43 protein-coding genes and 1 pseudogene are annotated in these 50827 nt (G+C 60.3%); 27 read left to right on the forward strand and 17 right to left on the reverse strand.

The window, feature by feature from the left end:
* The first annotated feature begins 240 nt into the window (after positions 1–240).
* Positions 241–1386 (forward strand): nitrogen regulation protein NR(II), encoded by a 1146-nt coding sequence (gene glnL / locus AWB69_RS35500; protein ID WP_062091473.1) that lies wholly within the window; start codon positions 241–243, stop codon positions 1384–1386.
* Positions 1387–1532: 146 nt separating this feature from the next.
* Positions 1533–3038: a nitrogen regulation protein NR(I) gene (ntrC, locus tag AWB69_RS35505; RefSeq protein ID WP_062091474.1), complete on the forward strand. Its 1506-nt coding sequence runs from the start codon at positions 1533–1535 to the stop codon at positions 3036–3038.
* A gap of 215 nt (positions 3039–3253) precedes the next feature.
* Here the strand turns inward: ntrC and xth are convergent, their stop codons facing one another.
* From xth to AWB69_RS50625, 3 genes are all read right to left on the reverse strand, one after another.
* Complete coding sequence (xth, locus tag AWB69_RS35510) at positions 3254–4030, reverse strand: exodeoxyribonuclease III (RefSeq protein WP_062091475.1); 777 nt, start codon at positions 4028–4030, stop codon at positions 3254–3256.
* A gap of 150 nt (positions 4031–4180) precedes the next feature.
* Positions 4181–4474, reverse strand: coding sequence for an addiction module antidote protein (locus tag AWB69_RS35515; protein ID WP_062091476.1), 294 nt, complete (start codon positions 4472–4474; stop codon positions 4181–4183).
* Positions 4471–4722: a type II toxin-antitoxin system RelE/ParE family toxin gene (locus AWB69_RS50625; protein ID WP_331712708.1), complete on the reverse strand. Its 252-nt coding sequence runs from the start codon at positions 4720–4722 to the stop codon at positions 4471–4473. The genes AWB69_RS35515 and AWB69_RS50625 overlap by 4 nt, the downstream gene beginning before the upstream one ends.
* A gap of 316 nt (positions 4723–5038) precedes the next feature.
* Here AWB69_RS50625 and AWB69_RS35525 point away from each other — a divergent pair, with 316 nt between their 5' ends.
* Positions 5039–6313, forward strand: coding sequence for an amidohydrolase family protein (locus AWB69_RS35525; RefSeq protein ID WP_062091477.1), 1275 nt, complete (start codon positions 5039–5041; stop codon positions 6311–6313).
* A 107-nt stretch (positions 6314–6420) separates the two neighbouring features.
* On the opposite strand, the gene AWB69_RS35530 is transcribed toward AWB69_RS35525, so the two are convergent.
* The 4 genes from AWB69_RS35530 to fixL all read right to left on the reverse strand — a co-directional run bounded on the left by AWB69_RS35530 (position 6421) and on the right by fixL (position 13133).
* Complete coding sequence (locus tag AWB69_RS35530; protein ID WP_062091478.1) at positions 6421–8553, reverse strand: M3 family metallopeptidase; 2133 nt, start codon at positions 8551–8553, stop codon at positions 6421–6423.
* Positions 8554–8801: 248 nt separating this feature from the next.
* The gene (gene folD, locus AWB69_RS35535) at positions 8802–9665 is read right to left on the reverse strand and encodes a bifunctional methylenetetrahydrofolate dehydrogenase/methenyltetrahydrofolate cyclohydrolase FolD (RefSeq protein ID WP_062091479.1); all 864 of its coding nucleotides are present in this window, start codon (positions 9663–9665) and stop codon (positions 8802–8804) included.
* 295 nt (positions 9666–9960) lie between these two features.
* On the reverse strand, positions 9961–10608 hold the full coding sequence (fixJ, locus tag AWB69_RS35540; RefSeq protein ID WP_062091480.1) for an oxygen response regulator transcription factor FixJ: 648 nt from the start codon (positions 10606–10608) through the stop codon (positions 9961–9963).
* Positions 10605–13133 carry an oxygen sensor histidine kinase FixL gene (fixL, locus tag AWB69_RS35545; RefSeq protein WP_062091481.1) on the reverse strand — a complete coding sequence of 843 codons (2529 nt, stop codon included), beginning with the start codon at positions 13131–13133 and terminating at the stop codon, positions 10605–10607. The genes fixJ and fixL overlap by 4 nt, the downstream gene beginning before the upstream one ends.
* A 307-nt stretch (positions 13134–13440) precedes the next feature.
* Between fixL and aceE the strand changes: the two genes are divergently transcribed.
* The 3 genes from aceE (at position 13441) to lpdA (ending at position 20160) form a co-directional block, all read left to right on the forward strand.
* Positions 13441–16140: a pyruvate dehydrogenase (acetyl-transferring), homodimeric type gene (gene aceE / locus AWB69_RS35550; RefSeq protein WP_062091482.1), complete on the forward strand. Its 2700-nt coding sequence runs from the start codon at positions 13441–13443 to the stop codon at positions 16138–16140.
* Positions 16141–16227: 87 nt separating this feature from the next.
* On the forward strand, positions 16228–17877 hold the full coding sequence (gene aceF, locus AWB69_RS35555; RefSeq protein WP_062091483.1) for a dihydrolipoyllysine-residue acetyltransferase: 1650 nt from the start codon (positions 16228–16230) through the stop codon (positions 17875–17877).
* 216 nt (positions 17878–18093) lie between these two features.
* The gene (gene lpdA, locus AWB69_RS35560; RefSeq protein ID WP_075644049.1) at positions 18094–20160 is read left to right on the forward strand and encodes a dihydrolipoyl dehydrogenase; all 2067 of its coding nucleotides are present in this window, start codon (positions 18094–18096) and stop codon (positions 20158–20160) included.
* Positions 20161–20367: 207 nt separating this feature from the next.
* On the opposite strand, the gene AWB69_RS35565 is transcribed toward lpdA, so the two are convergent.
* Positions 20368–20940, reverse strand: a complete 573-nt coding sequence (locus AWB69_RS35565) for a phasin family protein (protein ID WP_062091484.1) — start codon at positions 20938–20940, stop codon at positions 20368–20370.
* Between the two features lie 318 nt (positions 20941–21258).
* Here AWB69_RS35565 and AWB69_RS35570 point away from each other — a divergent pair, with 318 nt between their 5' ends.
* On the forward strand, positions 21259–22218 hold the full coding sequence (locus AWB69_RS35570) for a histone deacetylase family protein (protein WP_062091485.1): 960 nt from the start codon (positions 21259–21261) through the stop codon (positions 22216–22218).
* A 454-nt stretch (positions 22219–22672) separates the two neighbouring features.
* Positions 22673–23878: a D-alanyl-D-alanine endopeptidase gene (gene pbpG / locus AWB69_RS35575; protein ID WP_062091486.1), complete on the forward strand. Its 1206-nt coding sequence runs from the start codon at positions 22673–22675 to the stop codon at positions 23876–23878.
* Between the two features lie 111 nt (positions 23879–23989).
* On the opposite strand, the gene AWB69_RS35580 is transcribed toward pbpG, so the two are convergent.
* Both AWB69_RS35580 and AWB69_RS35585 read right to left on the reverse strand, forming a co-directional pair.
* The gene (locus tag AWB69_RS35580) at positions 23990–24787 is read right to left on the reverse strand and encodes an IclR family transcriptional regulator (protein ID WP_047898287.1); all 798 of its coding nucleotides are present in this window, start codon (positions 24785–24787) and stop codon (positions 23990–23992) included.
* Positions 24788–24966: 179 nt separating this feature from the next.
* The gene (locus AWB69_RS35585; RefSeq protein WP_062091487.1) at positions 24967–25509 is read right to left on the reverse strand and encodes a hypothetical protein; all 543 of its coding nucleotides are present in this window, start codon (positions 25507–25509) and stop codon (positions 24967–24969) included.
* A gap of 278 nt (positions 25510–25787) precedes the next feature.
* Here AWB69_RS35585 and AWB69_RS35590 point away from each other — a divergent pair, with 278 nt between their 5' ends.
* The 10 genes from AWB69_RS35590 (at position 25788) to iscX (ending at position 32848) form a co-directional block, all read left to right on the forward strand.
* Positions 25788–26030, forward strand: a complete 243-nt coding sequence (locus AWB69_RS35590) for a hypothetical protein (RefSeq protein WP_062091488.1) — start codon at positions 25788–25790, stop codon at positions 26028–26030.
* A gap of 166 nt (positions 26031–26196) precedes the next feature.
* Positions 26197–26679 carry a low molecular weight protein-tyrosine-phosphatase gene (locus AWB69_RS35595; RefSeq protein ID WP_062091489.1) on the forward strand — a complete coding sequence of 161 codons (483 nt, stop codon included), beginning with the start codon at positions 26197–26199 and terminating at the stop codon, positions 26677–26679.
* Positions 26680–26830: 151 nt separating this feature from the next.
* Positions 26831–27358, forward strand: coding sequence for a Fe-S cluster assembly transcriptional regulator IscR (gene iscR, locus AWB69_RS35600; RefSeq protein ID WP_062091490.1), 528 nt, complete (start codon positions 26831–26833; stop codon positions 27356–27358).
* A 76-nt stretch (positions 27359–27434) separates the two neighbouring features.
* Complete coding sequence (locus AWB69_RS35605; protein WP_062091491.1) at positions 27435–28658, forward strand: IscS subfamily cysteine desulfurase; 1224 nt, start codon at positions 27435–27437, stop codon at positions 28656–28658.
* Between the two features lie 93 nt (positions 28659–28751).
* Positions 28752–29180, forward strand: coding sequence for a Fe-S cluster assembly scaffold IscU (gene iscU / locus AWB69_RS35610; protein ID WP_062091492.1), 429 nt, complete (start codon positions 28752–28754; stop codon positions 29178–29180).
* 161 nt (positions 29181–29341) lie between these two features.
* Positions 29342–29665 carry an iron-sulfur cluster assembly protein IscA gene (iscA, locus tag AWB69_RS35615; protein WP_062091493.1) on the forward strand — a complete coding sequence of 108 codons (324 nt, stop codon included), beginning with the start codon at positions 29342–29344 and terminating at the stop codon, positions 29663–29665.
* A gap of 109 nt (positions 29666–29774) precedes the next feature.
* Positions 29775–30299 (forward strand): Fe-S protein assembly co-chaperone HscB, encoded by a 525-nt coding sequence (gene hscB, locus AWB69_RS35620; RefSeq protein WP_062091494.1) that lies wholly within the window; start codon positions 29775–29777, stop codon positions 30297–30299.
* A gap of 53 nt (positions 30300–30352) precedes the next feature.
* Positions 30353–32218 (forward strand): Fe-S protein assembly chaperone HscA, encoded by a 1866-nt coding sequence (gene hscA, locus AWB69_RS35625; RefSeq protein ID WP_062091495.1) that lies wholly within the window; start codon positions 30353–30355, stop codon positions 32216–32218.
* A gap of 54 nt (positions 32219–32272) precedes the next feature.
* Positions 32273–32614: an ISC system 2Fe-2S type ferredoxin gene (fdx, locus tag AWB69_RS35630; RefSeq protein ID WP_062091496.1), complete on the forward strand. Its 342-nt coding sequence runs from the start codon at positions 32273–32275 to the stop codon at positions 32612–32614.
* A gap of 36 nt (positions 32615–32650) precedes the next feature.
* The gene (gene iscX / locus AWB69_RS35635; protein ID WP_031363898.1) at positions 32651–32848 is read left to right on the forward strand and encodes a Fe-S cluster assembly protein IscX; all 198 of its coding nucleotides are present in this window, start codon (positions 32651–32653) and stop codon (positions 32846–32848) included.
* Between the two features lie 111 nt (positions 32849–32959).
* Here the strand turns inward: iscX and AWB69_RS35640 are convergent, their stop codons facing one another.
* The 7 genes from AWB69_RS35640 to AWB69_RS35675 all read right to left on the reverse strand — a co-directional run bounded on the left by AWB69_RS35640 (position 32960) and on the right by AWB69_RS35675 (position 40644).
* Positions 32960–33721 carry a glycine zipper 2TM domain-containing protein gene (locus tag AWB69_RS35640; RefSeq protein WP_062091497.1) on the reverse strand — a complete coding sequence of 254 codons (762 nt, stop codon included), beginning with the start codon at positions 33719–33721 and terminating at the stop codon, positions 32960–32962.
* A 323-nt stretch (positions 33722–34044) separates the two neighbouring features.
* On the reverse strand, positions 34045–35571 hold the full coding sequence (gene lysS, locus AWB69_RS35645; RefSeq protein ID WP_062091498.1) for a lysine--tRNA ligase: 1527 nt from the start codon (positions 35569–35571) through the stop codon (positions 34045–34047).
* Positions 35572–35855: 284 nt separating this feature from the next.
* A protein-coding gene (prfB, locus tag AWB69_RS35655) for a peptide chain release factor 2 (RefSeq protein ID WP_156529075.1) occupies positions 35856–36960 on the reverse strand; the annotation gives its coding sequence in 2 pieces (ribosomal slippage) (positions 35856–36878 and positions 36880–36960; 1104 coding nt in all).
* 92 nt (positions 36961–37052) lie between these two features.
* Positions 37053–38759 carry a single-stranded-DNA-specific exonuclease RecJ gene (gene recJ / locus AWB69_RS35660; RefSeq protein ID WP_062091500.1) on the reverse strand — a complete coding sequence of 569 codons (1707 nt, stop codon included), beginning with the start codon at positions 38757–38759 and terminating at the stop codon, positions 37053–37055.
* A gap of 53 nt (positions 38760–38812) precedes the next feature.
* The gene (locus tag AWB69_RS35665) at positions 38813–39922 is read right to left on the reverse strand and encodes a hypothetical protein (RefSeq protein WP_062091501.1); all 1110 of its coding nucleotides are present in this window, start codon (positions 39920–39922) and stop codon (positions 38813–38815) included.
* Between the two features lie 124 nt (positions 39923–40046).
* Positions 40047–40349: a HigA family addiction module antitoxin gene (locus tag AWB69_RS35670; RefSeq protein WP_062091511.1), complete on the reverse strand. Its 303-nt coding sequence runs from the start codon at positions 40347–40349 to the stop codon at positions 40047–40049.
* A gap of 16 nt (positions 40350–40365) precedes the next feature.
* On the reverse strand, positions 40366–40644 hold the full coding sequence (locus AWB69_RS35675) for a type II toxin-antitoxin system RelE/ParE family toxin (RefSeq protein ID WP_062091502.1): 279 nt from the start codon (positions 40642–40644) through the stop codon (positions 40366–40368).
* 467 nt (positions 40645–41111) lie between these two features.
* Here AWB69_RS35675 and AWB69_RS35680 point away from each other — a divergent pair, with 467 nt between their 5' ends.
* The 9 genes and pseudogenes from AWB69_RS35680 to eno all read left to right on the forward strand — a co-directional run.
* On the forward strand, positions 41112–42365 hold the full coding sequence (locus AWB69_RS35680) for a lipoprotein-releasing ABC transporter permease subunit (RefSeq protein ID WP_062091503.1): 1254 nt from the start codon (positions 41112–41114) through the stop codon (positions 42363–42365).
* Positions 42358–43065, forward strand: coding sequence for a lipoprotein-releasing ABC transporter ATP-binding protein LolD (gene lolD / locus AWB69_RS35685; protein ID WP_062091504.1), 708 nt, complete (start codon positions 42358–42360; stop codon positions 43063–43065). Before AWB69_RS35680 ends, lolD begins: the two co-directional genes overlap by 8 nt.
* A gap of 16 nt (positions 43066–43081) precedes the next feature.
* On the forward strand, positions 43082–43870 hold the full coding sequence (locus AWB69_RS35690; RefSeq protein WP_062091505.1) for a TatD family hydrolase: 789 nt from the start codon (positions 43082–43084) through the stop codon (positions 43868–43870).
* 92 nt (positions 43871–43962) lie between these two features.
* Entirely contained in the window at positions 43963–46527 is a 2565-nt protein-coding gene (locus AWB69_RS35695) for a DNA internalization-related competence protein ComEC/Rec2 (protein WP_062091506.1), read from the forward strand.
* Between the two features lie 45 nt (positions 46528–46572).
* Positions 46573–47421, forward strand: coding sequence for an alpha/beta fold hydrolase (locus AWB69_RS35700; RefSeq protein WP_062091507.1), 849 nt, complete (start codon positions 46573–46575; stop codon positions 47419–47421).
* Between the two features lie 150 nt (positions 47422–47571).
* Positions 47572–49296 (forward strand): CTP synthase, encoded by a 1725-nt coding sequence (locus tag AWB69_RS35705; RefSeq protein WP_062091508.1) that lies wholly within the window; start codon positions 47572–47574, stop codon positions 49294–49296.
* Positions 49293–50147, forward strand: a complete 855-nt coding sequence (kdsA, locus tag AWB69_RS35710; RefSeq protein ID WP_031363912.1) for a 3-deoxy-8-phosphooctulonate synthase — start codon at positions 49293–49295, stop codon at positions 50145–50147. The genes AWB69_RS35705 and kdsA overlap by 4 nt, the downstream gene beginning before the upstream one ends.
* Positions 50148–50419: 272 nt before the next feature.
* On the forward strand, positions 50420–50548 hold the full coding sequence (locus AWB69_RS50945) for a DUF1330 domain-containing protein (protein ID WP_197500388.1): 129 nt from the start codon (positions 50420–50422) through the stop codon (positions 50546–50548).
* Positions 50549–50627: 79 nt separating this feature from the next.
* Positions 50628–50827, forward strand: a pseudogene (gene eno, locus AWB69_RS35715) (phosphopyruvate hydratase); the annotation flags it as partial.

Consider the following 50827-nt stretch of genomic DNA (forward strand, 5'->3'; position numbering starts at 1 on the left):
GAAGACGAATGAACTGCAGCGCTATCGCCAGGCTGTGCATCCGATCGAGTTCGAAATGTACTACTCGCTGTAAAGCGCGTTGCATGGCGCACGTGCTTCCTCGCTCGCTGCACGGCGGAGAAGTACGTCGCTTGACGCGAAGCAGGAGTGTCGAATGATCAAAAAGGGACGGCGTGCCGTCCCTTTTTTTAATCGTCGCCGCTTCTCCTGACAAGTTTCAAGACGGGGTCTCACTGCACGATGGTTCTCAAGAATCTCATCAAGGCGAGAAAGAGTCCTCCCGACAATTCGTTGTCCGACGACGCCGCGCTCGTCGCCACGCATTTGCTGCCGGGCATGGAAGCGCTGCCCACGGTTGTCCTTGTGCTCGACAAGTTGAGCCTGAAGATCGCGTTCGCGAATCCGTCGGCGGAAGCCATGCTCGAGCGCTCGCGCAAGCAACTGGCGCAAACCTCATGGCCTGAACTGTTCGCCAATGCGGACGAACTGGTGACGACCATTGCCTCGATTGCCGATCATCGTTTCAACGCAACGCACCTCGACGCCGTGCTCGAACGTCCCGGCCGCGAGCCGCTGCATGTTCACGCGATTGTTGCGTATCTGGAAGTCGCACCGAATTACGTGCTGCTCGAACTATTCGAGAACGAGCGGCACTTGAAGACCGACCGCGAGGAGCGTATTCACGATCTGACCGCGGTCAACAAGCAACTGATTCGCAATCTCGCGCATGAAATCAAGAATCCGCTCGGCGGTATTCGAGGCGCAGCGCAACTGCTCGAGTTCGAATTGGGTGCGCGCGAACGCGACGAATTGCGTGAATACACGCAAGTGATCATCAAGGAATCGGATCGGCTGCAAACTCTGGTTGACCGGTTGCTCGAGCCGCACCGGCATCCGCATATTGTTGGTGACGTGAATATTCACGAAGTATGCGAACGCGTGCGTGCGGTGATTCTCGCGGAGTTTCCGCGCGGCCTCACGCTCGATCGCGATTACGACGTGAGCGTGCCCGACTTGCGCGGTGACAAGGAGCAGCTTATCCAGGCGCTGCTCAACATCGTGCGCAACGCGGCGGAAGCGCTGCGCGAACGTATTTCACAAGGCGATGCGAGGATCGAATTGTGTACACGTATTGCGCGCAAAGTGACGATTGGCAAACGCCTGCACAAACTGGCACTGGACTTGCATATCACTGACAACGGTCCCGGCATCCCGGAAGAAATCCGCGACCGGATCTTCTATCCGCTGGTGTCCGGGCGGGAAGATGGGAGCGGGCTGGGACTTACGCTCGCACAGACTTTCGTGCAACAGCACGATGGGTTGATCGAAGTGGAAAGCAAACCGGGTTGCACCGAGTTCACCATCTTGTTGCCGTTCGAAGGCTGACCGGACTCCGATGAAGGATCGACGCGCGCAAGTCATGGAGTTAAGGATCGATTACGAGGATTCATCGACATTTTGAAAAGCGCTAGTGCGCCTGACCGTTTCGACGGGCTTATACCGAACCACACGAAGACATCTCGCCGAACTATATGAAGCCGATCTGGATAGTAGACGACGACCAATCCATCCGCTGGGTGCTCGAAAAAGCGCTCGCAAGAGAGAACTTCGCCACGCGCAGTTTTTCCGGCGTCCGGGATGCGCTGACCGCGCTCGAACAGGAAAGTCCGCAAGTGCTTGTGTCGGACATCCGCATGCCGGGTGGTTCGGGACTCGAATTGTTGCAGACTGTACGCGACAAGCTGCCCGGTTTGCCCGTCATCATCATGACGGCGTTCTCCGATCTCGACAGTGCCGTGGCTGCGTTCCAGGGCGGTGCGTTCGAATACCTGGCGAAGCCGTTTGACGTCGACAAGGCGGTCGAGCTGATCCGGCGCGCGGTCGATGAAAGCATGCGGGGCGAAGCAGCCTACGACAACAGCGTGACCGAGACGCCCGAAATGCTCGGCCAGGCGCCCGCGATGCAGGACATGTTTCGCGCAATCGGCCGTCTGTCACATTCCGCCGCCACCGTGCTCATCACGGGCGAATCAGGCACCGGAAAGGAGCTTGTCGCGCGTGCGCTGCACCGTCATAGCCCGCGTGCGAACGGACCGTTCATCGCGTTGAACACTGCCGCTATCCCGAAGGATCTGCTCGAGTCCGAGTTGTTCGGCCACGAGCGTGGCGCGTTTACGGGCGCGCAGGCGATGCGGCAGGGACGGTTCGAGCAAGCTGAAAACGGCACCCTGTTCCTCGATGAAATCGGCGATATGCCGTTTGATCTGCAGACGCGTTTGTTACGCGTGTTATCCGATGGGCAGTTTTATCGCGTGGGCGGGCACAACCCGTTGAAGGCGAACGTCCGCGTGATTGCGGCGACTCATCAGAATCTCGAATCCCGCGTTCGGCAGGGCTTGTTCCGCGAGGACTTGTATCACCGGCTGAACGTGATTCGCTTGCGCTTGCCCGCATTGCGCGAGCGTAGCGAAGACATTCCGTTGCTCACGCGGCACTTCCTGCAGAAAAGCGCGCGCGATCTGGGCGTCGAGCCGAAACGCGTGTCGGAAGATGCACTTGGATTCCTGGCGTCGCTGCCGTTTCCCGGCAACGTCCGGCAACTCGAAAATCTGTGCAACTGGCTGACCGTGATGGCGCCGGCGCAGACGATCGAGCAAAAGGATTTGCCTCCCGATCTCACGCCGACTCAGGAATATGCCGGCGAGAGCACTGCGCTGACGGCATCAGCAGTGGAAATGGGTGCTGGGTCGAATGCGGCCATATCGGGCGGTGTCAGCGGTTTGCCGGCTTCGCTTGGTACGCCGCCTGCCGGCGTTCCCGCGAGCGTATGGGAAAACGGTTTGCGGACCGAGGTCGCGCGCCTGCTGCGCGAGAATACTGCCGATGTCATGGACGAACTTGCGCGCCGGTTTGAAGCCGCGGTGATACGTGAGGCCCTCGACTTCACTCGCGGCCGGAAGGTGGAGGCGGCTGAACGTCTCGGGATCGGCCGCAATACGATCACACGCAAGATCCAGGAATTGCATCTGGATGCTTGATGGGGTTAGTGGCGGGGGTAGTGGCGGAGTGGAGGGCGTCTGGCGACGCCCTCGTTGCGGTTCTTCAGGTGCGGGTTTATAGAAGCATGACCTGGCAGCGCCAGCCTCAAGCCATCAGGCCTCAAGTTGCGAGCGAGGCGTAGTGCGATCTTCCGCGCGCCTGTGTGCTTGGCGCGGCTTTCGCGTTATCACTTCGCTTTGAAACCATTCCCTGCTCAGCCAAGTGTCGCGATCACCGGCGCGTGGTCCGACGGCTGTTCCCACTTCCGCGGTACCTTGTCCACTTCGCACGCAGTGCATCGTGCGGCGAGTTCTGCCGTGACCAGAATGTGATCGATACGTAGTCCCGCATTACGACGGAATCCGAGCATGCGGTAATCCCACCACGTATAAAGCTTCTCGGGCTGCTCGAACTTGCGGAAGGTATCGGTGAGACCGAGTTCGATCAATTGCACGAAATGCGCGCGTTCTTCGGGCGAGACGAGGTTCTGGCCTTCCCACGCTTTCGGGTCGTGGACGTCGCGATCTTCCGGCGCGATGTTGTAGTCACCGAGCAGCGCGAGTTGCGGATACGTCTTCATCTCGCCCTCGATCCAGTCGCGCAGCGCCTCGAGCCAGCGCATCTTGTACGCGAACTTTTCCGTCCCCGGCGCCTGGCCGTTGGGGAAATACGCCGAGATGATCCGCACGCCTTCGACGGTTGCGGCAATCACGCGTTGCTGCGGGTCTTCGAAAGCCGGGATGTTGCGTACGATTGTGGTTTCGTCGACCGTCAGGCTGTCGCGTACCAGAATGCCGACGCCGTTATAGGTCTTCTGGCCGGCGAACCAGCTTCTGTAGCCCACGGCCGCAAGTTCTGCGACAGGGAACTTGTCGTCGGTGAGCTTGAGCTCCTGCAAGCAAAGCACGTCGACGCCGCTCGTTGCCAGCCAGTCGATCACATGCTGCTGGCGGACTTTGAGGGAGTTTACGTTCCAGGTGGCGATTTTCATTTGATTGGTGCGGAGAGTGACTCTCGTCAGTGATGAGCTGCGGGCGTGAGCATGAAGCCGTCTGTCAGCCTTTCTTGGCCCGATTGATTGAAGGGTGGACTAGCTTGCCTGAGCTGCAGGTCATAGGCTGCCGCGGTCAAGGAGAATGCATCAGTGATGCACGGGCACGGCAACGAGTTTTACGCCCAATGCGGCGGCAACTTTCTGGATGGTTTCAAATCGGGGTTTCGCACCCTCGGCCAGAGACTTGTACAGGCTTTCGCGTTGCACCCCCGCTTCGGAGGCGACTTTCGACATGCCACGCGCTTTCACGATATCGGCAAGAGCCGACAGGAGAATGTCGGAGTCGCCGGAGGCAAGCGCCTCGTTCAGATATGCCGCGATGGCCTCTTCGCTATCGAGATAGTCGGATGCGTCAAAAGCCGAAATGTGAGTCGAGTTCATTTCCGTTCCTGTCTGATTCGTTGCCACATGGCCTTCGCTCGGGCGATATCAGATATCTGCCCTTGCTTGCTTCCCCCGGCCAACAGTAGGTACACCGTCGAGCCGTCACGCACGTAATACACACGATAGCCCGCGCCTGTGTGAACCAGCATTTCCCACACGCTGCCGCCCACGTCGTGAACAATCGCCGAAATTTCCCAGAGCGGCGCGTTTGATCCGAACCAGGATGGCGGCTCTTGCCAACACATCAGTCACGCCCAACAGCCACACCGAAAAGTCGTGCGTTTGATTGATTGTGTTCGTCATGCGCGCGGATCCCAGATAACGTTAAGTGGGATGCCTTGATGAAGTGTATCCTTATGGATACGAAAACTCAAGGCATCATTGAAGAAAGCAGTGATCTGATCCTGGTGGCTCGGAAATGAGCATAGGAGTGGAGGTGTCACTGTGATTGGTCGCGCGAGCTTTCTGCAGTCGGCCTAATGGCTAACGTGGGCAGCGCCCTGAAAATCGTGCTTTCTGTCCCGCTACAATCATCGAAACACTTGGCAAAAGGACAACCCCATGGACCTGATCATTCGGCGCGCAGCGCTCGCGCATTCCCGCGATCTGGTGGACATCGGCATCGAAGGCGGCCGCTTTGCTGCAATCGAACCGCAGCTCGCGGCGAGCGCGCCTGAGGAAATCGATGCGGCGGGTTCTCTCGTCACCGCACCGTTCGTCGACGCGCATTTCCACATGGACGCCACGTTGTCCTATGGTTTGCCGCGTGTGAACGCATCGGGCACGCTGCTGGAAGGGATCGCGTTATGGGGTGAGTTGAAGCCCGAGCTAACACAAGAAGCGTTGGTCGATCGGGCGATGCAGTACTGCGATTGGGCCGTTGCGCGCGGCCTGCTCGCGATTCGCTCGCACGTTGATGTCTGCGATCCGCGTCTGCTCGCCGTGGAAGCGCTGCTCGAAGTAAAGCGTCGCGTGAAGCCGTATCTCGACTTGCAACTCGTCGCGTTTCCGCAGGACGGCGTTTTGCGCAGCAAGGCCGCGTTCGAGAACCTGAAGCGTGCGATATCCATGGGCGTCGATGTTGTGGGCGGAATTCCGCACTTCGAACGCACAATGGCCGACGGCGCGGAGTCTGTGCGCATCCTTTGCGAGTTCGCGGCGGAGAAGGGGCTGCGCGTGGACATGCATTGCGATGAATCGGATGATCCAATGTCGCGCCATATCGAAACGTTGGCGGCACAAACGCATCGGCTGGGTTTGCAGGGGCGCGTCACGGGTTCGCACCTTACATCGATGCATTCCATGGACAACTATTACGTTAGCAAGCTGATCCCGCTGATACGCGATTCCGGCGTGGCCGCGATCGCGAACCCGTTGATCAACATCACGCTGCAGGGCCGCGCCGACACCTACCCCAAGCGCCGCGGCATGACGCGCGTGCCGGAGTTGATGGCAGCGGGCGTGGACGTAGCGTTTGGCCACGACTGCGTGATGGACCCGTGGTACAGCCTGGGCTCCGGCGACATGCTGGAAGTGGCGCATATGGGCTTGCACGTCGCGCAGATGACGGGCATTGACGCCATGCGTGCCGCGTTCGAAGCGGTGACTACGACGCCGGCGAAGATCCTGGGTATCGAAGGGTACGGGATTGCGGTGGGTAACAACGCGGATTGCGTGATGCTGGACGCGCGTGATCCGGTTGAAGCCATTCGATTGCGAGCGGCGCGCACGGCAGTGCTTCGTCGCGGAAAGGTGGTCAGCCGCGCGCCAACAATGCGAGCGAAACTCAGCCTGGAAGGGCGGCCGGAGGAAGTGAGTTTCCGGCTGGATCGATAAGACGAGCAGCCTCGAAAATCGCGTGAAGGAGAATTAAAAAAGCCGTTCCAACTTGCGCTGGAACGGCCGGCTGAGGTCATACAAGCGGCATTGATTCCGTCATGACCTCAATGCGCCGTCTCCGGCGACATGCCGTTATGCCGCAGTAACGCATCAATATTCGGCTCGCGGCCGCGGAATGCCTTGAACGAGTCCATCGCTGGCCGGCTACCGCCCACTTCAAGAATTTCACGACGGTACCGGGTACCCGTTGTCGCATCCAGCACTGATCCACCGCCAAGCTTCGCGGCTTCCTCGAACGCCGCATACGCATCCGCCGACAACACTTCCGCCCACTTGTAGCTGTAGTACCCGGCGGCATACCCGCCCGCGAAAATGTGCGTGAAGGTATTGGTCCAGCGGGAGAAGGGCGCTTGCGGCACGACGTGGAAACGCTCGTTGATCTCGCGCGCGAAGTCGTTGACATTGATCGAGCCGGCCGGATCGTAGTCGCTGTGAAGCTGGATATCGAACATGGAGAGCACGATCTGGCGTAACGTGCCCAGACCGCTCTGGAAGTTCTTTGCGGCCAGCATCTTGTCGAACAGTTCGCGTGGCAGTGTGGCGCCCGTGTCCACGTGGCCGGACATGTCGGTGAGCACGTCCCACTCCCAGCAGAAGTTCTCCATGAACTGCGACGGCAGTTCGACCGCATCCCATTCCACGCCGTTGATACCCGATACCCCGAGTTCATCGACACGCGTCAGCATGTGATGCAGGCCGTGCCCGAATTCATGGAACAGGGTGATGACTTCGTCGTGCGTAAAGCACGCAGGCTTGCCGCCAACGGGCGCGGAGAAGTTGCAGGTCAGATATGCCACCGGGGTCTGCACGCCGCCTTCACGGCGTTTGTGCCGCGAGCGGGCGTCGTCCATCCAGGCGCCGCCGCGTTTGCCTTCGCGTGCATACAGATCCAGATAGAACTGCGCGACGAGCGTTCCGTCCTTGTTTTCAACGCGGAAAAAGCGCACTTCCGGATTCCAGACGGCGGCGTCATCGCGACGGATGCTCACGCCGAACAGCGTTTCCGTGACCTTGAACAATCCCTTCAACACGGCTTCTTGCGGGAAGTACTGCTTCACTTCGTTTTCCGAGAACGAATAACGCTGCTGGCGCAGGCGTTCTGCGGCGAAGGTGGAGTCCCACGGCTGCAATTCCGGCATGCCGAGCTGAGTCGCGGCGAACGCACGCAATTCCATCCAGTCCTTCTCTGCGTGCGGGCGGGCGCGCACGGCCAGGTCCTCGAGGAACGCGACCACCTGTGCCGGCGATTCCGCCATCTTCGGCGCAAGCGACACTTCGGCGAAATTCTGATACCCGAGCGCGTGCGCTTCTTCTGCGCGCAGCTTCAACTGCTCGACAACGTTCGCGGTGTTGTCCCACCCGGCTTGGCCGTTGCCATAGTTCGGACCCAGTTCGGACGCGCGCGTCACATAGGCGCGATACATCGCTTCACGCAATGGCCGATGTTCGGCGTACTGCATCACGGGGAAGTACGACGGGAAATGCAGCGTGAACTTCCAGCCCTCGCTGCCTTCTTTCTGCGCCGCTTCACGAGCCGCCTCGATTACGTCTTCCGGCAAACCCGCGAGTTCGCTCTCCTTGGTCACGACATACGAGAACGCGTTGGTGGCGTCGAGAACGTGGTCGGAGAATGCCTTCGACAACGCCGCCTGTTCTTCCTGAACGCGCGCAAACCGGGGTTTTTTATCTTCGGGCAACTCGGCGCCCGACAAACGGAAACCGCGCAGCTCGTTGCTGAGCATTTTCTTCTGCTCGACGGAAAGCGATGCGTGCTCTTCGCTCGCCGCAATCGCCTTGTATTTCTCATAGAGCGCCAAATTCTGTCCGACGCTCGCTGAAAACTCGGTCACGCGTGGCAAATTCTCGGCGTGGGCGGCGCGTAATTCGGGAGTATCGGCGACGGCATTCAGGTGGCCGATTACGCCCCACGCCCGCGACAGCCGTTCGCTCGCACGTTCCACGCTTTCCACGATGTCCTGCCAGGTAGCCGGTGTCTCGGGCGCGCTGGCGTGATCGACGGCGGCTTTGGCATCGGCGAGCAGCACGTCGAGCGCCGGCGTTACGTGTTCCGGCTTGATGTCGCCGAAGCGAGGCAGGTCGGAGAAGTCGAGAAGGGGGTTGCTTGGGGCTTGGGTCTGAGCCTGATTCGCGGTATTCGCTGGTGTCGAATTGGACATGACTCTCCCGGTCTCGGATAAAAATGGATGCGACGATGAATGTGAAGCCGCGCCAGACACAGAAAGTATGCGATTCCGGCGGTTGGCCCATTCACTATTGTGGGGACGCCTCTGCCGATTCTCAAATCGATTCTGGCTAAGACGGTGATTTACCTGATCGGTGCGCCGGCTTGGCGTATTAGCGCGGCAATCCGGTAGCCGTTGTGCCCATCATGCTTGTAAGCGTTGAAGCGCGCCGCCAACACGGCTTAATCCCGGTCCTGCTGCATCGCGCGCTCGGCGGCTTCGATGGTATTAACCAGCAGCATGGTGATGGTCATCGGCCCGACGCCGCCCGGCACAGGTGTGATGAAACCGGCCACTTCCTTCACGCCCGCGAAATCCACATCGCCGCAGAGTTTGCCGTTCTCGTCGCGATTCATGCCGACGTCGATGACTGTTGCGCCCGGTTTGACCATGTCGGTCGTCAGGATGTTGCGCCGGCCGGTTGCGGCGACAACCACATCCGCGTTGCGGGTCAGCGCGGCGAGATCGCGCGTTTTGCTGTGCGTGATGGTGACCGTGGCGCCGGCTCCGAGCAGGAGCATGGCCATTGGCTTGCCGACGATATTCGAGCGCCCGATCACGACTGCGTTTGCGCCTTCCAGCGGGATGTCATGCGCTTCGAACATTTTCATGACGCCGTAGGGCGTGCACGGGCGAAACAGCGGTTTTCCGGTCATCAGCGCACCGGCGTTTTCGACATTGAAACCATCTACGTCTTTCGCCGGGGCAATGGCTTCGATGACCTTGTGGCTATCGATATGCTTCGGCAACGGCAATTGCACCAGGATCCCATGCACGTTCGGGTCGTTGTTCAGGTCGTCGAGCCGCGCCAGCAATTCGCTTTCGGTGAGCGTAGACGGGAAACGGTCGAACACCGAATGCAAGCCATTGTCTTGACAGGCTTTTACCTTGTTGCGGACGTAGACCTCGCTGGCCGGATTTTCGCCGACGAGAATGACTGCCAGGCCGGGCTGCTGCCCACGGGCGGTCAGGGCGGCGGCGCGTACGGCGACATCGGCGCGAAGGGTCTTGGAGAGGGCATTGCCGTCGATGATTTGGGCGGTCATAGGAGGTCTGGGCGGAGGACAAGTCCGCTGCTTTTCTTGAGGGCGCAGGGTCGCAGGGGGCCGGTTGCGCCAGTGCGGCGCGGCTTTGCGGTCGGTGCTTGATTATACCGGACGGGGATTTTCGCCGGTGCGGCTGCCGGGCCGATGGCCGGTTCGCGTTGGCTGACTGTTGTGAAGCTGTTTTGAAACTTTTCGTCACAGGCCGGGACGGGCGGTTGGCTTCAGTCCGGCAAAAAACCACTTCCACCGAGGCGCAAAAAACACCCCTCGGCGTATCAGGCAGAACAGCTAAACCCTATTGAGCCTGCTGCGTTTGCGGCTTGTTGGAAAGTGCCAGCCGGAGCAAATCCGCAACGGTATTGACCGACAGCTTTTCCATGATGTTCGCGCGATGCGCTTCAACCGTCTTGATACTGATGCCAAGGTCATCGGCGATCTGCTTGTTCAGGCGTCCCGCAATGATCCGCTCCAGTACCTGATGTTCCCGCGCTGTCAGCTTGCCCAGACGCTCCGCCGCGGCGCGCTGCTGCTGCACGCTCGAACTCTCGGTACGAGCCTTGTCCAGCATGCGTTCAACAAGTTTCCGCAACTCGGCTTCATCAAACGGTTTTTCGATGAAATCCATTGCGCCCTTCTTCATGGTCGAGACGGCCATCGGCACGTCGCCGTGACCCGTCACGAAGATGATCGGCAGCAAGGAATTTTCCGCAATCAGCCGTTCCTGCAATTCGAGACCGCTCATGCCGGACATCCGTACGTCCAGTATCAGGCACGAGATCGCGCCGGAATGGGCGATCGGGAGGTACGCATCGAGGTACGCCTCAGCGCTCGCAAAACACGAGACGCGGTAGCCATTGGCTTCAAGCAGCCAGCGCAAAGAATCACGCACGGCTTCATCGTCGTCGACGACAAAGACGGTTTCCTGAGTGGTCACTGTGCTCATAGCTCTCCCGTAACAGTTTGTTGTGTGGGTTGATGACTGAGAGCTTCCGGTCCGTTACTGCCCGGACCATCGACTTCTCCGATTGGCAAACTGCAATGGAATGTGGCGCCCGTCACGTTGCCGGAGGCATCGATATTGTTCACCACCCAAAGACGTCCACGATGCGATTCAATGATCGATCGGCAAATGTTCAAGCCCATGCCCATACCGTCGGACTTGGTGCTGTAGAAGGGTTCAAACAGGCGCTCCGCCGTGGCTTCATCCACACCCGGCCCCTGGTCCACTACGCTCACGCAGACGAAACCGCCGTCCACGCGCTGTACGATCACGCGGATCACCGGATCAACGGCGTTCGGCTTGGCGTCGTGCATGGCTTCGGCTGCGTTCTTCAGCAGGTTCACGAGCACTTGCTCGATCAGCACCGGGTCCACATGGATCACGGGCATGCGCGAGCGGATCTCGGTGAGAATCCGGATCTTGCGTTTGCGCGCTTCGATTTCCGCGAGACCGACGGCGTCCGCCACGATATCAGCCACACGCGTAGGCTGGCGTTTCGGTTCGCTGCGTTTCACGAATTCGCGGATGCGTTTGATGATCATGCCTGCACGCACCGCCTGCTGTGCGGTTTTTTCGAGTACGGGCAACAGCGCGTCCTGCGTCATGCGGCCCGATTTGACCAGCGCGACACAACCGGAACAATAGTTATTGATCGCAGCCAAAGGCTGGTTCAGCTCGTGCGCCAGCGACGACGCCATTTCACCCATCGTCATCAAACGGCTGGTGAACTGCAGCTTTTCTTCCTGCTGATCGGCCAGTTCCTGCGCCTGCTTGCGCGTGGTGATGTCGGTCGCGATCTGCATCTGCGCGAGGTGCCCGTCCACCCACTGAATGTACTGGCGGCGCACTTCGAACCACTTCTGGATGCTCTCCACATACACTTCCTGCGCGTCCGAGGTGCTTTCGGTCAGCGCTGTGGCGGGCAGGCCTGCATACGTATCGACCATGTCGATGGAATCCGACGACGCCTGGGCCGTATCGAAACCCGCACCCGCAAGTTCGAGATGGCCGTCCGGCCGAATCCCGAACAGGTGCCGGTAATAGCGGTTCGCAAACAGCAGTTCGGCTTCGTCGGCGGCGAGCACGGAGACGGCCGCATCGAGGCTTTCCAGCACGGTCGTGAAGCGTTCGTGTGCAGCGGCGAGATCTTCCCGGGCGCGGCGCGGCTCGGTAATGTCGGTCATGGACGACATCCACCCGGTCTGCCGCCCCGAACTATCGATTAGCGGCGACACGTAAAGCCGCGCGTGGAAGAACGATCCGTCCTTGCGGCGCACGCGCAACTCGAAGCCCGAGGAGGGGGCCTTGCCGCGCAGGGTCATGTCGAGTTGCCGCTGCATTTCCGGATAAGCGTCTTTCGGCCAGTACGGAAAGGGCGCCACTTTGGACACGAGATCGCTTTCGTCCCAGCCGGTCATCCGGCAAAACGCCGGATTCACGTGCGTGATCCGGCCGTGCATGTCGAGCACGCGCATGCCGATCAGCACTGAATTTTCCATCGCGCGGCGGAAAAACGCCTCGGCGTAGAGCGCTTGTTGTGCCTCAAAGCGCTGCCGCGTGTGTTTCCAGAGGCTCCACAAGCTCCACAACACAAAACATGACAAACCCGCGACCAGCCAGACGAGCGTGTTGTTGGTGAAATTCGTGAGTTGCGGATACGAATAAACGCGTACCGATACCCCTTGGCCTGGCGGATCGAGCGGCAGGTCGTAGAACATGTCGCGCGGAAGACGCGGCCGGCTGGACGTGGTGGCGAGCTCGCGATTGTTCAGGTCGGTGATCGAAATCTTGTACTTCGCGGAGAGTTCGCTGGGGATGTCGTGCTTGAGAATCCCCTCGATGGAAAACACCGCGGCAATGGAACCGAGAAAATCGCGATCGCGATAAACCGGCGTCTGCAACGTGATGTAGCCGTTGCCGAGATCGTCATACAGAAGCGGGGAATAGACCTGGCGGCGGCTGGTGCGGGCTTCGTCGAACGCGGACTGGACGGCGTCGTCCATCTGCGCGTCCGTGGGCTTGGCGAGTCGCGAGCCGAGCACGGGCAGCGGGGTATTGGGCCAGCGAGGTTTGTGCTGCGCCGTGTACCAGTTCATGTAGAGGATCTCGGGGTGCCCCTGCATGATGTCGCCGGTGGAATTCTGGAACGACTGCGGGTCCCCGTGGCCAGTCGCGATGTCGCGCGCCAAGGCCTGGATCTGCTCCTGCGCGCCAGTCATGGAAAGCCTGATTTGCTGCTGCGCCCAAGCCACGTTACGGTAGAGCGTGTCTTCCTGCTGTTGCTGTTCGCGCCGGTTGAGACTCCACAGGATCAGGCTCATCACGACCAGGAAGACCAGGATCGAAATCAGTGGGGTCAGCAAGTACGAGTTTGACCACCACGGTCCGTGGTGCCAGCGGGTCGGCGCCGAGTCGTTGGGCTTGCCCGACGAACGCGCCGAGCGTGCGAAAAGCCGTTCGGTCAACATGCGCGCAATTGTAACGCAGCGCCACACTGTTAAATGGCGTAAAAAGTCTTGAAAAGGCCCGCAATTGATCGCAAGGACACCAACGCGACTATCAAAAAGTCCTTATTCCACGGTGCATTGCAGCATTTTTCCGCATTATGAGATTGTCTCTCATGATTCGAAAAATTGCTTGCGCTACCGTTCTGAGGCTCTTTAGAATTGCCGCACGCGCGCTTGTCCCTCATTGTTTTCCGCGATTGTGTCTTGCGGATGGCTTAAAGGCTCGCGTCGTCTGTTCACAGAGCGTTCCTCAAATCAGGAGACGAGCATGTCCGCTGTACCCGACGAAGTGATGAAATATGTCGCCAACGCCAAGGACGACGAAGATCCCCAGGAAACCGCTGAGTGGCTTGAAGCCCTCGACGGTGTGATTTCGGCAGTAGGCCCGGATCGCGCCCACTACCTGATTGAAAAGCAGATCGAATTCGCGCGCGTGCACGGCGAACATCTGCCGTTTTCGGCTAACACCCCGTACATCAACACCATCCCGGTCGCTGCCCAGTCGAAGATTCCGGGCGACCAGGACATCGAACACAAGATCCGGTCGTACACGCGCTGGAACGCCATTGCCATGGTGCTGCGCGCCGGCAAGGACACGAACGTGGGCGGGCACATTGCTTCGTTCGCGTCGGCGGCCACGCTTTATGACGTCGGTTTCAACCATTTCTGGCACGCACCGTCCGCTGAACATGGCGGCGATCTCGTGTTCGTCCAGGGCCATTCGTCGCCCGGCGTGTACTCGCGTGCGTTCCTGCTCGGACGCCTGAAAGAGAGCCAGCTCGATAACTTCCGCCAGGAAGTGGGCGGCGAAGGCATTTCGTCGTATCCGCATCCGTGGCTGATGCCGGACTTCTGGCAGTTCCCGACCGTGTCCATGGGCCTCGGCCCGATCATGGCGATCTATCAGGCGCGTTTCATGAAGTACCTGGACGCGCGCGGCATCATCAAGGCAGGTACCCGCAAGGTCTGGGCATTCCTCGGCGACGGCGAAACGGACGAGCCGGAATCGCTCGGCGCGATCGGCATGGCCGGCCGTGAACGGCTCGACAATCTCGTCTTCGTGATCAACTGCAACCTGCAGCGTCTCGACGGCCCGGTGCGCGGCAACGGCAAGATCATCCAGGAACTGGAAAGCGAATTCCGCGGCGCCGGCTGGAACGTGATCAAGGTGGTGTGGGGCAGCCGCTGGGACTCGCTTTTCGCCCGCGACAAAACCGGTGCGCTGATGCGCCGGATGATGGAAGTGGTCGACGGCGAATACCAGACCTACAAGTCGGAGTCGGGCGCCTACGTGCGCGAGCATTTCTTCAACACGCCGGAACTCAGGGCGATGGTGGCGGAATGGTCCGACGAGGACATCTGGAACCTGAATCGCGGCGGTCATGATCCGCACAAGATTTACGCGGCCTACACGGAAGCATCGAAGACGAAGGGTCAGCCGACCGTCATCCTCGCCAAGACCATCAAGGGTTATGGCATGGGCGAAGCTGGCCAGGCGATGAACATCACCCACCAGCAGAAGAAGCTGCACACGGATCAGCTGAAGAAATTCCGCGATCAGTTCAGGCTGCCGATTCCCGACGACCAGATCGCCGACGTGCCGTACCTGACGTTCGAAGAAGGTTCGAAGGAACTCGAGTACATGCGCGCTCGCCGCCAGGAACTGGGTGGTTATCTGCCGGCGCGCCGGCAGAAGGCCGAGTCGCTGCCGGTGCCGGATCTGTCGGCGTTCGAGCCGGTGTTGAAGGGCACGGGCCCGGGCCGCGAGATTTCCACGACCATGGCGTTCGTGCGGATCCTCAACATCCTGCTGAAGGACAAGGCGCTCGGCAAACGCATCGTGCCGATCGTCCCGGATGAATCGCGTACGTTCGGTATGGAAGGTTTGTTCCGCCAGATCGGTATCTGGAATCAGGACGGCCAGAAGTACGTGCCGGAAGATTCCGACCAGCTGATGTTCTATCGTGAATCGGAAACCGGTCAGATCCTGCAGGAAGGGATCAACGAAGCCGGCGGGATGTGTGACTGGATCGCGGCCGCGACGTCGTATTCGACGCACGGCGAGATCATGATCCCGTTCTACATCTTCTATTCGATGTTCGGCTTCCAGCGTATCGGCGACTTGGCATGGGCAGCCGGCGACATGCGTTCGCGCGGTTTCCTGCTGGGCGGCACGGCTGGACGCACGACGCTTAACGGCGAAGGCCTGCAGCACGAAGACGGCCATTCGCTGATGTGGGCGGCGTCGGTGCCGAACTGCGTGAGCTACGACCCGACCTTCGGTTACGAACTCGCGGTGATCATGCAGGACGGTTTGCGTCGCATGGTGGCGGATCAGGAAGACGTGTATTACTACGTCACGGTGATGAACGAGAACTACGAACACCCGGCGATTCCGCAGGGCGATTCGGTCGCCACCGACATCATCAAGGGCATGTATTCGTTCCGCAAATCGGATGCCGACGCAAAGACGCCGCGCGTTCAACTGATGGGCGCGGGCACGATCTTCAATGAAGTGATCGCCGCCGCTGATCTGCTGAAGAACGACTGGAACGTCGCCGCCGATCTCTGGAGCGTCCCGAGCTTTACGGAACTGGCACGCGAAGGCGCGCAAGTGGAGCGCTGGAACCTGCTGCATCCGACGGAGGAACGCCAGGTCGCGCACGTGACGAAGCTGCTGAAGGACGCGAAAGGTCCGGTGGTGGCATCGACGGATTATGTGCGTGCACTCGTCGACCAGATCCGCGGTTATGTGCCGAACAAGTTTGTCGTGCTCGGCACGGACGGTTACGGCCGTTCGGACACGCGCGAAAGACTGCGTCACTTCTTCGAAGTCGACCGCTACTGGGTCACCGTCGCGGCGCTCAATGCGCTGGCCGACGAAGGCACGATCGACCGCAAGCTTGTCGCCGACGCGATCAAGAAGTACGCGCTCGACCCCGCCAAACCCAACCCGATGACGGTTTAACGCATCGGCCCCCGAGTGTTGTTGCGCGAAGTCGCCTTGCCCAAAAGCAGGGCGATTTTCGTGTCGCGACCCAGGAGACAATAAACAATGAGTCAAGCGATCGAAGTCAAGGTGCCGGATATCGGCGATTACACGGACATTCCGGTGATCGAAGTGCTGGTGAAAGTCGGGGACACCGTCGAGAAGGAGCAATCGCTCGTTACGCTCGAATCCGACAAAGCGACCATGGACGTGCCAAGTTCGGCCGCCGGCGTCGTGAAGGAAGTGAAGGTCAAGGTTGGCGACAACGTCTCGGAAGGCGCGTTGATCGTCGTGCTGGAAGCGGCCGGATCTGGCGCTGCTGCTGCGCCGAAGGCCGCTGAAAAGCCCGCTGAAGCACCTGCGCAGGAAAAGGCTGCGGCCCCTGCACCGGCTGCGTCGTCGGGCGGTGGATCGGTTGAAGTGAAGGTGCCGGATATTGGCGACTTCAAGGACATTCCGGTCATCGAAGTGAATGTGAAGGTGGGCGACACGGTCGAGAAGGAGCAATCGCTCGTCACGCTCGAATCCGATAAAGCCACCATGGACGTGCCGTCGCCCGCAGCCGGCACGGTCAAGGAACTCAAGGTCAAGGTCGGCGACAACGTCTCGGAAGGCTCGTTGATTCTCGTGCTGGAAGGCGGTGCCGGATCGGCTCCCGCGGCGGCGCCTGCTGCTGCGGCACCGAAACAGGAAGCGCCTTCAGACGCTACGCCTAAATCTGCGCCTGCCCAGAAAGAAGCACCGTCCGCACTCGCTCTCGCACCGGCCATTCCGGCTGGCGAAGGGGCGCGTACGTCGAGCCACGCGTCGCCGTCAGTGCGCAAGTTTGCGCGTGAACTGGGCGTTGACGTGTCGAAGGTGACGGGCACGGGCCACAAGAGCCGCATCACGCAAGCTGACGTCACCGCGTTCGTGAAGGGCGTGATGAGCGGTCAGGGTAAAGCGCCGGCGGCCGCTGCCGCAGCGCCGGCCGGTGGCGGCGAGTTGAACCTGCTGCCGTGGCCGAAGGTCGACTTTACGAAGTTCGGTCCGGTCGATCCGAAGCCGCTGTCGCGCATCAAGAAGATTTCGGGTGCGAACCTGCATCGCAACTGGGTCATGATTCCGCACGTCACGAACAACGACGAAGCCGATATCACCGACCTCGAAGCGTTGCGCGTGACGCTGAACAAGGAAAACGAAAAGGCCGGCGTGAAGTTCACCATGCTCGCGTTCGTGATCAAGGCGGTAGTTGCCGCGTTGAAGAAATTCCCGACGTTCAACGCGAGCCTTGACGGCGACAACCTCGTCTTCAAGCAGTATTACAACATCGGTTTTGCCGCCGATACCCCGAACGGCTTGATGGTTCCGGTGATTCGCGACGCGGACAAGAAGGGCCTCGTCGACGTCGCCAAGGAAATGGCCGATCTGTCGAAGGCCGCTCGCGAAGGGAAGCTCAAGCCCGACCAGATGCAAGGCGGATGCTTCTCGATTTCGTCGCTGGGCGGGATTGGCGGGACGCATTTCACGCCGATCATCAATGCGCCTGAAGTGGCAATCCTGGGGTTGTCGCGGGGGGCGATGAAGCCGGTGTGGGACGGCAAGGCGTTTGTACCTCGCCTGATTCTGCCTTTGTCGCTGTCTTACGATCATCGGGTTATCGATGGCGCCGAGGCCGCGCGGTTCAATGCCTATCTTTCTGCTGTGCTGGCGGATTTCCGTCGTGTGAGTTTGTGATTTTTTTGGCTGGCGGACCGCTTTGATGTAGTCCGCCAGCCGCGTCATTGAACTTGCATTGCACTGCATTTTGCTAGTCGCCCCTGTGCGGGGCGGCACTTGTTTTCTTTGAATTGCCAAAGAAAGCAAGCAAAGAAAGGCAAGTCTGCCGACGGCAGAGCCAGGGGCTACGCGTTGCGTCCTTTAGTTCTGCCCGCTTCCTTCTTAGGGGACAACATGAGTCTCACCGAACTTAAAGTACCCGATATCGGCGATTTCAAAGACGTCGATGTCGTCGAAGTGAATATCAAGGCCGGCGACGCCATCGAGAAAGAACAGGGCGTCCTCACCCTCGAATCCGATAAAGCCTCCATCGAGGTCCCAAGCGACGTCGTGGGCACGGTCAAGGAAGTCAAGGTCAAAGCCGGCGATAAAGTCTCGCAAGGCACCGTGATCGCGTTGGTGGAAACGGCCGATGCAGGTAGCGAAAAGCCTGCAGCACCGGCAGCGGCCGCTTCCAAGCCTGCTGAACCAAAACCCGCAGGCGGTGGATCGCAAGACGTGAAGGTGCCGGATATCGGCGATTTCACCGACATTCCCGTCATCGAAATTCACGTGAACGTTGGCGATACGGTCGAGAAGGAACAATCGCTGGTCACGCTCGAATCCGATAAAGCCACCATGGATGTACCGTCGCCTGCCGCGGGCACGGTCAAGGAAGTCAAGGTCAAGATCGGCGACAACGTCTCCGAAGGCTCGGTGATTCTCACGCTCGAAGGCCAGGGCGCCGGTGCCGGCCAGGCCGAGGAAAAGCCGAAGACGGCTGCGCCGCAACCGGCCGAAAAAGCCGCGGCTGCGCCTGCACCAAGGGCCGCATCGTTCTCCGGTTCGGCCGATATCGAATGCGACATGCTCGTGCTCGGCGCCGGTCCCGGCGGTTATTCAGCCGCGTTCCGCGCAGCGGATCTCGGCATGAATACGGTCATTGTCGAACGGTATGAAACGCTTGGCGGCGTGTGCCTGAACGTTGGCTGCATTCCGTCGAAAGCGTTGCTTCACGCGGCTGCCATCACTGACGCAGCGAAGGAACTCGCGCACCACGGCATTTCCTTCGGTGAACCGACTATCGATCTCGACAAGCTTCGCGACTTCAAGTCGGGCGTTGTCAAGAAGCTGACTGGCGGACTGGCCGGCATGGCGAAGGCGCGCAAGGTCCAGGTGGTCACGGGTGTCGGCAAGTTCGTCGGCCCGAACCACATGGAGATTGAAGGCGCGGGCGGCAAAAAGGTCGTGCAGTTCAAGAACTCGATCATCGCGGCGGGTTCACAGGCTGTGAAGCTGCCGTTCATGCCGGAAGATCCGCGCGTAGTGGATTCAACCGGTGCGCTCGAATTGCGCCAGATCCCGAAGCGCATGCTCGTGATCGGCGGCGGCATCATCGGCCTGGAAATGGCGACGGTGTATGCGTCATTGGGCGCGGAAATCGACGTCGTCGAAATGCTCGATATCCTGATGGCAGGTGCCGATCGCGATCTCGTGAAGGTATGGGAGAAGTTCAACGCCAAGCGTTTCGCGAACGTCATGCTCAAGACGAAAACGACCAAGGCGGAAGCGAAGGACGACGGCATCTACGTGAGTTTCGAAGGCGAAAAAGCGGCCGCCGAAGCACAACGTTATGACCTCGTGCTCGTGGCGGTTGGCCGCAGCCCGAACGGCGGCAAAATCGGCGCGGACAAGGCCGGCGTGGCGGTGACGGATCGTGGGTTCATCAACGTCGACAAGCAGTTGCGCACGAACGTCGAACATATTTTTGCCATTGGCGATCTGGTCGGTCAGCCGATGCTCGCGCACAAGGCCGTGCACGAAGGCCACGTGGCGGCAGAAGCGGCGCATGGCGAAAAGTCCTACTTCGACGCGATGCAAATCCCGTCCGTGGCCTACACGGATCCCGAAGTGGCGTGGGCCGGCAAGACCGAAGACCAGTGCAAAGCCGAAGGCATCAAGTACGGAAAGGCCACGTTCCCTTGGGCGGCATCGGGCCGGGCGATCGCGAACGGTCGCGACGAAGGTTTCACCAAACTCATCTTCGACGAAGAAACGCACCGGATCATTGGCGGCGGGATCGTGGGATTGAACGCGGGTGACCTGATCAGCGAAGTGTGCCTGGCGATCGAGATGGGCGCGGACGCTGAGGATATCGGCAAGACGATCCATCCGCACCCGACGCTCGGCGAGTCGATCGGTATGGCGGCTGAATTGTATGAAGGTGTGTGTACGGACTTGCCGCCGCAGCGCAAGAAGTAGGGTGCTGTGGCTGGCTGAATGAGCGGCGTGTTCTGTCAGGAATGCGCAGCTTTTTTTTGCAGGCTTATGCCTTGAACTCGGTTTGCCGAGGTGGTGAGAACACGAAAAAAAACCGTCCCAACTTTCGTTGGAACGGTTTTCTGTGCAGCCTGACCGTCTCGCGGCCACACCGGTGTTGCCGGTGCCGCCGCGTGCAAATGAATTCGCTTAGACAGTCTTCTTGGCGGCGCGCGAAGCTTGAGCCGTAGCTTGCGATGCAGCCTTCGTGGCGGCCGTAGCGGCTGCGTTGAAGTTGCTTTCCGCGATTTCGACAGCTTGCTTGCTTGCCTTGTGGATCGTTTCGTACGTGGTGTTGGCGGCAGTGATGGCCGACTTCATCACTGCAACAGCCGTTTCCGAACCTGCCGGTGCGTTCTTCGCGACGTTTTCTACGAGCGTTTGCACCTTGCGATTCTGGTCTTCGTACTGCTCTTCGGCGACACGGGCGAATTCAGCTTGCGTCGCCGATGCGATTTCATACAGGTGACGGCCATACGACAGCGCCTTTTCCGCGACCGGCTGAGCCAGGCTGGCTTGCAGTGCGAGCAGTTCTTGCGCATCCTTCACCGACAACACGCGTTGCGCGTTTTCCTGGCCTTCAGCCAGCGTCGACTTCACAACTTGCAGGTTCAATTCAAGCAGCTTTTCCAAGCCTTCAAATGCCTTGTTCGTCAGACCGAAGAGGGTATCGAACTGAGCTTTGTTTGCAGCGGCGATTTGTTCCGGGGTCAAAAGGGTCATGTCACGCTCCTGAAAGATTCGACCCATCATCAGCGCGGGTCGTGGGTTTTGGCGGAGACCGGAAATCCGGAAACCGTATGAGGCGATCAGCTATTGGTGCGTCGCAACATGGAGCCTATTCTAGGCATATTCCGATAGATGTCAAGCGTCTTTTTGTGCGACGCAACATCGTACGAATGCTTATTAAACAATGGCTTACGAGGACACTTCTTTGTAGTGGAACTACATTTCGAGATACGGTGCACCAGCTTGGGGCGGAGAACGCAGGCGGTGTCGATGCTAGGATCCCAAGTCCGGAAAAGTGGAATTTGATTTCGAATGAAGGCGTTTTATAGCGATCGCTTCGTACTGCCGTTGCCGGCTGGCCATCGGTTTCCCATGCAAAAATATTACCTTTTGCGTGAGCGGGTGCAGGCCGAACTGCCCGAGGTGAAGCTGGACGAAGCGCCGGTCGCGGCCGATTCCGAGTTGGCGCGCGTTCATGCGGCCGACTATATCGAGCGTGTCGCGACCGGGGCGCTGGATGCGCGCGAGCAGCGGGAGATCGGCTTTCCGTGGTCGCCAGAAATGGTGGAGCGCGCGAGGCGCTCCGTCGGGGCAACGATTGCTGCTTGTCACGCTGCCCGCCAAAGCGGATTCGCGGTGAATCTGGCAGGCGGCACGCATCATTCATATGCGTCGCACGGCGCTGGATTCTGTGTGTTCAACGACGCGGCTGTCGCGGCCCGGGCACTACAGGCAGAGGCGCTGCAGCGCGGAGAGCGCACGCCGTTCATAGCAATAGTCGATCTGGATGTGCATCAGGGCAACGGGACCGCAGCCATTTTCCAGGACGATCCGAGTGTGTTCACGCTGTCGCTGCATGGCACATCGAACTACCCGTTCAGCAAGGAGATCAGCGATCTCGACGTCGCATTGCCCGACGGTTGCGGTGACGATACCTATGCGGAAGCACTGTCCGGGGCGTTATCGACGATGTTCGAGCGCTTTGAACCTGCCATGCTTATCTATCTGGCAGGTGCCGATCCGCACGTCGACGATCGCCTGGGGCGACTCGCGTTGAGCGTCGCCGGCCTCGCCAGGCGCGATTCCCTTGTATTCAGCGCCGCGGCCGCGCGAGATCTACCCGTGGCAATAACGATGGCCGGCGGTTACGGTCGCGATATTGACGTCACCGTCGACATTCATCTCCAGACCATTCAGCTTGCCGCAGTCGCGTTCGGTGCCCGGCGCGATTCAAGCACGCCCGATACACTGCGCTGGGCAAAATTCATTTGAAACGGTTTGAAACTCGGTAAACCAAATGTGTTAACTCGACGTTAACATTCGAAGTCGCCTGTCATCGTCAAAGTTTGTATGAACAAAAACTTTCGATGCCGGTCGAAATGCCGGTTGAGAATCGGCATTGCTTGCCGAATGCTTCGCTTCCTGTCGTTGTCCACACTATTAGTGAAATTTTTGCCTTGAGGGCAGCATCAGGAATTTTCCTCAAGTTTTACAAACTATTGCCGATAAGAGGCTGATAGCCAGGGTCGGGCAATGGCGTGTGGCAGTGAAAACGATTGCAGCATCAGCGATGATTTTTTACGATCGGAACTCAGAACTCATTCGCTCCGATAAATCGTGTCTTACAAAGCGGTTTAAGTAGTGCGGATAAGTGCTTAATATTGCTAATTTTTCGAAGCTTTACTACACTGGCGACACTCTCTCGCCGGTCCAGAACAGAACACTAATGAAAACCGAAATGTTTTCGTCGCTCAGGGTGATCCATAGCGTTGCAGTCCGCACCGCGCTGTCGGTCGCCGTGTCGGTGGCGCTCGCGACGTCTTTCGCGGCCGCACCGATCGACGCTTTTGCCAAGACCCCAACCTCGAAATCCACCAAGAAAGCCGTCAAGGGCGCAACTGTTGCGCCGCAAGCCAAGGCCGTCAAATCGTCGAAGGTTGCTGCACGCTCAGCCAGGGCAGTGAAGGGTGCGAAGGTCGCGCCAGTCGCTGCAGTGCAGGACGAAGAGACGCCGCGCGCTGCGCGCCGGCATCGCGTCAGTTACCGCATGGAGGCGCGCGGCCGCCGTGCCGCTGTACGTTCGGTGGCGTTCCAGCCGCGTCCACCCACAGTCGGCCAGGCGTTCGGCCTGCACGACACGCCGGACAGCCTCGCGTTACGTTCGAGTGTCGCCTACGTGGTGGACCAGAATACATCGGAGACACTCTTCGATAAAAACTCGCGGGCCGTGGTGCCTATCGCTTCGATCACGAAGCTGATGACGGCCATGGTCGTGCTCGATTCCAAGGCGCCGCTGACCGAGGAAATCACGGTAACCGACGAAGATCGCGACTACGAGAAGTTCACGGGTTCGCGTCTTTCGGTCGGCTCCGAGCTCAACCGCGAAGACATGCTGCATATCGCGCTGATGGCGTCGGAAAATCGCGCGGCTGCGGCGTTGTCGCGTTATTACCCGAATGGGCGTCCTGGCTTTATCGCCGCAATGAACGCCAAAGCGAAGCTGCTCGGCATGACCGACACGCATTTTGAGAATTCGACCGGGTTGACGAGCCAGAACGTATCGAGCGCGCGTGATCTCGTGAAGATGGTGAACGCGGCGTATCAGTACCCGCTGATTCGCAAGTTCTCGACCGATCGCAGCTATGACGTGTTTACCGGCAAGCGCAATATCGCCTATAACAGCACGAATGCGTTGATCCGGAATCCGAGCTGGGACATCGGCTTGCAGAAGACCGGCTTCATTAACGAAGCAGGCGAATGCATGGTGATGCAGACGACCATTCATGGCCGTCCGGTAGTAATGGTCTTGCTGGACTCATCGGGCAAGTATTCGCGTTTCGCCGATGCCGGCCGTTTGCGCGGGTTTCTGGAGAGCGAAACTGCTGGTGAACCGCATATCACCAGCGCCGATGCCGGCGGTGGCGGAACCTGAAGATCGTTGGGGAATCTGCGGTATCAGAATTGAAAAAACCGGCCTTATCGTTTGATAAGGCCGGTTTTTTTATTGCCCGTGGATCTTGCAAATGCTCTGGATTCCAGAATGTCAGCGCTGCTGTGAATCGGCGCTCGGTTCCGGCCGATACCCGAGCGAGCGTGAAATTTCCAGCGCGGTGCCGCTCAGTTGATTCAGCCACGAGTCTTGCAGCCGATCCGCGGGCGCTGAAAGCGACAGGCCGGCAACGAGCCGCCCTGTGTCGTCGTATATGCCGGCCGCGATGCAGCGCACGCCCAGTTCCAGTTCCTCATTATCGCGGGCGCACGCCTGGCTGCGCACGAACGACAATTCACGCTCGAGCTTGCCGATATCCGTAATGCTGTTCTGCGTATGGCCGGAGAGGCCCGTCCGCGTGGCGTAGGCGCGCACGCGGGAGGATTCGTCGGCGGCGAGGAATAGCTTTCCGACAGACGTCAGGTGCAGTGGCGCGCGGCCGCCGATGGCCCGCACGACCTGCATGCCGGAACGCTCGGAATAAGCCCGTTCTATATAGACGATCTCATCGCCCTGGCGCACCGAGAGGTTGACCGTCTGGCCTGTTTGCCGATGCAGTTCACGCATGGGCGGCATGGCGGCTTCGCGCACCGAGAGACGCGCCTTGACCAGGTTGCCGAGCTCGAGCAGTCGCATGCCCAGCCGGTACGTGCCGGGATCGGAGCGATCGACCAGACGGCACGTGACCATGTCGTTCAGGATGCGATGCGCGGTGGACGGATGCAGCGAGGTGCTCTGCGAGAGTTCTTTAAGGCTGACGGGGTCGGTGTGCGCGGCAAGCGCGTCGAGCAGGCGCATCATGCGCTCGATCACCTGTATGGACGTTCTGGATTCCGGGTTCGTATCGCTCATGGGGAAAATCAGTTGATACGTCAAACAGCGGAATGGTGATTGTATCTCGTATTGTGAAAAATGCGAAAGACTCGGCGGTACGGTTGCCCGCCCAATCTCGGCTTTCTGCAGACAATAAAAACCGCCCGGAACCAGGGGGAAAGGCGGGCGGTCTTGAGCACAACGAGGTGGGCAGAGGTTTAGTGGTTATGCTCGGGTTGCTGGGCCGAAGGTTTGCCCCAGAGAGATTGGCCGACATACGGTGTAGATCCGCGTGACTGCTGCGCCTGCGGCGCTGGCGCCGGCCGGCCCGGATTACCCGCCTGTGGTTGTGGCGGCCTGCCGCCCTGCGGTGCACCTGCTTGCGGTCCGCCGTGACCACCTCGGTCGCCGCCCCGGTCACCGCCACGGTCACCGCTCCAATTTCCACCACGGTTACCGTGGTCGCCGCCGCGATCGCCCCAGCCACCCGGAGGAGGACGGTGATAACCGGGGCCATCGTTCCAATAGCGAGGACCAGGACCGCCGTAATATCCGCCGCCGTCGATGATCACGCCCGGCTGAACAACCGGTGCTCCATAGCCGTAACCGGCTTCGTAGCCCGCGGGGTAGCCGGGGTAGGCGGGATAAGCGGAATAGCCGTCGCCGGTCGCGTAAGCGGGCGTGCCGTCCGGGTAGACGGCGCAACCGGTTACGAGGGCGGACGAAGCGAGGATCAGACCTGTTACTGCGAGTTTCATCATGAGCGGGAAGGCATTCGTTGACTAGTTACCGTATCTGACAGTTTCGCGGAAAGAATATCGCAAGAATTTTGTAAAGTTTTATCTCCGCGGTAACAGGCTGAAAGTGGCGGGAACCTCTCATGGGCCACCAAACACAACGCTGACGCGCCATACGCTGTTGACAGAGTTGCAACAATGCTTTGTGCCGGGGCACCTTTATGGGATGAGGACAAACCCTTAAAATCAAAGTGTCCGTAAGTGGGCCCGTCAGCCCACAGGACCTGAGAAGGGGTTTGACAATGAAAAAGACAATATCGACCTACTGGCCCATCGCGATGCTTGTGCCGCTCGCACTTGCCGGCTACTGCCACGCTATCCACCCGGTTTCCGGGACCGCCGCACCTCATCCACAAAGCGCCGCCAGTGTTAGCGCCGAGTTCGCGCGTGCTATTTCGCTGGGACTGGTCGGCTCCGATACCGGCAACAACGCGTATCGGCCGGCTAACGGATCATCGGCCGCTGCCGTCTCGCAGACGTTTTGAAGGACGGGGCTGGGCAGAGTGGAGCTGGACGGGGCCAATCAGGCGCACAAACGCCGTCCTTTGTATAATTCGGGACAGTTTCGCGGATTGACTTGGTGAGGCCGGTGCAAGTCGTCGAGCCGCCGGGCCGCATGCCCCGCTTAAGCCAAATGAAGCCTGGAATCTGATGAACACTATCGCCGTCTGTTTTGTGTGCCTTGGCAATATCTGCCGTTCGCCGAGCGCCGAAGCGGTGATGCTGGATCAGGTGGGCCGGGCCGGGCTCGCGGGCAAGATTGTGGTGGATTCCGCCGGCACCGGAGATTGGCATATCGGCCAGCCGCCCGATGAACGCGCCCAGCGCGCGGGCAGGAAGCGGGGGTATGACTTGTCGCCGTTGCGCGGCCGGCAGGTTAGCCGCGACGATTTCGCCCGGTTTGACCTGCTTATCGCGATGGACGACGCCAACGCGGCCGCGCTGACCAAAGTGTGTCCGGCGGAATACCGCGACAAGATCCGGTTGCTGATGGAGTTCGCGACCCGTGACGACAGCCGTGTGGTGGTCGATCCGTATTTTGGGGGCGACGAAGGTTTCGAACGCGTGCTCGATCAGTGCGAGGATGCCTGCGAAGGCTTGCTGCGAGCGCTTCGCACGCAATTGGCGGTCTGATGGGCGGCGCCCGGAAGTCAGCTTCAATCAGCGCAATATTCTCAGCAAATTCCTAAGAAAATGCCTGGGGATACTTGACTAAATCCGTAGGCTATTTATACTTGACCAAAATCATCCAGTATTAGCCGTAGCCCCCGGTAGCTTACAAATTATGAGACTCACCACGAAAGGCCGTTTCGCCGTCACGGCGATGATCGACCTGGCTTTGCGCCAGGAGCAGGGCCCGGTGACGCTGGCAGGAATCAGCCAGCGCCAGCATATCTCGCTGTCCTATCTCGAGCAGTTGTTCGGCAAGTTGCGCCGGCACGAGATTGTCGAATCAGTGCGCGGTCCGGGTGGTGGATACAATCTTGCGCGCCGCGCCGAGAACGTCACGGTCGCGGACATCATTATTGCGGTGGACGAGCCTATCGACGCCACGCAATGCGGTGGCAAAGGCGCCTGCGAAGGCACCAAGCAGCACGACGGCCACTGCATGACCCACGAACTCTGGTCCACGCTCAATCAGAAGATGGTCGAGTATCTCGACTCGGTCTCGCTGAAAGATCTCGTCGACCAGCAGCGCGCACGTGAAGGATCGCCATCGGTATTGCGCGACCGGCGTGCCGAATCGGCGGGTGTCGAACCCGTGCGTGTGGCGCCGAAAGGACCGAATTCCGTTTTCAACCTGGCCGGCTGACGGCTGCCGCGTTGATGTGCTGACGCGGCCGTCTCGCCTTGAACGAGCCAATTGAGTTAAATCCCCGGAGCAACTGATGAACAACGACATTCCCCACCTGCCCATTTACATGGACTACAGCGCTACGACCCCGGTCGATCCGCGCGTGGTGGACAAGATGATTCCGTATCTGCGCGAGCAGTTCGGCAATCCGGCATCGCGTAGCCACCAGTACGGCTGGGACGCGGAGCGGGCGGTCGAGGAAGCGCGCGAGAACGTCGCGAAGCTGGTCAATTGCGACCCGCGCGAAATCATCTGGACGTCGGGTGCCACCGAATCGGACAACCTCGCCATCAAGGGCGCGGCGCATTTTTACAAGAGCAAGGGCAAGCACATCATCACGGTGAAGACCGAGCACAAGGCTGTGCTCGATACCTGCCGCGAGCTTGAACGAGAAGGTTTCGAAGTCACTTACCTGGATGTCAAGGACGACGGTTTGCTCGACCTGGACAAGCTTCAGGCGGCCATCCGCCCGGACACCATCCTGGTCTCGGTGATGAGCGTGAACAACGAGATCGGCGTGATCCAGGACATCACCGCAATCGGTGAGATCACGCGTGCGAAGGGCATCATATTTCACGTCGATGCAGCGCAAGCCACCGGCAAGATCGAGATCGATCTGCAAAAGCAGAAGGTCGACCTGATGTCGTTTTCGGCGCACAAGACGTATGGTCCGAAGGGTATCGGCGCATTGTTCGTGCGTCGCAAGCCGCGCATTCGTATTGAAGCGCAAATGCACGGCGGCGGTCACGAGCGCGGCATGCGTTCGGGCACGCTGGCCACGCACCAGATCGTGGGCATGGGCGAGGCTTTCAGGATCGCGCGTGAAGAAATGGCCGTCGAAAACGAGCGCGTCCGCATGTTGCGTGACCGCTTGCTCAACGGCTTGAAGGAGATGGAAGAGGTGTATGTGAACGGCGACATGGAAACCCGTGTGCCGCATAACCTCAACATCAGCTTCAACTTTGTTGAAGGCGAGTCGCTGATCATGGCGGTCAAGGACGTGGCGGTATCGTCGGGTTCCGCGTGTACGTCGGCTTCGCTGGAACCGTCCTATGTGCTGCGGGCGCTTGGCCGCAATGACGAACTCGCGCATAGCTCGATCCGTTTTACGGTTGGCCGTTTCACGACTGAACAAGACGTCGATTACGTGATTAACTTGCTCAAGAGCAAGATTCAGAAGTTGCGTGATCTGTCGCCGCTTTGGGAAATGCATAAGGACGGTATCGACATTTCGTCGATCCAGTGGGCTGCGCATTAAGCGCTTGTCTGGCGGCTCGGTGGCGGCTCATCCGCGCCCGAGGTTGAAGCGCACACGCGAACGCACACGCATACGAATTCAAGGAGTTTGATCATGGCTTATAGCGACAAGGTTCTGGACCACTACGAAAACCCGCGCAACGTCGGCTCGTTCGGCAAGGACGACGACACAGTCGGCACCGGCATGGTTGGCGCGCCGGCATGCGGCGACGTGATGAAGCTGCAGATCCGCGTGGGCGCGGACGGTGTGATCGAAGATGCGAAGTTCAAGACGTATGGCTGCGGTTCGGCTATTGCCTCCAGCTCGCTCGTGACCGAGTGGGTGAAGGGCAAGACGCTGGATCAGGCGCTGACGATCAAGAACACGCACATTGCTGAAGAACTGGCGTTGCCGCCGGTGAAGATTCACTGTTCGATCCTGGCCGAAGATGCAATCAAGGCCGCCGTTGCCGACTACAAGCAACGTCATGGCGCGGGTGCGACGGAAGCTGCTCCGGCAGAAGCGAAGCAACACGCGGCTTAAGCGGGCAGGTAATCAGCAATCAGGTTTCGGGAAGGGCGCTTGGGTGATCAGTTGACCGATCAGTTAAGTTCAGGCGCTCTGGTTTTCGGTTCAAAGCAAGGCTGCAGCGTGGCGACCGGAGAAACGATTGACTCCGGACGAGCGGCTGCTGATGAGAGACTATGGCAATCACGTTGACGGACAAGGCAGCACAACACGTGCAGAAGTATCTGGTTCGACGCGGCAAGGGCGTTGGCTTGCGCGTCGGCGTGCGCACAACCGGCTGCTCGGGCCTCGCTTACAAGCTCGAGTATGTGGACGAACTCGCGCCGGAAGACAAGGTGTTCGAGTCGGCGGGCGTGAAGATCATTGTCGATCCGAAGAGCCTGGCTTATATCGACGGTACAGAGCTGGATTTCGCGCGCGAAGGTCTGAACGAAGGATTCAAGTTCAATAACCCGAACGTGAAGGACGAGTGCGGTTGCGGCGAATCGTTTCGCGTATAGCGCGGCGCAAGAACAGCAAAGAGGCGGCGCGTGCCGCCTTTTTCTTTAGTGCCGTGGGTTTAGATGCCTCTCTTATCCCTGCTTCCGCTCATTTTCACTCATCTTCAACATGGCAACGCTCAACGACAGTCACTTCGACCTGTTCGACCTTCCGCCGACTTACGCCATCGATGCAAAAAAGCTCGATGATGCGTACCGCACGGTACAGGCACAGGTCCATCCCGATCGTTTTGCCGCCGCTGGAGACGCGCAAAAACGCGTCGCGATGCAGTGGGCCACGCGGGCAAACGAGGCATACCAGACGCTGCGCGATCCGCTGAAGCGGGCCACGTATATGTTGTCGCTGCGCGGCGTGCATGCCGATGCAGAGAACAACACCGCGATGGAACCCGCCTTCCTGATGCAGCAGATGGAATGGCGCGAAAATATAGAGGACGCGGCGGACGCCAAAAATCTTGGCGCGCTCGAAGCCTTGCTCCATGAACTGCGCGATCAGGAACGTATCCGCTTCGAGAAACTGGCGGCGCTGATTGACAGTCACGCTGACCAGGCGGCGAGCGAAGCCGTGCGCCAGTTGATGTTTATAGAACGCGTGGCGAGCGAGATCGGCGTGCAGATCGAGAAGCTCGATTAGGTTCGATTCAGTTCGACCAAACCCAGACGACACCAACCCCCAATAGATCAACGATGGCTTTACTGCAAATTTCAGAACCCGGCATGGCTCCGGCGCCGCATCAGCGGCGGGTAGCCGTGGGCATCGACCTTGGTACGACCAATTCGCTGGTTGCCGCCGTGCGCAACAGCGTGGCCGAAGTGCTGCCCGACGAAGACGGTCATTACCTGCTGCCGTCGGTGGTCCGGTATCTGGAGAAGGGCGGCCGCCGTATCGGCCGCGTGGCGAAGGAAGAAGCGGCGCTTGATCCGCGCAACACGATCGTGTCGGTGAAGCGCTTCATGGGCCGTGGCAAAAGCGAAGTGGAAGGGGCGGAAAACGCGCCATACGATTTCGTCGATGCACCGGGCATGGTGCAGATTCGCACCGTCGACGGCGTGAAAAGTCCGGTGGAAGTATCGGCGGAAATCCTGGCGACGCTGCGCTATCGCGCGGAAGACACGCTCGCCGACGAGCTGGTCGGCGCGGTGATCACCGTACCCGCTTACTTCGATGAAGCCCAGCGGCAAGCCACCAAAGACGCCGCGAAACTCGCCGGTTTGAACGTGCTGCGTCTGCTGAACGAGCCGACCGCTGCGGCGATTGCATATGGACTCGACAACGCATCGGAAGGTTTGTACGCCGTGTATGACCTGGGCGGCGGCACCTTCGATCTGTCCATTCTCAAGCTCACCAAGGGCGTGTTCGAAGTGCTTGCAGCGGGCGGTGATTCAGCGCTCGGGGGCGACGATTTCGATGCGGTGCTGTATCGGCATGCGTTGGTGAAAGCCAAGGTGGCGCCGGCTACGCCGGAAGATGTGCGTTTGCTGCTGGACCTTGTGCGAACCGCCAAGGAAACGCTATCGGATGCGTCGGAAGCCACGATCCAGGCCACCTTGTCGGATGGCCAGCAAATCGATCTGACAGTCACTGAAAGCGACTTCGCAACGCTGACTGAAGCACTGGTTGCCCGCACGTTGACTCCCACGCGCAAGGCCTTGCGCGACGCCAAGGTGGCGCCCGCCGAGATCAAGGGCGTGGTGCTGGTTGGCGGCGCCACGCGCATGCCGGTGATCCGCCGCGCAGTGGAAACGTACTTTGGCCAGCCGCCGTTGATCAATCTCGATCCGGATCAGGTTGTTGCGCTCGGCGCCGCGATCCAGGCGGATCTGCTGGCGGGAAACCGTCGCGGAGAAGGCGATGACTGGCTGCTCCTCGATGTCATTCCGCTATCGCTTGGCGTTGAAACCATGGGCGGGTTGACCGAGAAGATCATTCCGCGCAACTCGACCATTCCGGTCGCACGCGCGCAGGACTTCACCACCTTCAAGGACGGCCAGACGGCGATGGCAATCCACGTCGTGCAAGGCGAGCGCGAGCTGGTCTCGGACTGCCGTTCGCTCGCGCGCTTCGAACTGCGGGGCATTCCCGCCATGGCCGCCGGCGCTGCGCGCATTCGCGTGACGTACCAGGTAGACGCCGACGGTTTGCTGTCCGTGTTCGCGCGTGAACAATTGTCGGGCGTGGAGGCGTCGGTGGTGGTGAAGCCGTCCTACGGTCTCGCCGATGACGACGTCGCGCGCATGCTGGAAGAAAGCTTCACGACCGCCGAAATCGACATGCGCGCCCGCGCATTGCGCGAGGCGCAGGTCGACGCGCAACGTCTGGTGGAAGCATCACAGGCGGCGCTCGGCGTGGACGGCGAACTGCTGGACGAAACGGAACGAGCCAACATTGAAGCGCTGATCGTCAAGCTCGCGGCGGTCACGGGCGGCGACAGTGTCGATGCTATCGAAGGGGCGACGAAAGAGCTTGCCGCAGCCACCGATGAATTCGCCGCTCGCCGCATGAACAAGAGCATTCGCCGTGCGCTTGCCGGCCGCAGGCTCGACGAAGTCTGACGACTCGCCGAAGACGCACCGAGCCTCTCACGTACAAAGAACGGAAAGAAATTCATGCCCCAGATCGTAGTATTACCCCACGTGGAATTGTGTCCTGATGGCGCTGTGATCGACGCGGATACGTCGAAGAGCATTTGCGACAACCTGTTGGACAACGGTATTGAGATCGAACATGCGTGCGAAAAATCGTGTGCATGCACGACGTGTCACGTGATCATTCGCGAGGGTTTCAACGCGCTTGTGCCGTCCGAGGAAGACGAGGACGATTTGCTCGACAAGGCCTGGGGACTTGAGCCGACGTCGCGGTTATCATGTCAGGCGATGGCTCCCGCAGACGAGGATCTGGTCGTCGAGATCCCGCGCTACTCCATCAATCATGCCAAAGAGAATCACTGAAGTTAAATCAGCGACCACGAGACAGGAGCGCTTGCCATGAAGTGGACAGACACGCAGGATATCGCGATGGCACTGACCGACGCGCATCAGAACGTCGATCCGCAATTCGTGCGATTTACGGATTTGCATCGCTGGGTGACGGAACTGCCGGGGTTCGACGACGACCCTGAGCGGTCCAACGAGAAGATTCTCGAAGCTATTCAGGCTGCGTGGATCGAAGACGCGGATTATTGAATCCGGCGCAGGTCTTGAGCACTCACGGCAGTTAAAGCAAAACGGCGATTCCATCAGGAATCGCCGTTGGCTTTTGTGCTCGGGCTTGAACGCGGGCCAGCCCGCTACAGATCAGCCTGCAACCAGCGTGCCGTTCTGGATACGCACGCGCTCACCCTGGTTGAACGGCGGGGCCTGGTGATACGTGAAATAACGCGTCTTGCCGTTTTCCATATGCACGCGTACCGAATAGTCGGTGGTGCTGCGCAGATGTTTTTCGACCGCATTGCCGCCCAGCCCACCGCCAAGTGCGCCAAGGATCGTCATGCCGGTACGACCGCCTCCACGTCCAAACTGATTACCGATAAGCCCACCCGCCACCGCGCCACCCACCGCGCCGATGCCGGTTGCCTGGCCTTCATGCCGCACAGCCGAGATTGCTTCTACCGTGCCGCAGGTCGAGCAATAGGCGGGTTGGGCGGGAGCTTGCTGCGCGTAGTTGGGCTGCTGTACGGGCTGCTGCGCTACCTGAGGGACGGGCTGTTGCTGCTGGGCCGCTTGTTGCTGCGCTGCCTGGGCGGCCGCGCTCTGTTGAGCTTGCTGCTGAGCAAGCTGCTCCTGCTGCGCCTGTTGTTGCTGGGCGGCAGTAGGCTCGGCCGGCTGTGCAGCGGGTTGTGTAGCCGATTGTGTCACGACCTGCGCCGCCTGGGTCTGGTCGTTGGTCGGCGAAGTGCTCGATGCTTTCGGGAACAGGCCGGTGACGGCTGCCGTGGCGGCGAGGCTGGCGATGATGATCGCGCCCGCGGCGGTTGCAACCAGCGGATGAATCTTGCGCTGGCGCGGGGCGCCGGGCGTCGGTGAACTCGATGTGGTCATGTTGTTGCTGTTATCCATTTTTGGACCTCCGTCTCAAGGCAGAGTGTGACGATACTGGGTCTGACTGGGTTTAACGCTACTCACGAGAGCAGTGTCGAACAATCTGAAGCGTAAGGTTTGTCAATTTGTAACGTTTCCAGGCAACCATAAGACGCAAGAAACGCACCGGGGTGAAAAGGTACGGCGACGCCTTGTTTCGTAAGGGTTTTCCAGATTGCCCAAGGGTAGTGCGGCAGCCTTGACCGACTGTTTTTACCGAAAGTTACAATCTTGGCCATTCTTCAGGACGAAAAAAAGGCGCTTTCGCGCCTTTTTTACAAACTTCGTTGGTATTGCTTGAGTCAGTCTTCGCGACGCAGATGCGGGAAGAGGATGACGTCACGGATGCTCGGGCTGTCGGTCAGCAGCATGACCAGCCGGTCGATACCAATTCCGCAGCCGCCCGTCGGCGGCATGCCGTGCTCCAGCGCGCGAATGTAGTCTGCGTCGTAGAACATGGCTTCCTCGTCGCCGGCCTCTTTCTGGTCGACTTGTTTCTGGAAACGCGCTGCCTGGTCTTCCGGATCGTTCAGCTCCGAGAAACCATTCGCGATTTCGCGGCCCACAATGAACAACTCGAAGCGTTCCGTGATGCCCGGAGCCGTATCCGATGCCCGCGCCAACGGCGAGACTTCCAGCGGATAGTCGACAATAAACGTCGGTTCCCACAATTGCGATTCGGCCGTTTCCTCGAACAACGCGAGTTGCAACGAACCAACGCCCGCGTTCAAGAACTGCGGCTGTGATGCATCGACGCCGAACTTCTTCAGCTCGGTGCGCAGGAACGCTGCATCGGCGAGTTGTTCGTCCGTGTATTGCGGCGCATATTTCTGGATTGCTTCGCAGATCGTCAACCGATGGAACGGCTTCGACAAATCCAGTTCACGCCCTTGATACACGATGTTCGCGTTGCCACGGGCATCGACGGCCGCCTGACGGATCAGCGCTTCGGTGAAGTCCATCATCCACGTGTAATCCGTATACGCGGCGTAGAACTCCATCATCGTGAACTCGGGGTTGTGTCGCGGGGACACCCCTTCGTTGCGGAAATTCCGGTTGATTTCGAACACGCGTTCGAAGCCGCCGACCACCAGCCGCTTCAAATACAGTTCCGGCGCAATACGCAGGAACATTTGCATGTCGAGCGCATTGTGATGCGTGACGAACGGCTTCGCCGCGGCGCCGCCGGGAATCGGGTGCAGCATCGGCGTTTCGACTTCCATGAAATCCGCCTTCGCCATGAAACTGCGGATCGATGCGAACGCCTTCGTGCGCGCAATAAACGTCTGACGCGTTTCCGGCGTCACGATCAGGTCGACATAACGCTGGCGATAGCGCATTTCCTGATCGGCGAGGCCGTGGAATTTATCGGGAAGAGGGCGCAGCGCTTTGGTCAGCAGGCGCAGTTCCGTGCAACGCACCGACAATTCGCCCTTGTTCGTGCGAAACAGGACACCCTTCGACGCGATGATGTCGCCCAGGTCCCACTTCTTGAACGCGTCGTAGACTTCCTGGCCGACGTCGGCGGGCGTGATGAAGAACTGGATCTGGCCGCTGCCGTCTTGCACCGTTGCAAAACTCGCCTTGCCCATCACGCGTTTCAACATCATCCGGCCCGCGACCGCGACTTGCAGCGCCTCGGCTTCGAGCGCGTCCTTGTCTTTATCGGCGTAATCGGATTGCAGCGCGGCAGCTTGGTGCGTTGGCCGGAAATCGTTCGGATAAGCAATTCCCTGCTCGCGCAGCGCACGGAGTTTGTCGCGACGCTCGGCGAGGATCCGGTTTTCGTCCGGTTCGGGAGCGTCGCCCGGCTGAGTCAGTTCGGTCATGATGTGTTTGGCTTTGAGTGCGATGAATGCGGCTTGGTCGTGGACCGATGCTGCGTCTATGCCGTTTGCGTGCTGTTTGCATCAGGCCGCGTGAACGACAATCTTGAAACACAGGCCACACGGATGGTCGCAAATATTAGCGATGCAATGCTGCGATGTGCCGCCGCTATATTGCTGCAATACGTTTACTGCAATAGCTTGCTGTGAGCGAAGCAAGCGAGGTAGTTGGCGCGGCGCGTGTGACCAACCCCGCGCCCTTTGCCCGCTGTTTGCTCGCTGTTCGCTTATACGCCCTGTTTGAGACTTGCGCCGATGAAGTCGTCCAGGTCGCCGTCGAGCACGGCCTTCGTGTTGCTGATTTCCACGTTCGTGCGCAGGTCCTTGATACGGCTGTTGTCGAGCACGTACGAGCGGATCTGGTGACCCCAGCCCACGTCGGTCTTGCTGTTTTCCAGGTTGTCTTTCTCGACTTGGCGCTTGCGCATTTCGAACTCGTACAGCTTCGCTTTCAGCATCTGCATGGCTTCGGCGCGGTTACGGTGCTGCGAGCGGTCGTTCTGGCACTGCACAACAATCCCGGTGGGCGCGTGAGTCAGGCGCACGGCCGAATCGGTCTTGTTGATGTGCTGTCCGCCCGCGCCGGACGCGCGATACGTGTCGGTGCGAATGTCCGCCGGATTGATATCGATTTCGATGGAATCGTCGACTTCCGGATACACGAAGATCGATGAGAACGACGTATGGCGTCCACCTGACGAATCAAAGGGCGATTTACGCACGAGCCGGTGAACACCCGTTTCCGTACGCAGGAAACCGTAGGCGTATTCGCCTTCCACCTTGATTGTCGCGCTCTTGATACCGGCAACGTCGCCGTCGGATTCTTCGAGCACTTCGGTCTTGAAGCCTTTGCGTTCGCAGTAGCGCAGGTACTGGCGCATCAGCATGGCCGCCCAGTCGCACGCTTCCGTGCCGCCGGCGCCCGCCTGGATATCGATGAAGCAGTTGTTCGGGTCGGCCGGGTTGGAGAACATCCGGCGGAATTCCATGTCTTCGACGCGTTTTTCGAGCGCCGCCGTGTCCGCTTCACATGAGACGAGCGTGTCTTCGTCGTCTTCTTCACGGGCCATGTCGAAGAGATCCTGCGTGTCGCGCAGGTCGTTATCGAGGTCCGTAAGGGTGGTGACCACCGTATCCAGCAGCTTTTTCTCGCGACCCAGGGCCTGGGCGTTTTTCGAGTCGTTCCAGACGTTCGGGTCTTCTAGTACCCGGTTGACTTCGTCCAGACGCAGGGCCTTGGCGTCGTAGTCAAAGATACCCCCGGAGCTCGCCAGCGCGACGGCGCAGGTCGGCGAGGAGGTTCTCGATTGCGTTTAGACGTTCCGCTTCCATTTGATCGTTTTCAGGTTTTTTGATTGAGACCGAAATTATAGCTTAGCGGACGAGGGGCATTGGCGCGTGGACGGCGGCCGGGTTGGCGGTCCTCACCCGAGCGCATGCTCAACGATCATCTGCACCCGGGCGACCCCATTCCAGGTATCGGAAACCAGCCGGTATGCGACCACGGTGCGCGCCGGCAGCGTTTCCGTGTGATTGAACCAGATCGCGTTGAACCGTTGCTGCCCGCGCCGCAATTGCAGCTTCAGGTGTTTGTCCTTGACCAGCGCCTGGGACGCCACTTCAAACTCCCCGGAAAACACGGGCGCCGGAAAGCCTTGCCCCCAAACCGCGCCATCGATCAATTCAACAAACTGCGGGGTGAAATAAGCGTCCTCGAGCTCGCCGTCGGTTTCAACCACCCGCGACAACGCGTCGGACGTCAGCCACTCGCGCCCTACGGCTTCGAACGCCGCGGTAAACCGCGGAATATCGGCAGTCACGATCGTCATCCCGGCCGCCATCGCGTGGCCGCCGAATTTCACGATCATCCCGGGCTCGCGCTTGGAAATCAGATCGACGGCATCGCGCAGATGAAACCCGGGAATCGAGCGCCCCGATCCCTTCGATAAAACCCCGCTCTCGTCGGCATGGGCAAACGTGAACGACGGCCGGTGAAACTTCTCCTTCAGCCGCCCCGCGACAATGCCGATCACGCCCTGGTGCCAGGCCGGATTAAACAGCGTCAGGGTCGCGGAATCCGCCGGATCGATAGCCGCCAGTTCTTCCAGCGCCTGTTCCTGCATGCCGGCTTCAATTTCACGCCGCTCGCGATTGATCGAATCCAGTTGCTGTGCCAGTTCCCATGCGCGACCGATGTCGTCGGTGATCAGGCATTCAATCCCGAGCGACATATCCGATAACCGTCCCGCCGCATTCAGCCGCGGCCCCAGCGCAAAACCGAGATCGAATCCCGACGCGGCGCGGGCATCGCGCGCGGCCGCGCGAAACAGCGCCGCAATGCCGGGTTGCATCCGTCCCGCGCGAATTCGCTTCAACCCCTGCGCGACCAGAATCCGGTTGTTCGGATCGAGCTTCACGACGTCGGCGACGGTGCCGAGCGCAACCAGATCGAGCAGGCCGTCCAGACGTGGTTCGGAAGCGTCGGTGGTGAAAGCATTGCGGCGACGCAACTCCGCCCGCAATGCCAGCAGGACGTAGAAAATCACTCCCACGCCGGCGATGCACTTGCTCTCGAACGTACAGCCTGGCTGATTTGGATTCACGATCGCACGCGCGGGCGGCAGGTCGTCGCCAGGGAGATGATGATCGGTTACGAGCACGTCGATACCCAACGCATTCGCGGCCTCGACGCCGTCGACGCTTGCGATGCCGTTATCGACGGTAATCAGCAGATCCGGTTTCCCACCCGCGCGGCTCGCAGCCAGCGCGACGATTTCAGGGGTCAGCCCATAGCCGTATTCGAACCGGTTCGGCACCAGGTAATCGATCTGCGCGCCGAACATCCGCAAGCCGCGCACGGCGACGGCGCAAGCGGTGGCGCCGTCGCAATCGTAGTCGGCGACGACCAGCATTCGGCGTTTCGCCGCGAGCGCGTCCGCGAGAACGGCGGCGGCCTCGTCGCAACCTTTCAGCCCGACGGGCGCGTGCAATTTCTTGAGCTCGGTCTCGATCTCCTGCGGCGAACACACGCCACGCGACGCGTACAGGCGCGCGATGACAGGGTGAACGCCGTGGCGCACGAGCACCGCGGCATCGGCGGGAGAAGGGGCGCGGGTGACGATTCGGGTCATGCGGACAGGCCGGTGAAGATTCGTTTCATTCGATTCATTTCAATTCAATGCATTTATTCGATAAGCAGCGCCGCGATCGGACGCCGCCGCCAGAATTTGCGCAGCGCGCCGCGCGTGACGGTCAGCGACACGGAGCCGGTGTCGCTGCACAACGTGAGGCGCAGCGTGCCGAGCGTGCCGTTTTCGAGTGCGGCGAGGGCGGGCGCGAACCAGTCGCGCTCCAGCGTCCCGAGCGCGTCATTCCAGCGCGCCCAGTCCTGTTCGATGAACGGCGCGGAAAACGGATCGACTTCGACGAGCGTACGGCCGTCCGTTGCCGTTGTTGAACCCATGAAAGCGGCGAAGGATTCCGGCGGCGCTTGCGGCACGATATCGGCCGCCAGCGCGAGCCCGCGCGTGGCGGGCGCGTTCGACAGCACGTGCGCGAACGGGCTCGTCACGCCGCGTAGCGCGCCTTGCGCGTGTAGCCAGATCGAGTTGATCGCGGGCAAGCCACGCGCTTCACGCGCTTCGTTGAGCGGATGCTCGAACCAGGCCATCTGCACTTCGTTCTGCAGCTTCATCCACGCCCGTGAGCGCTCGCCGGTACCGGCTTCATGCGGCAACCAGATCTCGATATTGCGCCCGCTCGCCCGTAGCGGAGACGCGCCCGCCAGCGTGCCCAGATTCGGCCCGGCGACGTACCAGCGTGCCGGTTGCGGTGCCTGAATGGTCAACCCGAGGTCTTCTATCAGCGGCTTGACGACATCGAACAACGTGCGGGCTTCCTGATCGTCCATACCCAGCGTTGCCGGATCGATCAGCACCAGATGGTCACGCGCGATTCGCACGTGCACCGGTTCGATACATGCCCAGGTGGTGTCGCCGGGCGTTCCGCCGTCGGCGAGCAGCATATAGGGTGCGAGCGGCGCTTCGTCGGCGGCTTGTCCAGGCGCCTCGTTCACCACGCCGAACTGCCGTGCGATCCAGCGCTCGTGAGGCAGCGTGCGCTGGAAATCCTCGCCGATCACGCGCTCTTCGAGCGTCGCGCGGGCGAGCAGTCGGTCGAGCGCGGGGCGGTCCAGCTTGTGCAGCGCAGTGGCGGCATCCGCAGCTGAGGGCAGCGCGAACGGCAAAAGAAGGTGAAGGTCTGGGAGCTTGGGCGTGGGCATGATGCTGCGCATTGTATGGCAAAGACCCGTTGTTCTCCGGGTGCTCGATCAGCTTGCCAACCCAGGTCCGAAGGCGTTGCCTGGACACCCGAGGTCGGGGATCAGCGCAGCTTCACTTACTGCCGGGCCTGACGCATCACGCACGCGACAACTCACGCGGTTCAACCTTGCGATCGATTTCACTACGCGTTGGCAATGTTTTCAGGTCATACATGGCCTGGAGATTCAACCAGAACTCGGGCGTCGAGTTGAAGTAGCGTGCAAGGCGATAGGCTGTGTCGGCCGTGACGCCGCGCCGTTCCTTCACGATTTCATGCAGACGGGTAGCCGGCACGTTCAGCGCCAGCGCCAGGGCGTTCACGCTCATTTCGAGCGGGACCAGATAATCTTCCCGCAAGATCTCGCCCGGATGAACCGGACGCATGCCGTTCTTGGACATGTGCATCCCTATATTTTCAGTGATATTCGATAATTTCGACGTCGACGGGACCCTTCGTCGTCCATTTGAAACAAACGCGCCATTGGCCGTTAATCCGGATGCTGAGCTGACCGCGCCGGTCACCGGAAAGGGATTCGAGCCGGTTGCCGGGCGGCGACTTCAGATCACGTATTTCCACCGCAGCGTCCAGTGCCGTGAGCCTTCTGATCGCGACATCAGCGATTGCCTGAAACCGTTTCGGTGTTCCGCCTTCGTAGAGTGCTTGCGTGTCCTTGCATCGGAACGTTTGGATCATTATGTTTATCGTATTACGTTTTGCGTAATACGTCAAGAGTTACAGTGAGGACCCGTCTCAACGGTTGATGCCGGGTTTTTGAAGGGGCGATGCCGTGCAGGCGGGCCTGGCGAGTATGAACTGCTGCATCGGCGTGGGAAGTCGTCCGAATGGCCAGCACGGTGGCTTGCGCCATCGTTTTTCACTCCGCCACGTCGTCCTGTCTAAAGGAGTAGCTAAGAATTGTGTGGCAAACTTCGCGCTTGATTGCAGACGGATCGGCGCGTCCGGCTCGCGCCGGATCAATGCGGTAAGGATTGAGAAGGCGTTGTGATTGCCACCCGGGCAGACTGGCTCGGGTTAGCAACGGCGCAAGTCATCGGTCGCGCTCTTTCTTCACGGGCGCGTGGATTGAAACAAACAAACGGCCGTGCGCCGAATGCGCGAAGTAAAGATCGAAGAACGTTAGAACGCTGAAAAGGAATCGCTTGAAACTTCCCTACGAATGGCAGATCGGCTGGCGCTATACCCGCGCCGGCAAACGCACTACCGGCAACGGTTTCATCTCTTTCATCGCGCTGGTCTCAATGGCCGGCATCGCCTTGGGCGTAGCCGCGCTGATCGTGGTGCTCTCAGTAATGAACGGGTTCCAGAAAGAGGTTCGCGACCGCATGTTGTCGGTGCTGGCGCACGTCGAAATATTCTCGCCGACCGGGTCCATGCCCAACTGGCAGCTGACCGCCCAGGAAGCGCGCAAGAATCCGGAAGTGATCGGCGCGGCGCCTTACGTGGACGCCCAGGCGCTCCTCACGCGCCAGGGCGCGGTCAGCGGCGTGGCGTTGCGGGGCGTCGAACCGTCGCTTGAACCGCAGGTGTCGGACATTGGCAAGGAGATGCGAGGCGGCAAGCTCACCGATCTCGTGCCGGGCAGCTTTGGCATTGTGCTGGGCGCGGATCTGGCGACCAATCTCGGCGTGACCACGGGCGACAAGATCACGCTGGTCGCGCCCGAAGGCACGATCACGCCGGCGGGCATGCTGCCGCGGCTCAAGCAGTTCACTGTTGTCGGCGTGTTCGAGTCGGGGCACTACGAATACGACTCCACGCTGGCGCTGATTTCCATCGCCGACGCTGAGGCGCTATTCCGGCTGCCCGCGCCCACGGGCGTGCGCCTGAAGCTGAAGGACATGCAGCGCGCGCCGGAAGTCGCGCGGCAACTGTCGCGAACGCTCTCCGGCGACCTCTATATCCGCGACTGGACGCAGCAGAACAAAACGTGGTTCTCGGCCGTGCAGATCGAGAAACGCATGATGTTTATCATCCTGACACTGATTATTGCGGTGGCGGCGTTCAACCTGGTGTCGTCGCTGGTCATGACCGTGACCGATAAACAAGCGGATATAGCCATTCTTCGGACGCTCGGCGCGCAACCCGGCTCGATCATGAAGATCTTCGTGATCCAGGGCGTGACGATCGGCTTTATCGGTACGGCGCTCGGCGTATCGCTGGGGTGCCTTATCGCGTGGAGCATTCCGTGGCTCGTGCCCATGATCGAGCATCTGCTCGGCGTTCAATTCCTGCCGCCGTCGGTGTATTTCATCAGCGAATTGCCGTCCGAACTCGTCCCCGCCGACGTCGCGCGGATCGGTCTTATCGCATTCGTATTGTCATCGCTCGCTACGCTCTATCCGAGCTGGCGCGGTGCGAAGGTTCGTCCGGCGGAGGCGCTGCGCTATGAGTGATAACAACAACGCCATCGTGCTGGAAGCATCGGCCGTTTCGAAGACGTTCGTGCAGGGCGGCTTCAATGTGCAAGTGCTCGACAACGCGGAATTGCAGGTCCGCCGCGGCGAGAAGCTGGCGATCGTCGGGGCGTCGGGATCGGGTAAAAGCACGCTGCTTCATGTGCTCGGCGGTCTCGATGAACCCAGCGCCGGCAAGGTTTCACTGCTGGGCAAACCGTTTACCGCATTGCGTGAACGCGAACGCAACGAGTTGCGTAATCGCGCGCTCGGTTTCGTGTACCAGTTTCATCATTTGCTGGCGGAATTCAGTGCACTCGATAACGTCGCGATGCCGCTGCGGATTCGCCGGCTGAGCGAAGCCGATGCTCGTGAGCAGGCCATGACCATACTCGAGCGCGTGGGCATTGGTCATCGCGCGAAACATCGGCCGGGCGAGCTGTCGGGCGGCGAGCGTCAGCGCGTGGCGATCGCGCGCGCGCTGGTCACGCACCCGGCATGCGTGCTCGCCGACGAGCCGACCGGCAACCTGGACGGCGCGACCGCGGACACTGTGTTCAACCTGATGCTGGAGTTGTCGGAGACGTTGGAGACGAGCTTCGTGATCGTCACGCACGATCCCGATCTCGCCGCGCGCTGCGACCGCATCATGCGCTTGCGTGACGGCGTATTGTTCGAGGAGCCGGTCGTACCGGTTTAACTGCCGAGGGGGTCTCATGTGGATCGACACCCACTGCCATCTCGATGCATCCGAGTTCGATGCCGACCGCGATGATGTCGTGGCATCGGCATTGAAAGAGGGCGTCTCGCGCATCGTGATTCCGGGCGTGGAGCGCCAGAATTTCGACCGTGTACGTGAGCTCGCGCATCGCATTGAAGGCGGGGCATACGCACTCGGCATTCATCCGTTGTTCACGCCGCGGGCGCTGGACGACGATTTGCGCGTGCTGCGCGAGCAGATTGCCGCCAGTATGCAGGACCCGCGGTTTGTGGGTATTGGCGAGATCGGGCTGGACTATTTCGTGCCGGGGCTCGACGACGCGCGCCAGACCTTCTTCTATTACGAGCAGCTCAAGCTCGCGCGAGAGTTCGATTTGCCGGTGATCTGCCATGTGCGCAAATCGCAGGACAAGGTGCTCAAGGGCCTGCGCGTGTTCTCCGTCCAACGTGGTATTGCGCATGCGTTCAACGGCAGTTTTCAGCAGGCCGAAGCGTTCATCGCGCACGGCATGCGGCTGGGTTTCGGCGGTAATCTGACCTTCGAGCGGGCCCGGCAGATTCGACGCCTCGCTGCAGAGTTGCCGCTGGACGCGATCGTGCTCGAAACCGATGCGCCCGATATCGCGCCTTCATGGCTTTACAAGCATCGCAATACGCCGGATCAGGTAGCGGGCATTGCGCGAGTGCTTGCAGAGTTGCGCGGCATTGGCGAAGAGGCGCTTTCCCTAGGCACAACGGCTAACGCGCACGCCGCGCTGCCGCGGCTTGGTCTTATCTCCGCATAATCAGTTCCTCGTTGTCATTCGATTGCAGGCATTGAAGGATTGTTTCTTCCTTCGATGCGTCTGCGCTCGCGTCGAGTTTTTGAGGAGCGGGCGTGCGGGGTATCTTGATTGGTTTTGCACTGGGAGTCGCGTGCCTGCAACAGCAGGCTGCGCTGCCCGGCGTGGCGGTCATCTGCGCGCTTGTACTTATGTTCGGGTCCGCCTGTGCGATCGCGTTTTACTTGCCGCGGTTTCGCGCGGCATCGCTGATTGCGGCTGCATTGGTCGTTGGCTTTGGTTACGCCGCCTGGCGTGCAGACACGCGATTGCAACGTGTATTGCCCGTTGCGTTCGAGAACCGCAACATCGAGTTGACCGGATTCGTGCGCGGGTTGCCTATGCAAGGCGCGGACAGCACGCGGTTCCTGTTTGAAGTCGAATCGAACGATGCGGCGTTGCCGGATTTTCCGCGTGTCGTACAACTATCGTGGATAGCCGTGGATGGATCGAAACGCGGGCCTGCCGCCGTGCCGCCGCCTGCTCTTTGGGCCGGTCAACGATGGACGCTGGTTGCACGGTTAAAACGTCCGCATGGCAATGCAAATTTTCGTGGCCGGGACGCTGAGGTGGCGCTGCTCGCTCGCAACATCCGCGCGACCGGTTATGTGTCCATGCCGGGCGCGGCGCGGCGTTTGCCCACCGACGCGCGCGGCTTCGCCCTGACCATCGATCGTTGGCGGGCGCGCTTGCGCGAGCGGGTTTTAACGGCGCTCGACGGCGCTGCGCATCGAGGGATCGTGGTGGCGTTGGCAACCGGCGCGCAAGACACGGTCAGCGACGCCGACTGGACCTTGCTGCGCGCGACCGGCACCAGCCATCTGGTCGCAATTTCCGGCCTGCATATTGGTTTTGTCGCGGGGCTCGCGGCGCTATTGAGCGGCGGGTTGTGGCGGCGCTTGCGCTGGCGTGGATTGCCCGCGCCGCTGATCGTGTCGGCCCAGAAAGCGGCGGCGGCCGGTGCGGCGATATTTGCGGCCTTCTATGCAGCGCTCGCGGGATTCAACGTTCCCGCGCAACGATCGATGTGGATGCTGTGTTTCGTCGCGCTTGCCGTCCTGAGCGGCCGCCGGCCGGCGTCTTCGCTGGTGCTCGCGTGGGCGCTGGCATTGGTGCTGCTCGCCGATCCATGGGCGGTGACGGCGGCAGGATTCTGGTTATCGTTCTGCGCCGTGGCGGCCATCCTGTTTGCGATTGCATCGCGGGGACGACGGGCATCGGTCGGCTTCGCGGAGGAGTTCGCGGTGCCTCAGGATGATGGGGGCCCTTCGTCGAAGGAATCCGGGGATGAAGGCGGCGCTCAACCACGCCGCCATATCCGCGACCGGCTTGGCGACGTGATTGGACGCATCCGTGTTCGCTCGTTCGCGTGGCTCAGACACACATTCAGGCGCATCGGCCGAGGGATCGCGTCCAGCGCGCGCGTGCAATACGCCATAACGATTGGCCTTGCGCCGCTCACCGCGTACTGGTTTTTCCAGATCCCATTGCTGGGGCCGCTCGCCAACGCGTTCGCGATTCCCTGGATCAGCTTTCTCGTCACGCCGACGGTGCTTGTGGCCGTCTTGCTGCCCGTACCGCTTGACGTATTTGCGTACCGCGCGGCACATAGCTTGTTAGTGCCGATGTTCGACGCCCTGGCGCATCTGTCGGGACCGGCGTGGACCCTCTGGCGTTTGCCGCAGCCGGATGGTTTTGCACTTGTGGCCGCGGCCTTCGGCGTGATATGGGCGCTGGCTCCGCGCGGCTGGCCGTTGCGTTTTGCCGCGCCGCTCACCTGGCTGCCGCTCGCGCTGCCGGTTTCCAATGCGCCTCCGGCCGGCACGTTCCGGGTCACGGCGCTGGACATTGGCCAGGGTTCCTCGATTGTCATCGAAACCACCCATCACACCTTGCTCTTCGACACAGGCCCAGGCCCTGAATCCACGCGCGCAGGCGAGCGTCTCGTGGTGCCGTATCTGTTTGCCCACGGCCTGTTCACGCTCGATACGCTGATGATCAGCCACTCGGACTCCGATCACTCAGGCGGAGCGCCCGCCGTGCTCGAGAGCATTCGGGTCAGGCAATTCGCGGCTTCGTTGCGGCCGCGTGAAGCGTTGTGGAAGACGGCGCAGGACCATGGCAGCGCTTTGCTGCGCTGCGTCGCGGGGCAGCGCTGGCAGTGGGACGGCGTGGTGTTCGACGTGCTGTGGCCGCAGGCCGGGCCGCTAGCGGCCAAACCGAACGCAACTTCATGCGTGCTGAAAGTAACGAGCGCGGCAGGGCGCTCGGCGCTGCTGACGGCCGACATTGAAGCCGACGTCGAACGCCAGTTGCTGCAACTCGGGCAACGCGAGCCCGCCCGGCTCCAGGCTGACGTGCTGATCGTGCCGCATCACGGTAGCAAGACGTCGTCTACCGAGCCTTTCCTCGACGCCGTGAAGCCGCGCGTTGCGGTATTTCAGGTAGGCTACCGCAACCGTTTCAACCATCCGCATCCGACGGTTTTCGAGCGGTATCGACTGCGTCATATCGAGTTATCGCGCAGCGACGAAGACGGCGCGGCACGCATGGACGTGTCGGCGGAGGTGTCCATCGAACGATTCAGGCAGACGCACGCGCGTTACTGGATGGGACGGTGAACACAAGATTAAAAGCAACACATTAAAAAAGAGAGGGCACGCCGCTTGAAAGACATCCTGCATTTTTCGCATGCGAACGGGTTCCCCGCATCGACGTACCGGACAATCTTTGCCGAACTCGCCGATGACTACGAGATTCGCGCGATCGAACGTTTTGGTCACGATCCGCGGTTTCCGGTGACGCGCGACTGGCCGCATCTGGTGGATCAACTGCTCGAGGACATCGACGCCAGACGTCCGGCCGACGCAAAAGTGTGGCTGGTCGGGCATTCGCTGGGCGGGTATCTGTCGCTGATGGCGGCGCTCAAGCGGCCGCAATGGGTGAAAGGCGTCGTGATGCTGGATTCGCCGGTGATCGCCGGCTGGCGCAGCAGTCTGCTGCGTTTATCGCAATGGACCGGGCTCGACACGCGGCTTTCGCCCGCCGCCGCGACTAAAAATCGCCGCACGGACTGGCCGAGCCGCGAAGACGCGTGGCGCCACTTTCACGCGAAACCCGCGTTCGCCCGCTGGGACGAGCGCATGTTGTCGGATTACATCGATTTCGCGATTCCGGCGGAGATGGTTGGCGCCGCGGACGTCGGCGGTATCAATGAAGCTGCCGGCGGCCTCAACCGTCCCCGCAAGCTCGCGTTTGATCGCGATGTCGAATTCCGTATCTACAAGACGTTGCCGCGTACGCTGGGTGCGCGGGTCGCGCACGGCGTGCCGGTGCCGGTTGGATTCATCGCCGGAACGCATTCCCGGGAAGTGCGCCAGGTTGGGCTGAATATGACGCAGCGTATTGTGGACGGGCATTTCGAATGGATCCAGGGCAGTCATCTGTTTCCAATGGAACGCCCGGTGGAAACGGCGCGCGCATTGCAGCGCGCGCTTAACGGGCTGCGGGGATAACGCATATCCCGCGAGACGCTGTTGAGCCACATTCAATCCGCCGATAAATCCGCGACTGAAACTTGTCTTGCGCTGTAAATCGGCCCCGTCCGGCTCTGGGTTCCGGGGCGCCTTTCGGGTATAATCCGTTTTTCCCGCGAGCACCTAGCGATGACCAAATATGTATTCGTCACCGGCGGCGTAGTGTCTTCCCTCGGCAAGGGTATTGCCGCCGCTTCCCTCGCCGCGATCCTCGAATCGCGCGGTCTGAAAGTCACCCTCCTAAAGCTCGATCCCTACATCAACGTCGACCCCGGCACGATGAGCCCGTTTCAGCACGGGGAAGTGTTCGTGACGGAAGATGGTGCGGAAACGGACCTTGACCTTGGGCACTACGAGCGCTTCATCAGCACGAAGATGCGCAAGGCCAATAACTTCACGACCGGTCAGATCTACGAGTCGGTGATCCGCAAGGAACGCCGCGGCGAATATCTCGGCAAGACGGTTCAGGTCATTCCGCATATCACCAACGAAATCCAGGCTTTCCTGCAGCGCGGCGCGGCTGCGGCCACCTGCGGCGAGCCCGACGTGGCGATCGTGGAAATTGGCGGGACGGTGGGCGACATCGAATCGCTGCCGTTCCTCGAAGCCGCGCGCCAGATGAGCTTGCGCCTGGGACGCAACACCGCGTGTTTCGTGCATCTGACGCTCGTGCCGTATATCGCGACGGCCGGCGAACTCAAGACGAAACCCACGCAGCATAGCGTGCAGAAGCTGCGCGAAATCGGTATCTCGCCGCACGTGCTGCTGTGCCGCGCGGATCGTCCGATTCCCGGCGACGAACGCGCGAAGATTTCGCTGTTTTCCAATGTGCCGGAAGACGCGGTCATCTCGGTATGGGACGTGGACAGCATCTACAAGATTCCGCAGATGCTGCATGACCAGGGTCTCGACAACATCATTTGCGAAGAGCTCAAGCTCACGGCGAAACCCGCCGACCTCAGCATGTGGGCCGGTCTCGTCCAGAAGCTCGAGAACCCGCAAAACGAAGTCACCATCGGCATGGTCGGCAAGTATGTGGAACTGACCGAGTCGTACAAGTCGCTGATCGAGGCGCTCAAGCACGCGTCCATTCATACGTCGACGAAGGTCAACATTGAATACATCGATTCCGAGCAGATCGAAACGGATGGCGTAGCCGGCCTCAAGCATCTCGACGCCGTGCTCGTGCCCGGTGGTTTCGGCGCGCGCGGCACTGAAGGCAAGATCAAGGCGATCCAGTACGCACGTGAATCGAAGACACCATACCTGGGCATTTGCCTTGGCATGCAACTGGCTGTGATCGAATTTGCCCGGGACGTCGCCGGCCTGGCGGACGCGAACAGCACGGAATTTGATTCATCGACCACCAATCCGGTCGTCGCGCTCATCACCGAGTGGTATGACCGCGCGGGCCGCGTTGAAAAGCGTACGGAAGAGTCGGATCTGGGCGGCACGATGCGTCTGGGTTCGCAGAAATGTCCGATCAAGCCGGGCACCATGGCTGCGCGTATCTACGGTACGGACGTGAACGAGCGCCATCGGCATCGTTATGAAGTGAACAACCGCTTCGTGCCGCAACTCGAGGCGGGCGGCCTGGTGATCAGCGCGCGCACGCCGAGCGAAGATCTGCCGGAAATGATGGAGCTGCCGGAATCCATGCACCCATGGTTCGTCGGCGTGCAGTTCCATCCGGAGTTCACGTCGTCACCGCGCAATGGTCATCCGCTTTTCAAGGAATTCGTCGAAGCGGCGCGTGCGCATCACCTGGCGTTGAAGGCGAACGGCCTGGCGAGCACGGTTGCTGAACACGTGCCCGCGCCGGCCGTGGCGGTTTCCGTCGGAGCGCAAGCATGAAGCTGTGTGATTTCGAAGTCGGTCTGGACCAGCCGTTTTTCCTGATCGCGGGCACGTGTGTGGTCGAGTCGGAGCAAATGACGATTGACGTCGCTGGCCGCCTCAAGGAAATCTGCGCGAAAGTGGGCGTGCCGTTCATCTACAAATCGTCGTATGACAAAGCCAATCGCAGTTCCGGCAAGTCGTTCCGCGGTCTTGGCATGGACGAAGGCCTGCGGATTCTCGGCGAAGTAAAAAAACAACTCGGCCTGCCCGTTCTCACCGATGTTCATTCGGAGCACGAGATCGAGGCGGTCGCGTCGGTTGTGGACGTGCTGCAGACGCCCGCGTTCCTGTGCCGCCAGACCGATTTCATTCACGCATGCGCGCGTTCGGGGAAACCGGTCAACATCAAGAAGGGCCAGTTTCTCGCGCCGCACGACATGAAGAACGTCATCGACAAAGCCCGCGACGCCGCGCGCGAAGCCGGTTTGTCCGACGACCGGTTCATGGCGTGCGAACGTGGCGTGTCGTTTGGTTATAACAATCTGGTTTCCGACATGCGCTCGCTCGCGATCATGCGGGAAACCAATGCGCCCGTCGTCTTCGACGCCACGCATTCCGTCCAGTTGCCGGGCGGGCAGGGCACGAGTTCAGGTGGACAGCGCGAATTCGTACCGGTGCTGGCACGTGCTGCGATCGCCACCGGCGTAGCGGGCGTGTTCATGGAAACGCATCCGGACCCGGCGAACGCGAAGTCCGACGGACCGAACGCCGTACCGCTACACAGAATGGAAGCACTGCTGGAGACACTCGTTGCGTTGGATCGGGCCGTGAAGCGCGGACCATTTCTCGAGAACGATTTCAGTTAAGGACGCTGCGGGCGCTGCGCATATTCAAGCGCAGGCGCTCGCTCAAGCATCCACATCCGCGACGTACCGGTAGGGGAGTGTCATGGCGAAGGGTTATGTCTTCATGAACGCGAACTTTACTGACCCCGATAAATTCGCCACATATCAGCCGTGATCAATGAAGGCGATTGAAGCATACGGTGGTAAGTTTCTGGTGCGTAGCGGACGGAGTGAGGCGTTTGAAGATTAATGCGCCCACCCTCGGTCGTACCCGAATTTGTTGACTGCATTCGTTGACGACATTCATCGACTACGAGGCCGCCAAAAAATGGTATCACTCCGCCCAATACGAAGCCGAAGCGGCGCGCCACGTGCGAACGGGCGCAGCAGAATTGAACATGATGGTCGTAGAAGGCCTCTGAAACCGGGCGCTCGCGCACCGGCAAGATGTTAAACCGACCTGCTGTCTGACCTGATTCACCGTCATTTCTTGAGGAAACCATGAGTGCTATCGTAGATATCATCGGTCGCGAGATTCTGGACTCGCGAGGCAACCCCACCGTCGAATGTGACGTCCTGCTGGAGTCGGGCACGATGGGCCGCGCCGCGGTGCCGTCGGGTGCCTCCACCGGATCGCGCGAAGCGATCGAATTGCGCGACGGCGAAGCCGGCCGCTACGGCGGCAAGGGCGTGTTGAAGGC

The organism is Caballeronia udeis, assembly GCF_001544555.2.
In the GTDB taxonomy this organism is placed as follows: Bacteria; Pseudomonadota; Gammaproteobacteria; order Burkholderiales; family Burkholderiaceae; genus Caballeronia; species Caballeronia udeis.

What these genes read in the sequence shown, in the direction of transcription:
- folD (WP_062091479.1), bottom strand. Translation starts at nt 9,665, where the DNA reads ATGACCGCCCAAATCATCGACGGCAATGCCCTCTCCAAGACCCTTCGC.
- AWB69_RS35585 (WP_062091487.1), bottom strand. Translation starts at nt 25,509, where the DNA reads ATGATGAAACTCGCAGTAACAGGTCTGATCCTCGCTTCGTCCGCCCTC.
- ntrC (WP_062091474.1), top strand. Translation starts at nt 1,533, where the DNA reads ATGAAGCCGATCTGGATAGTAGACGACGACCAATCCATCCGCTGGGTG.
- hscB (WP_062091494.1), top strand. Translation starts at nt 29,775, where the DNA reads ATGGCAACGCTCAACGACAGTCACTTCGACCTGTTCGACCTTCCGCCG.
- fixJ (WP_062091480.1), bottom strand. Translation starts at nt 10,608, where the DNA reads ATGAGCACAGTGACCACTCAGGAAACCGTCTTTGTCGTCGACGACGAT.
- iscX (WP_031363898.1), top strand. Translation starts at nt 32,651, where the DNA reads ATGAAGTGGACAGACACGCAGGATATCGCGATGGCACTGACCGACGCG.
- AWB69_RS35675 (WP_062091502.1), bottom strand. Translation starts at nt 40,644, where the DNA reads ATGATCCAAACGTTCCGATGCAAGGACACGCAAGCACTCTACGAAGGC.
- AWB69_RS35705 (WP_062091508.1), top strand. Translation starts at nt 47,572, where the DNA reads ATGACCAAATATGTATTCGTCACCGGCGGCGTAGTGTCTTCCCTCGGC.
- lolD (WP_062091504.1), top strand. Translation starts at nt 42,358, where the DNA reads ATGAGTGATAACAACAACGCCATCGTGCTGGAAGCATCGGCCGTTTCG.
- lysS (WP_062091498.1), bottom strand. Translation starts at nt 35,571, where the DNA reads ATGACCGAACTGACTCAGCCGGGCGACGCTCCCGAACCGGACGAAAAC.
- aceF (WP_062091483.1), top strand. Translation starts at nt 16,228, where the DNA reads ATGAGTCAAGCGATCGAAGTCAAGGTGCCGGATATCGGCGATTACACG.
- AWB69_RS35590 (WP_062091488.1), top strand. Translation starts at nt 25,788, where the DNA reads ATGAAAAAGACAATATCGACCTACTGGCCCATCGCGATGCTTGTGCCG.
- AWB69_RS35640 (WP_062091497.1), bottom strand. Translation starts at nt 33,721, where the DNA reads ATGGATAACAGCAACAACATGACCACATCGAGTTCACCGACGCCCGGC.
- AWB69_RS35690 (WP_062091505.1), top strand. Translation starts at nt 43,082, where the DNA reads ATGTGGATCGACACCCACTGCCATCTCGATGCATCCGAGTTCGATGCC.
- AWB69_RS35665 (WP_062091501.1), bottom strand. Translation starts at nt 39,922, where the DNA reads ATGCGCAGCATCATGCCCACGCCCAAGCTCCCAGACCTTCACCTTCTT.
- AWB69_RS35565 (WP_062091484.1), bottom strand. Translation starts at nt 20,940, where the DNA reads ATGACCCTTTTGACCCCGGAACAAATCGCCGCTGCAAACAAAGCTCAG.
- AWB69_RS35580 (WP_047898287.1), bottom strand. Translation starts at nt 24,787, where the DNA reads ATGAGCGATACGAACCCGGAATCCAGAACGTCCATACAGGTGATCGAG.
- AWB69_RS35515 (WP_062091476.1), bottom strand. Translation starts at nt 4,474, where the DNA reads ATGAACTCGACTCACATTTCGGCTTTTGACGCATCCGACTATCTCGAT.
- AWB69_RS35595 (WP_062091489.1), top strand. Translation starts at nt 26,197, where the DNA reads ATGAACACTATCGCCGTCTGTTTTGTGTGCCTTGGCAATATCTGCCGT.
- AWB69_RS35670 (WP_062091511.1), bottom strand. Translation starts at nt 40,349, where the DNA reads ATGTCCAAGAACGGCATGCGTCCGGTTCATCCGGGCGAGATCTTGCGG.
- lpdA (WP_075644049.1), top strand. Translation starts at nt 18,094, where the DNA reads ATGAGTCTCACCGAACTTAAAGTACCCGATATCGGCGATTTCAAAGAC.
- AWB69_RS50625 (WP_331712708.1), bottom strand. Translation starts at nt 4,722, where the DNA reads ATGTGTTGGCAAGAGCCGCCATCCTGGTTCGGATCAAACGCGCCGCTC.
- aceE (WP_062091482.1), top strand. Translation starts at nt 13,441, where the DNA reads ATGTCCGCTGTACCCGACGAAGTGATGAAATATGTCGCCAACGCCAAG.
- xth (WP_062091475.1), bottom strand. Translation starts at nt 4,030, where the DNA reads ATGAAAATCGCCACCTGGAACGTAAACTCCCTCAAAGTCCGCCAGCAG.
- hscA (WP_062091495.1), top strand. Translation starts at nt 30,353, where the DNA reads ATGGCTTTACTGCAAATTTCAGAACCCGGCATGGCTCCGGCGCCGCAT.
- AWB69_RS35525 (WP_062091477.1), top strand. Translation starts at nt 5,039, where the DNA reads ATGGACCTGATCATTCGGCGCGCAGCGCTCGCGCATTCCCGCGATCTG.
- AWB69_RS35605 (WP_062091491.1), top strand. Translation starts at nt 27,435, where the DNA reads ATGAACAACGACATTCCCCACCTGCCCATTTACATGGACTACAGCGCT.
- AWB69_RS35570 (WP_062091485.1), top strand. Translation starts at nt 21,259, where the DNA reads ATGAAGGCGTTTTATAGCGATCGCTTCGTACTGCCGTTGCCGGCTGGC.
- recJ (WP_062091500.1), bottom strand. Translation starts at nt 38,759, where the DNA reads ATGACCCGAATCGTCACCCGCGCCCCTTCTCCCGCCGATGCCGCGGTG.
- glnL (WP_062091473.1), top strand. Translation starts at nt 241, where the DNA reads ATGGTTCTCAAGAATCTCATCAAGGCGAGAAAGAGTCCTCCCGACAAT.
- fdx (WP_062091496.1), top strand. Translation starts at nt 32,273, where the DNA reads ATGCCCCAGATCGTAGTATTACCCCACGTGGAATTGTGTCCTGATGGC.
- iscR (WP_062091490.1), top strand. Translation starts at nt 26,831, where the DNA reads ATGAGACTCACCACGAAAGGCCGTTTCGCCGTCACGGCGATGATCGAC.
- AWB69_RS35530 (WP_062091478.1), bottom strand. Translation starts at nt 8,553, where the DNA reads ATGTCCAATTCGACACCAGCGAATACCGCGAATCAGGCTCAGACCCAA.
- fixL (WP_062091481.1), bottom strand. Translation starts at nt 13,133, where the DNA reads ATGTTGACCGAACGGCTTTTCGCACGCTCGGCGCGTTCGTCGGGCAAG.
- kdsA (WP_031363912.1), top strand. Translation starts at nt 49,293, where the DNA reads ATGAAGCTGTGTGATTTCGAAGTCGGTCTGGACCAGCCGTTTTTCCTG.
- iscA (WP_062091493.1), top strand. Translation starts at nt 29,342, where the DNA reads ATGGCAATCACGTTGACGGACAAGGCAGCACAACACGTGCAGAAGTAT.
- pbpG (WP_062091486.1), top strand. Translation starts at nt 22,673, where the DNA reads ATGAAAACCGAAATGTTTTCGTCGCTCAGGGTGATCCATAGCGTTGCA.
- iscU (WP_062091492.1), top strand. Translation starts at nt 28,752, where the DNA reads ATGGCTTATAGCGACAAGGTTCTGGACCACTACGAAAACCCGCGCAAC.